The organism is Amycolatopsis sp. NPDC004625 (assembly GCF_040609695.1).
Taxonomy (GTDB): domain Bacteria; phylum Actinomycetota; class Actinomycetes; order Mycobacteriales; family Pseudonocardiaceae; genus Amycolatopsis.
On sequence record NZ_JBEXKX010000020.1, the window covers coordinates 113,006 to 161,731 of the forward strand.

Consider the following 48,726-nt stretch of genomic DNA (forward strand, 5'->3'; position numbering starts at 1 on the left):
CCGATCCGGGCGGGCCGTGGCTGGTCGGGGCGTCGTCCTACGGCGGGAAGGTGGACCGCAGTTTCGCGGGGCTGCTGGGTGACGTGCGGGTGGCCGACCGGCCGCTGAACCCGCGCGAATTCATGCTGGGCTGAGGCCCTTGACAGCGGGTGGACAATAAAAAATCGGCGTGCTCTCCGTGAACAATGGGAGCGATCGCCGAACCTGATATGAGTCTAACCGCTGTGAGGGGAACTTGTCAAACCACGGGTACGACGAGGAATTGCGGGAAGAACGGGCCTACGTCGCCGCGCTCTACGAGCGGCTCGACCGCGAGCGCGCGGCGGCGCAGGCCCGGTACCACGGCGCACTCGGGCAAACCGACGTGACGCCGGGGGAACGGGAGACCGACGTCCGCTGCCGGTCGCGGGAGGCGGCCCGGCTGGACGTCGCCGACAACGGGCTTTGTTTCGGCCGGTTGGACGCCCTTTCGGGCGAAACCGGCTACATCGGGCGGCTCGGGTTGTTCGACGCGGAAAACGACTACGAACCGTTCCTGCTGGATTGGCGGGCGCCGGCGGCGCGGCCGTTCTACGTCGCCACGGCGGCGCGGCCGGAAAACATGCGCCGCCGCCGTCAGTTCCACACGATGGGGCGTCGCGTCCTCGATTTCACCGACGAGGTGCTGGGCCGTCCCGGAGACACCGAACGCGGGGACGCGGCCCTGCTCGCGGCGGTCAACGCGCCTCGCGGCGACGGCATGCGGGACATCGTCGCGACGATCCAGGCCGAGCAGGACGAGATCATCCGCCTCGGCCACGCGGGGGTGCTGGTCGTCGAAGGCGGTCCCGGCACCGGCAAGACGGCCGTGGCCCTGCACCGGGTGGCGTACCTGCTCTACACGCGGCGGGAGCGGATGTCGCGCAGCGGCGTGCTCGTGGTCGGGCCGAGCCCGCTGTTCCTCGACCACATCGGCCGCGTGCTGCCGTCGCTCGGCGAGTCGGACGTCGTCTTCCGGACCACCGGTGACCTCGTCCCCGGTCTGCACGTCACGGCCGAGGACCCGCCGGAGGTGGCGCGGCTCAAGGGGGCTCTGACGATCCTCGACGTGCTGGTGGCCGCGGTCGCCGACCGCCAGGAGGTGCCCGGGGAGCCGGTGCCGATCGACCTGGGTGACGTCGTCGTGGCGCTCGACGCCGACCTCGTGGGCCAGGCCCGGCTCGAAGCGCGTGACACCGGGCTGCCGCACAACGAAGCCCGCGCGGTCTTCCGCGAGCACGTCGTGGCGCTCGTCGCCGAACGGGTGGTGGCGAAGATCGGCGAAGGCTGGCTCACCACGGCGGACCGCCTCCTGTGGGCCGACCTGCGGGCCGACGTCCTCGACGAGCTCGCGGAACACGAAGCATTCGGTGCCGCACTCGACGAGCTGTGGCCGTACCTGACACCGGAAACGCTGCTGGCGCCGCTGTACGAGTCTCCGCGTCGCCTCGAGGCCGCCGGGGCCGATCCGGTGCTGTTCCGCGCGGACGGCTCGGCCTGGACGGTGTCGGACGTCCCGCTGCTCGACGAACTGGTCGACCTGCTCGGCCGCGACGACGTCGAGGAACGCGCCGCCGCGCGCCGGCGAGCGGAGGCGGAGGCCGAGTACGCCTCCGGTGTCATGGAGCTGATGAAGCTGGACGCCGAGGAGCTCGACGAGGACGTCCAGCTGGTCGCCGAGGACCTGCTCGACGCCGGGGACCTGGCCGGGCGATTCGCCGAGCGCGACCCGCGTGACCTCGCCGAACGGGCGGCCGCCGACCGGGACTGGACGTACGGGCACGTCGTCGTCGACGAGGCCCAGGAACTGTCCGAAATGGACTGGCGGGGGCTGGTGCGGCGGTGCCCCAGCCGGTCGTTCACGATCGTCGGCGACCTCGCGCAGCGCCGGTCCGCGGCCGGGGCGAGGGACTGGGCGTCGATGCTGACGCCGTACGCCGGGGACCGCTGGCTGTACCGCGAACTGACCGTGAACTACCGCACCCCGGCGGAGATCATGGCCGTCGCGGGGGCGGTGCTGGCCCGGTTCGCGCCGTCCGCGCGGCCGCCGGAACCGGTGCGCGCGTGCGGCGTCCGGCCGTGGTCCAGACGAGTGACGGACGACGAACTGCCGGGCGCCATCGAGGACTTCGTCCGTGACGAGGCCGGTCGCGAAGGCACCAGCGTGGTGATCGGCCCGCCGGGGGTCCCGGGAACGATCCCGCCGTCGGCCGCCAAGGGGCTGGAGTTCGACGCCGTCCTCGTCGTCGAGCCCGCGCGCATCCTGGCCGCGGGCCCGCGGGGCGCGGCCGAGCTCTACGTCGCGCTCACGCGCGCCACGCAGCGCCTCGGGGTGCTGCACCGGGATCCGCTCCCGGCGGAGCTGACCGGCCTCGCCGAGACCGGCGTTCCGGCGCGGGCGGGACACCGGCGGTTCCTGTAGCGGACCGCGGGGGTGGCGGGTGCAGGCCCGTCATCCCCGCACCGCTACGCCGTGAGCCGGCCCCAGGAATAGTCCTGCTTGGCCAGCTTCAGGTACACGAACAGCTCGGTCCCGGACACGCCCGGGATCTTGCGCACCTCGTCGCCGAGCACTTCGAGCATGTGGTCGTCGTCCCGGCAGACGAGTTCGGCCAGCAGGTCGTAGCGCCCGGCGCACAACACGACGTAGTGCACGTTCTCGAGCTCGGACAGCTTGTCCGCGACGTCGCGGGGATCAGCGCCGTCGACGTTGATGCCGACCATGGCCTGCCGCGTCAGGTCCACGTTGGCGGGATCGGTCACCGCGACGATCTGCATCAGGTCGTCACGCAGCAGCCGCTGCACGCGCTGGCGGACTGCTCCCTCCGAAAGCCCGACCGCCTTGGCGAGCGCGGTGAACGAGGCGCGGCCGTCCTGTTGGAGCAGGGCGATCAACGATCTGTCCGTATTGTCCAGCGCGCGCGCACGTGTTTCGTCACCCATGCCGTCCCTCCCTGTGTTTCGGCATGTGATTTGTCAAGTGCGCAGCGTATCGAGCGTGGGCGAGAAAGCGAGCCCTCAGCGTCAGCTTCGCGTGATTCGGCGTGCACGCGACCGTCAGCCGAGGAATCGGTGGCGGGGGACGAAACTCACGAGCTTTTCCGAGGCGGTTTTGTGCGCCCGCGCACAGCGGGACGCGCATACCGCACCGCGGCAGGTACCGTCTGGCGGCTTTGTCGTACCAGCAGCTCCAGGAGGACCGATCGATGTCGGAGGCCGTGGCACTCGGCGCCGCCCCCGCCGTACCCGCTGTACCTGCGAAGGGACTGCGCGGCGGCGCGCTCGGCATGGTGTCGTCGATGGTCATCGGGATGTCGTCGACCGCGCCGGCGTACTCCATCGCGGCCACGCTCGGGCTGATCGTCTTGGCGGGCACCGGGTTCAAGGCGGCCGCGTTCGTGCTGCTCTCCTTCGTGCCGGTGCTGTTCGTCGCCTTCGCCTTCCGCGAGCTGAACACCGCGGAACCCGACTGCGGCACCAACTTCACCTGGGCGGCGCGCGCGTTCGGCCCGCACGCCGGGTGGTTCACCGGCTGGGTCGTCACGGTCGCGCAGCTGCTGGTGATGAGCAGCCAGTCCGCGCTCACCGGCCGCTACACGCTGCTGCTGTTCGGCGCCTCGGACGCGGCGGGCAACCGGTGGGTGACGACGGCGATCGGCGCCGCCTGGCTCCTGGCGCTGTGCTGGCTCTGCCACCGCGGCATCGAAGTCTCCGCACGGGCGCAGTGGATCCTGCTCGGCGTCGAGCTCGCCGTCCTGGTGCTCTTCTCGGCCGTCGCGCTGGTCCGCGTCTTCGACGGCACGGCCGGGCCGCAGGCGTCGCTGCCGCGGCTGGACTGGCTGTGGCCGGGCGGGGTCTCGGCCGGCACCGCGGTTTCGGCGGTCCTGCTGGCCGTGTTCATCTACTGGGGCTGGGAAAGCTCGCTGTCGGTCAACGAAGAGTCGGCCGACCCGCGTCACGCGCCGGGCCGTGCCGCGGTGCTTTCGACGGTGCTGCTGGTGCTGAACTACCTGCTCGTGACGGTCGCCGCGCTGGCCTTCGCCGGGGTCGGCGAGACCGGGATCGGCCTGGCGAACGCGGCCAACTCCGAAGACGTCCTGGCCGGCCTCGGCAGCGCGGTGTTCGGCGACGGCGCGACCGGCAAGGTCCTGGGCGTGCTGCTGGTCGTCTCCGTCCTGACCAGCGGCGCGGCCACGAGCCAGGCGACGATCATGCCGGCGGCGCGCACGACGTTGTCGATGGCCAGCCACGGCGCTCTGCCGCGCGTTTTCGGGCGGGTGCACCCGCGGTTCCGGACGCCGACCGTGGCGACCTGGGCGTTCGGGCTGGTCTCGCTGGCCGTGTACGTGCTTCTGGCGCTGATCAGCGACAACGTGCTGGCCGACTCCGTCGACGCGGTGGGCCTGACCATCGCGATCGAGTACACGATGACTGCGCTGGCCTGCGTCTGGGTGTTCCGCCGGACGCTGTTCGCGAGCGTGCGCAACTTCGTGCTGCGCGGGCTGCTGCCGTTCACCGGCGGCCTGTTCTTCCTGGCGGTGCTGGTGTTCGCGCTGATCGAGTACGCCCGGCCAGACGCCGGCGAGACGACCGTGTTCGGCATCGGCGGCGTCGCGGTGATCGGCGTGGTGTCGATCGTGCTCGGCGTGCCGCTGATGTTCGCGGTGCACCGGGTGTGCCGTGACTTCTTCGCCGGGCGCCGCCTGCCGCGCGGGTTCGTGCCGCGCGGCGGCGAAACGATCAGTACCCAGGCCTAGCCTAAATCACGCCGGCTGAGGTCCTCCTCGGTTTCGCGGCGCACCAGCAGCGTCGCGACCCCGTCCCGGACGCCGACCAGCGGCGGGCGGCCGATCTGGTTGTAGTTCGACGCCAGCGAGTGGTGGTAGGCGCCGGTGCACGGCACGGCCAGCAGGTCGCCGGCGTGCAGGTCGGCGGGCAGGCTGAGGCCGTCGGCGAGGATGTCGCCCGCTTCGCAGTGCCGGCCGACCACAGTCATCGGGACGCGCTGCGCTTTCGACCGCCGTCCCACCAGGCGCGTGGTGTAGCGGGCGCCGTAGAGCGACGGCCGCGCGTTGTCGCTCATCCCGCCGTCGACGGCGACGAAGGTGCGGCTGCCGCGCTTGACCGCGCAGACGCGGTACACCGTGATCCCGGCCGGCCCGACGATCGCCCGGCCGGGCTCGATCGTCAGGCGCGGCACCGGGAAGCCGTGCGCCGCGCACTCGTAGGCCAGCGCCACGCGCAGGCGACGCGAGTAGCCGCCGAGGTCGAACGCGGGCTCGCCGCCGGCGTACGGGACCGCCTGCCCGCCGCCGAGGTCGAGCTCCCGCAGCGTGACGCCGTGGACGTCACGGATCCGGGCGAGCACCTCGGCCATCCGCCGCGCGGCCGCCTCGTACCGGTCGACCCTGGTCACCTGCGAGCCGATGTGGCAGTGCAGGCCCTGGAGGCGCAACCCGGGTTGCCGCTTCACCGCTTCGACGGCGGCGTCGACGTTGTCGGGTACGCCGTCGAGGAGCGAGAAGCCGAACTTCTGGCCTTCGGCGCCGGTGCTGATGGCTGCGTGCGCGCCGGCCGCGACACCCGGCGTCACCCGGATCATCACCTGCTGAGCGCCGTGGGCGAGCGCGCCGAGCTGCTCGATCTCGTCGAGCGAGTCGACGACGATCCTTCGCACGCCGTAGCCGAGCGCGGCCTTCAGGTCTTCGGGCGTCTTCGCGTTGCCGTGCAGCAACATGCGTTCGGCGGGGAAGCCGACCGAGCGTGCGACGGCGATCTCACCGGCGGAGCAGGTGTCGAGCGACAACCCTTCTTCGGCGACCCAACGCAGGACAGCGCGTGTACACAGCGCCTTGCTGGCGTACGCGACTTCGACGTCAGGCAGCGCTTCGCGGTACTCGCGGGCGGTGTCACGGACCTGCTGTTCGTCGATGAAGTAGGACGGCGTCCCGAAGCGGGCGGCGAGGTGGCTGACCGGCGCGCCGGCGAAGAGCAGCTCGCCGTCTTCGCCGAGTCGGGTGCTTCGCGGCCAGACTCCTGGCTCGAGGTGATCGGCGGCTTCGCAGCCGAGGCTGGGAAGAAGCTCGCTGAGCGTCACGGGTGCCTCCGGGCATCACGGCGGATCGGACCCCGTCAGGACACCCCCGCCGGCGCGCCCGAAGATCACCCGTGAATGCCGTCCTGACGGATTCCGGGCGCCCGCTGACAGTTTGTTAACGCGCCAGTAACTTGCGTCACCTAGGACAGCCCCCACGACGACAGCAGCCCGAAGAGCTGCTCCCGTTCGGGCCCGGTCAGCAGCCGGCTCGGGGGCCGCACGTCCGGGCGGCACAGGCCCAGCTGGCCCAGCGCGTCCTTGACCACGCTGACGTTGTTCGCGTTGCCGTTCGCGGCCCGGAGCTCCTCGAACGGCCGGATCCGCTCCCAGACCGCCATCGCCGCCGGATAGTCCCCTGTGGACAGTGCGCGGAACATCTCCAGGGAGATCGCCGGGTCGACGTTCACCAGGCCGGAGGTGAACCCGGTGGCGCCGACGGCGAAGTAGCCCGGCGCCGAGAGTTCCGCCAGGCCGGCGATCCACACGAACCGGCCGAAGCCCGCGTCCCGGGCGACCGAGCCGAACCGCACCGGGTCCGGCACCGCGTACTTCACGCCGATCACGTTCGGGGCCGCCTCGCCGAGCGCGCCCAGCTGCTCGCCGGTGATCGCCGGGTTGCGGACGTACAGCACCACCCCGAGTTCCGGGACCGCCGCGGCGATCGCCGCGTGGTAGTCGACCCAGCCGTCGCCCGAGACGTACGGGTGGACCGGCTGGTGGATCATGATCATGTCCGCACCGGCGTCGCGGGCGTGCGCCGCGGCCCGCGTCGCCGAGGCGACGTCGTGGCCGATCCCGGCCAGCACGCTCGCCCGGCCCGCCGCCGCCTCGACGGTGACTTCCAGGCACTGCCGCGCTTCCGCCGTGTCGAGCGCGTAGAACTCGCCGGTGTTGCCGTTCGGCGTCACGATCTCGATGCCGCCGGTGATCAGCCGGTCCACCAGCTTCGCGTACGTCTGGCCGTCGACGGCGCCCTCGGCGTCGAACGGCGTGACCGGGATGGCCACCACCCCGGACAGCCGCCGCCTCTGCTCCTCGAACGTCATCGGGCCCCCTTCGGATCGCCGGTCTCGGTGGTGCGGTCGCCGGGCAGCTCGAAGGCGACCCGGTCGATGAAATCGGTGATGTGCTTGCGCAGCAGGTGTTCGGTCTGCCGGGCGTTGCCGCTCTCGGCGGCGTTCAGGATCGCCCGGTGCTCGGCCGCTTCGCCCTGCCAGGTCGGGCTGATGCCCCAGCCGGTGACGGTGATCAGCGCGGCCTGGTCGCGCAGCCCATCCAGGACCTGGACCAGCAGCGGGTTGCCGCACCCGGCGTAGAGCGCGCGGTGGAACAGGCGGTTGGCCAGGCTGGCCTTCGCGCGGTCGGACGCGGCCGTGCCGGTCTCGACGCCCGCCAGCACCTGCCGCGCGGGGCCGAAGTCCGCGCCGCGCTCGACAGCGCGTCGGACGGCTTCGGGCTCGAGCAGCGCGCGCAGGTCGTACACCGCATACGCGCTTTCGGCGTCCATGACCCGGACCGCCGCCCCCTTGTACGTGCTCATCGTGACCAAACCGGAACCGGCCAGGATCCGCAGGGCCTCGCGCACCGGCGTCTTCGACACCCCGAGCAGGGCGCCGACCTCGGCTTCGACGAGCGTTTCGCCCGGCCCGAACTCGCCGCTCAAGATCGCTTCCTTGATCGCGTCACGCACAAAATCCGTCCGCGAGACGGGCGGCGGCGGCCTCCGGGCCGAAGAAGTGCTCGCCACTGGCATGTCCGATCTGATATACGATGCGACATACAACATTATCACGGACCTAGGGAGCAGCCATGCAGCGTTGCACCGGCTTCCGATTCCGACGAGCGTTGCTGGCGGTGGGTCTCGCCGCCGGCTTGGCGGCCTGCGGCGCGCCCGGCGGTGACGGCGGCCAGGCGGCGGACCCCAAGGCGGTGCCGGACAAGCCGGGCAAGCCGGTCGAGCTGAACATCCTCGACGTCGCGGGCAACCTGCAGCTCACCAAGCAGATGATCGAGAACTTCAAGGCCGCACACCCCGAAGTCCTCGCGAAGGTCACCTATTCGACCGCGCCCGCACCGAGCATGGCGGGCAAGCTGAAGGCGGAGCAGGACGGCGGCGTCGCCCAGACGCACCTGGTCCTCAGCGGCACCGACGGTCTTTCCGCCGGCATCGCGAACGGCACGCTGGCCAAGGTGCTGCCGGACTTCTCGAGCCGGTTCCCGAACCTGATGCAGAACTACCTCGAGCCCGCGGCCAAGATGCAGGAGCTGGCCAACGGCTACGGCATCGAGGTCGTCTACTACCCGTCCGGCCCGCTGCTGGAGTTCAACCCTTCTGCGGTCGCTCAGGCGCCGGCGTCCCCGCAGGAGCTGCTCGACTGGGCGAAGGCGCACCCGGAGAAGTTCCAGTACGCCCAGCCGTCGAACTCCGGTCCGGGCCGGACGTTCCTGATGGGCCTGCCGTACTTGCTGGGTGACAAGGACCCGAAGGACCCGGACAAGGGCTGGGACAAGACCTGGGCGTTCCTGCAGGAGCTCGGCAAGTACGTGAAGTACTACCCGTCGGGCACCACGGAGACGATGAAGAACCTCGCGTCCGGTTCGGTGGACATGATCATGTCGACCACCGGCTGGGACATCAACCCGCGCAAGCTCGGCACGGTGCCGAACACGGTCAAGACGGCGATCATGCAGCCGATGCACTGGGTCACCGACGCCCAGTACGCGCTCATCCCGAAGGGGCTGTCGCCTGATCAGGAGTCGGCGATCCTGCAGCTGGTGGCCTGGATGCTCAAGCCCGACCAGCAGGCGATCGCCTACGACGACGGTTATTTCTACCCCGGCCCGGCGGTCAAGGACGTCACCCTGCAGATGGCGCCGCAGAAGAGTCAGGACACCATCCGGCAGTTCGGCCGGCCGGAGTACGAGCAGTGGATCTCGCAGTACCCGAAGGAGACGTCGCTGCCGGCCGAGCAGCAGGTGAAGGCGTTCGACAAGTGGAACCAGCTGGTCGGCGGCTCGAAGGTCGGCAAGAAGTGACGTTCGGGCAGCTGCGGCTGGACGGCGTGTCCCGGAGATTCGGCACCGCGAACGCCCTGCGCGGCCTCGACCTCGCCATCGCCCGCGGCGAGTTCGTGGCCCTGCTCGGCCCGTCCGGCTGCGGCAAGTCGACGGCGTTGAACTGCCTGGCCGGCCTGCTGCCCCTGACCGAGGGCAGCATCTGGCTCGACGACACCCGCATCGACGGCCGGCCACCGGAGCGGCGCGGGTTCGGGATGGTGTTCCAGAACTACGCGCTGTTCCCGCACATGTCGGTCCGCGCCAACGTCGGCTTCGGCCTGAAGATGCGCAAGGTCGGCCGCGCCGAAGCACGGCGTCGGGTCGACGAAGCGCTCCGGCTCGTCCAGCTCACCGAGCACGCGGCGAAGTTCCCCGCGCAGCTGTCCGGCGGCCAGCAGCAGCGCGTCGCCATCGCCCGCGCAGTGGTGCTGGAGCCGCCGGTGGTGCTGATGGACGAGCCACTGTCCAATTTGGACGCCAAGCTCCGCCTGGAGATGCGGATGGAGATCCGCCGCCTCCACCAGACGCTCGGGTTGACGACGGTGTACGTCACCCACGACCAGGAGGAGGCCCTGTCGCTGGCCGACCGCCTGGTGGTGCTGCGCGAGGGCGCGGTCCAGCAGATCGGCACGCCCGAGGAGGTGTACGCCCAGCCGGTGAACAGCTACGTGGCGTCCTTCATGGGCTACCGCAACCTCCTGGACATGACGGTGACCGGCACCGCGGGCTCATCGGTGACAGTGTCGGGCGCAGGCGTCCGCCTCACCGGCCGCGGCTCGCACCCCGAGGGCGACTCGGCGAAGGTGGCAATCCGCCCGGAGGACTTCGTCGTCGGCGACGGCACCGAGAACGCCCTCGACGTCACGGTCGAGATCGTCGAGTACCACGGCCGCGAGCTGTCGGTCTCGGCCCGGCTGGCGACCGGCGTCCCGGTGTACTTCCGGACCGACAAACGCCTGGCTCCGGGAGACACCGTCCGGATCGGTGTTCCGGGCGAGCGGGTCCTGGTGTTCGCACCGTGAGCGCCCGGGTCGGTATCGCCGGCGCCGAGCCGGCGGATGGGGTTCGGGGCGCATCGGTGGCCGCGGGGATCTCCGGTGGGCGGGGTGCACCAATGCCCGCCGCAAGAGGCGCCGACGTTCGGAGTGTGCCGGTCTTCGCCGCCCTGGGTGCGTCGGCCGCTGCCGCTCGTGTCGCGGAGGTCGTCGTCGCCGCTCGCGGTGCGTTGGGGCCTGACGCGGGGGGCGTGTCGTGACCGCCGTGGCGACCGGGCGGCCGGCGTTGCGGCACCGGTTGGCCGAACGTGGCGTCGACCGCACCCTGCTGCTCCTCGTGCCTGGCCTGCTGGTCACCGCCTGCCTGTTCCTGTATCCGTTCCTCTACGGCCTCCAGTTGTCGTTCGCGCCGCGCACGGGCGGCGTCTTCGCGAATTACGCACGGTTCTTCGGCGATCCCTACCTGCGCGACACCATCTGGACCACGCTCGGCATCGCGCTGCCGGCAACGTTCATCAACGTCCTCGCGAGCATCCCGATCGCCTACGTGATGCGCGGCCGGGTCCGCGGCAAACGCCTGCTGACGACGATCCTGGTCGTACCGATCACGCTCGGCACGGTGCTCACCGCGCAGGGCCTGATCATGTACGGCGGACCCGCGGGCTGGCTGAACAAGGTGCTCACCGTCCTCGGCGTCACCGACCAGCCGTTGCCGCTGATCCACAACTACACCGGCGTGCTGCTGTCGCTGGTGATCACCGGCTTCCCGTTCTCCTTCCTGCTCACGCTGTCCTACCTCTCGGGCATCGACCCCTCCCTGGAGAAGGCAGCCGCAACGCTCGGCGCCAACGGTGTCCAGCGCTTCCGGCGGATCACGCTGCCCCTGCTGGCGCCCGGCCTGGCGATCACCTTCTGCCTTTCGTTCGTCATGGCGTTCTCGGTCTTCCCGAGTGCGCAGCTCGTCGGCGATCCGGCGAACGAGACCCGCGTCATCTCGATCGCCGCCTACCACGCCGCGTTCGAGGAGTACGACTACTCGATGGGCTCGGCCGTCGCGATGCTGATGGCGGTCATCATGCTGATCGTGATCGGCCTGGTCATGGCGTGGCGCGGCACGCTGTACCGCGGAGCGACCGGAGGCAAGGGATGACCGGTTGGGTCGCGCGTCCCGGACGTTGGGTCGTCTGGGCCGTCGTCGCGTTCTTCTTCGTCAACCTCGCCGGCGTCGTGCTCTCGGTCGTGGTCGACTCGTTCGGCACGCAGTGGTTCGGCAGCTGGCTCCCGGACGCCTTCACCACCCACTGGTACGCCGACGCCTGGCGCGAGTTCGGCCTGTCCGACGTCCTGCTGACGACGGCGATCGTCGCGCTCGTGGTGATCGCCGTGTCGGTGGCCGTCGGCGTGCCGGCCGCCTACGCGCTGGCCCGCCGCTCGTTCCCCGGCAAACGCCTGGTGATGCTCCTGTTCGTGCTCCCGATCCTGATCCCTCCCATCACCTACGGCATCCCGCTGGCCACCGTGCTCTACAAGTTCCACCTGGCCGGCACGACCACCGGCGTCATCCTGGCCAACCTCGTGCCCTCGGTGCCGTTCGTCGTGCTGACCATGACGCCGTTCATCGAGCAGATCGACCCGAAGATCGAGGCCGCGGCCCGCATGTCCGGCGCGCGGACCGCCTCGGTGTTCACCCGGATCCTCGGCCCGCTGCTGCTGCCGGGCATCCTGGCCGCGTCGATCCTGGTGCTGGTGCGCACGGTCGGGATGTTCGAGCTGACGTTCCTCACCGCCGGCCCGGACTCGACGACCCTGGTGGTCGCCCTTTACAACTCCGTGTTCGCCGCGGGCATCCGCGCCAACCAGTCCGTCGACGCCATGGCGACCATCTACACCGCTTCCATGCTCGTGCTCCTTCTCATCGCGTTGCGGTTCGTGAACCCGACCCAGCTGGTGACCCGGATCCGGGAGGAGACCTGATTCGTTCGATCACGCGTTCGACTTTACCGCGAATCATCGAACAAATGATCGACACGATCGAGCGAACCTGCAGGTCTTGCGCCTCCCCCGAGGGGAGCTGCCACGCTGGCGGCATGCAGTATTCGATCGGCGAACTCGCTCACCGGACCGGCCTGACGGTCAAGGCCGTCCGGTTCTACTCGGATCGCGGCCTCGTGCCGCCGTCCGGGCGCAACGCCGCGGGCCAGCGCCGTTACGACGACGCTGCGCTCGCCCGGCTCGACGTCATCCGCGTCCTCCGCGACCTCGGCATCGACCTCGCCACCATCCGGCGGGTGATCGAGGGCGAAACCACCGTCGCGGAGGTGGCGGCGGAGCACGTCGCGGCGGTCGAGGCGCAGATCGGCGTGCTGCACCGGCGAAGGGCAGTGCTGAACGCGGTGGCGAACCGCTCGCAGCCCGAGGAGGCGAGCCTCGCGCACCAGCGGCTCCTGCTGTCCGAAGTGGAGCGGCAATGCCTGATCGGTGACTTCCTCGCCGACGCCCTGGGTGATCGTCCCGAGCTGGCGGGGATCGCCCGCACCTTGACGCCGGAACTGCCCGGTGACCCCAGCCCCGAGCAGGTCCAGGCGTGGACCGAGCTGGCCGCGCTGATGCGGGACACGGACTTCCGCGCGAACCTGCGCCGGCTCGTGGACGCCCACGAAGGCGGCCTGCGTCGTGACCTGGCGGCCGAGGTGCGGGACGCCGTCACCCCGGCCCTCGTCGCCGGGATCGGGCCGAAATCCCCGGCGGCGAGGGCGATCGTCGACGGCCTCGGGCGCGATCCCGGCGAGCTCCGGGAGTGGCTCGACGCCGTCAGCGATCCGCGCCGCGAGCGCTACCTGGAACTGTTGGGGGTGATAAACGGCTGGGCGGCACCGGAGAGCATGGCGCCCGCCTTCGGCTGGCTGGCCGAGGTCATGGCTGCCTGACCGCCTCCCGGACGGCTGCCAGCGCGTCCTCCACCGGTTGGGAGTCGAGACGGCGTCCGTCGCGCAGCCGCACGGAAAGCTGCCCGGCGGCGGCTTCCCGCGGACCGATGACGGCCTGGTACGGCACCAGCCGCCCGTCCCGGATCCGTGCGCCCAGGCTGCCCTCCGACGCGATCTCGGCCCGGAGGCCGTCGCACCGGTCGAGGGCCGCCTGCGCAACCGGCAGTTCCGCGGCGGACAGCGGCAGCAGCCGGAGCTGCACGGGCGCCAGCCAGGACGGGAACGCGCCGCCGTGGACCTCGATCAGCTGGGCCACCGCGCGCTCGACGCTGCCGATGATGCTCCGGTGGAGCATGACCGGCCGGTGCTTCGCGCCGTCCGCGCCGACGTACTCGAGACCGAACTGCGCGGGCTGGTGGAAGTCGACCTGGACGGTCGACAGGGTCGATTCGCGGCCGGCGCCGTCGGCGATCTGGATGTCGATCTTCGGGCCGTAGAACGCAGCTTCGCCCTCGACGGCGTCGTAGGCGAGCCCGCTGCGGTCGAGCACCGACCGCAGGATGCCGACGGCGCGGTCCCAGTCCCCGGCGACGTACTTCCCGCTGTCGCCGGGCAGCGACAGGCGGTAGCCCGCCGGGCTGAGGCCGAGCGCGTCGTACGCCCGCCGGATCAGGGCCAACGCGGCTTCGGCCTCGGCTTCGACCTGGTCGAGGGTGCAGAAGACGTGCGCGTCGTTGAGCTGGATCGCCCGCACCCGGCTGAGGCCGCCGAGCACGCCGGAGAGCTCGGACCGGTACATCCCGCCGAGCTCGGCGATCCGCAGCGGCAGCTCGCGGTAGCTGCGGCCCGCCGAGCGGTAGATCAGCGCGTGGTGCGGGCACAGGCTCGGCCGCAGCACGAGCTGCTCGCCGCCGACGTCCATCGGCGGGTACATGTCGTCGCGGTAGAGCGACCAGTGTCCGGAAATCTCGTACAGCTCGCGTTTGGCCAGCACCGGCGAATGGACGTGCCGGTACCCTGCCCGCCGTTCGAGGCCGCGGACGTACTCCTCCAGGCTGTGGCGGACGAGCGCGCCGTCGGGCAGCCAGTAGGGCAGGCCGGCGCCGATCAGCGGGTCGGTGCCGAACAGGCCGAGTTCGCGGCCGAGCTTGCGGTGGTCGTGCATCGTGGACTCCCTCGTGGACGGCGAGGCGGGAGACCACAAGACGAAGCCCGGGGCACCCGCCCCGGGCCGGAAACGTCGTTCAGCGCGCCGGGACACTCTCCGGCGTCGTCGTCAGTGCAGCGCGCTTCATGAGATCGACGGTAGCAGCGGCCGCCACCGCTTTTCAGGAGTCCAGGAACCGCTCGAGCTGCTCGACGACGAACGCGTGGTCCTCGGCCTGCGGCAGCCCGGACACCCCGACCGTGCCGACCGGCCCGACTCCGCGCACCAGCACCGGGAACACGCCGCCGTGCGCCGCGTAGTCGCCGAGATCCAGCCGGGAGTGCTGCTCGAACGAGCCGCCGTTCGCGCGGAACTGCGTGCCGACCAGGAACGAGCTGTGGCCGTAGCGGTCGACGACCCGGCACTTGCGGTCGATCCAGCCGTCGTTGTCCGCCGACGTCCCGGGCAGCGCGGCGTGGAAGAGCCGCTGGCCGTTGCGGCGGATCGAGATCGTCACCGCCAGCCCGCGCTCGGCCGCGGCGTCCAGCATCTGCCGGCCGAGGGCGAGCGCGGTCTCGTTGTCGAACTTCGTGAACTGGAGGCGTTCCTCCTGCTCGAAGAGCTGGGCGAGGCGTTCGGCTTCGGTCATTAGGCCATTAAATCAACACTGTTGTTTAATTACCAGCGGCGAACTGGGTCAAGGACAACACGTTGCCGTCCGGATCGGGGAACCACGCGATCCGGCCGCCCGGCGTAGTCCAGATTTTGTCGGTGTCCTGTGGCAGCGTGTCGTAGGTGAGGAACTCCACGCCACGGCCGCGCAGCTCGGCCACCGCCGCCCGGATGTCGGCGACCGCCCAGCCGAGCACCGTGAACGGCTGCGGCGTGAACCCGGCGACGGCGGTGACGCGCAGCATGGTCGCGCCACTGCGGAACACACACGCGAAGGGGGTCTGCTCGATGAACTCAAGCCCGGCGACGTCCGTGTAGAAGGCGCGCGAGCGCTCGAGGTCGGCCGACGGTGCGAAGGCGACCAATTCCGCTGAGTTGAGCATGGCTTCACCTCTCTCGGTGGCGAACGTACCCCTCGGCCGGGCCGCCGGCCCGGGGATGAGGAGGTGGTCATGAGCCGGATCCGGCGCCGCACGGTGCTCGGTGGTGCGGCCGCGGTCACGGTCGCCGGCGCGCTGTCCGCCGGCTGCGCCCCCGTGCCGCGGAAGGGCACCATCGGCGACGTCCGCCACGTCGTCGTGCTGATGCAGGAGAACCGGTCGTTCGACCACTACTACGGCACGATGGCCGGCGTGCGCGGCTTCGGCGACCGCGCGGCCCTGCGCGACGTCTTCCGCCAGCGCGGCGACCGGGGCGGCCCGGTGCTGCCGTTCCGGATCGACACGTCCGTTGTGGACGGTCAGGACCTCGGCGAGCTGCCGCACGACTGGAACAGCACCCACCGCGCGTGGAACGACGGCGCGTATGACCGCTGGATCGCGGCGAAGAGCCCGATGACGATGGGGTACTTCACCGGCGACGACCTCCCGTTCCAGCACGCCTTGGCGCGCGCGTTCACCCTCTGCGACCACTACTTCTGCTCGATCCAGGGCCCGACCCACCCGAACCGGCTCTACCACTGGACCGGCACGATCGACCCGGACGGCCTCGCCGGCGGCCCGGCGACGCACAACGCGCCGGACTACGAGCCGTCGTTCCACTGGACGACGTACCCGGAGCGGCTCGAGGCGGCGGGCGTCTCGTGGCGGATCTACGCGAACGACGAGGAGCGCGGCGTCCCCGAGCACTTCGTCGGCGACTACGGCGACAACCCGCTCTGGCTGTTCCAGAACTTCCACGACGCGCTGCACTCGATGGACCCCGTCAAGCGCCGGCTCGCCGAGCGCGCCAACCTGCGCAAGAAGCTGCTGCCGGATTCGGGGCAGGGGAAGGACCTCGACCACGTCCTGGCCGAGTTCCTCGCCGACTGCGCGGCCGGGACGCTGCCCGCCGTGTCGTGGGTGGTGGCCCCGTACGGTTACTGCGAGCACCCCGCCGCGCGGCCGGTCGACGGCGCCGCCTACGTGCACCGCATGCTGAAAGCGTTGTGGGACCAGCCGGAACTGTGGGAATCGACCGTCGTCTTCATCAACTACGACGAAAACGACGGCTTCTTCGACCACGTCGTCCCGCCGACCCCGCCACCCGGCACGCCCGGCGAGTACCTGCCGGGCAACCGGCCGGAGAAGGGCGCGCCGTCCGGGCCGCCGGTGCCGATCGGGCTGGGACCGCGGGTGCCGATGACCGTCGTGTCGCCGTGGAGCCGCGGCGGCTGGGTCAACTCCCAGGTCTTCGACCACACGTCGGTGCTGCGCTTCCTGGAGACGTGGACCGGCGTGCGCGAGCCGAACATCTCGGCGTGGCGCCGCGCCATCTGCGGCGACCTGACCAGCTGTTTCGACTTCCGCGCCCCCGACACGACCATCCCGCTGCTACCGGACGCCGACGCGCTGCGCGCCGAAGCCGACCGGACGCAGCGGCGGCTCCCGAAGCCCGGGCTGGGGCCGGGGGCGCTGGTGCAGGACGCCGGCACGGCGAAGGCGCGCCCGCTGCCGTACCAGCCGGTCGCCTGGGCGACCGCCGAGGCGAACGTCCTGAAGCTGCACCTGGCCAACCACGGGACGCACGCCCTGCAGCTGGCCGCGTACGCCTACCACGCCGGCGGGACGCCGCAACGCTTCGACGTCGGCCCGAACAGCGAGATGGCCGGCGAAGTCGCGCACGGCGGCACCTACGACGTCGCCATCCACGGCCCGAACGGCTTCCTGGTCGAAGCCTCGGGCGGCCTGGACCTCGACGCCGCCGTCACCTTCGCCGACACGCCCGCGCTGACGGTCACGGTGACCAACCGCGGGCCGTCACCGGTCACGCTGAACGACGTCACCATCGCTCCGGGTGGCTCGCACGACTTCCCGGTCCCGGCGAGCAACGGCTGGTACGACGTGACGTTCGAGGCGCCGGGGTGGCGTCGCCGCTTCGCCGGTCACCTGGAGGACGGCAACCCGTCGCGGACCGGGCCCTGACCCAGGGCGTCGAGCGCGAAGGCGGCGAGCATCGCGACGCCGCTGGGCATCGCGTCCTCGTCGAAGACCACGCGGTTGGAGTGGTTGGCCGCCGCCTCGGCCGGGTCGACGCCGGGCGGGCACGCGCCGAGGAACGCGTACGCGCCGGGAACGCGTTGCAGGACGTAGGAAAAGTCCTCGGCGCCCATCAGCGGGTCGGCGAGCAGCTCGACGTTGGCCGGCCCCAGCACGTCCGCGCCGAGCCGCAGCACCTCGGCGGCGACCCGGTCGTCGTTGACGGTCACCGGGTAGCCGGGCTCGACGTCGGCGACCACGCGGCAGCCGTAGGCCGCGCCGACCTGCTCGCACACCTTGGGCACCTCGGCGCGGACCAGCGCGCGCGTCTGCTCCGACAGCGTGCGGATGGTGCCTTCGAGCTCGGCGGTCTCCGGGATGATGTTCGACGTCGTGCCGGCCTGGATCCGGGTCACCGAGAGCACCGCGGGGTCGAACACGCTGACACGGCGCGTGATCATCGTGTGCAGCGCCCCGACCATCGCCGCGGCGGCCGGCACCGGGTCGATCGTGTGCTGCGGTGCCGAGCCGTGGCCGCCCTTGCCGGTGACGCGCACGTGGAACGAGTCCGCCGACGCCATCAGCGGGCCGGGCCGCAGCTGCAGCAGCCCGCTGCGCGCGTTGGCGAGGATGTGGACGCCGAACGCGCGCTCGACCCGCGTCCCGGCGGCGTCGAGCACGCCCTCGTGGATCATGAACCGGGCGCCGTGGTGACCCTCCTCACCCGGCTGGAACATGAACACGACCGACCCGGCGAGCCGGTCCCGGCGCTCCGCGAGCAGCCGGGCGGCCGAGGCCAGCATCGCGACGTGCGTGTCGTGCCCGCACGCGTGCATCGACTCGGCGTCCTCGGACGCGAAGTCCAGCCCGGTCTCCTCGGTGAGCGGCAGGGCGTCCATGTCGCCGCGCAGCAGCACGGCCGGGCCCGGCCGCGCGCCGCGCAGGACGGCGGTCAGCGACGTCGTGGCCCTGCCCTCGGTGATCTCCAGCGGCAGGCCGTCGAGGGCCTCCCGGATGGCGGCCTGCGTGTGCGGCAGGTGGAGCCCCTGTTCCGGCCTGCGGTGCACCGCGCGCCGGAGCGCGACGGTGCGGCCTTGCAGCGCCCGCGCGTCGTCGAGCAGGCCGGCGAACGGGGTGCCGGGCAGGGTGGGCAGGTCAGCAGGTCCGGTCATGCTCCCGATAGTGGCGCATGCGGCGCTTCGGGCGCACCGTGCGTGCGCCGGATCTCGCGGCGGAATACGGTGTGCGCATGGCGGTGGATGAGCCGGTCACGGGCTTCGCGGTGGCTGTGGTCCGAGAAGACGGTCGGTGGCGGTGCAGTGCGCTCGACCCGGGGGCGCTGACCGAGCTGGACGCGGCGATCACGGAGCTGGGCAAACTACGTTCCACCGGCGCGAGCTTCGGGCTCCTGGCGGTCGACGACGAGTTCTTCGTCATCGTCCGCCCGAGCCCGCGGGGGCCGTCGCTGCTGCTCTCGGACGCGGCGGCGGCGCTGGACTACGACATCGCGGCGGACGTCCTCGACGTCCTGCGCGTCGACCCGCCGGACGAGGAGGACGACTCCGTCTGGCCCGAGGGCGACCTCGAAATCCTGACGGACCTCGGCCTGCCGGGGCCGGAGCTGGAGGTCATCGTCGGCGAGGTCGACCTGTACCCGGACGAGCAGCTGCAGATGGTCGCGCAGCGCTGCGGGTTCGGCAGCGAGTTCGCCAAGCTCCTGGACGAGCTCTGAGAAGGCCGTCCGACACCGAAGCCGTCGAGGCGGCGCTGGAGGCGGCGCGCGCCCCGGGCGCGGACGTCCCGATCGGAGCGGTGGTCTTCGCCCCGGACGGAACCCCGCTGGCGGCGGCCCGCAACGCGCGGATCGAGCTGGGCGACCCGACGGCCCACGCGGAGATCCTGGCGCTGCGAGCGGCGGCCCGCGTGGTGGACGACGGCTGGCGCCTGGAGGGCTGCACGCTGGCGGTGACGCTGGAGCCGTGCACGATGTGCGCGGGCGCCCTGGTGCTGGCGCGGATCTCCCGGCTGGTGTTCGGGGCGTGGGAGCCGAAGACGGGGGCGGTGGGCTCACTGTGGGACGTGGTCCGGGACCGGCGGTTGAACCACCGGCCGGAGGTCCACGGGGGCGTGCTCGAGCCGGAGTGTGCCGGGGTGCTGGAGACGTACTTCGCCCGGTGCCGCTGAGGACCCTCGGCCGCAGCTGCCGACCCCGGGTGAGGGGCGCGCGGGGGTTCCGGTATTGTTCTCGGCGGTGGCGTGTCCGAGCGGCCGAAGGAGCACGACTCGAAATCGTGTGACGGTTAATCCCGTCCGTGGGTTCAAATCCCACCGCCACCGCTTCAGCCGGCGGGCCAGGTATCTTCCTGGCCCGCCGGCTTTTTCGCTGTAATACGTCCTCCCTCCCGGGCGATCTCACTTCGTCCGGTGGTCACGTGGGAGGTGCGGACATGGACGAGCCGCTCGTGGAGCCGGTGGTGACGTCACGGTGAGCGATTTCCGGACGTTCTGCCACATCGGCGAGTACGGCGAGGTCGGTTACCGGAACTTGCACCGCATGGTCGTGAGCAGCGATCCGCTGGTGCTCTGGGCGCCCTCGAGCACGCTGCTTTCGGCGTCGCGGATCGAGCCGCGGGAGTTCGTCCGGCTCGTGGACGACCGCCGGGTCCGCGTCATTGCGCGGGAACCCTGGTTGCTTTCCCGCACGTTCCGGGATCGGCACCCGTCGGGGGAAGGGGCGGCCTGGACGACCTCGGTCGACGGCGAGCTCATGAGGTTCGCGGAAGGCGACCGCAGCCTCGATCCGTCCGAGCGGCGGGTGATCGTGGCGCCGCCCGAGGACGGTATCGCCTGGGCCGAGCAGTACGTCGCCGAAAATGCGGCCTTGGCCGGCCGGATCCAGCGGGTGATCGAACGGCGAAACCCTGAACGGCACATTCCGGAGGCGGTGCTCAACGTCATCCGCCGCGAGGATTTCGGCCCCCGGCAGGCGGTCACCCACGTCTTGCGAGCCGCGTACAACCACGGTGACGCCTTGACCCGGTCGAACGCGAACGTGCCGTTCTACCTCGGTAGCCAGGATGCTCAGTTCCTCCGGTGGATCAGTCAGATCGATCCGGGCGAGCAGCCCCACCCACCGAGTCCGGCCAGTCACGAGCACGAGCACTACGCCGACCTCGCCGCGCAGCTGTTCGATCTGCTGCGTGTGCTGGAGATCGCCGGCAAGGAGCCGGATCTGCGCCGCTTCCTCGGATCGGCGGCGCATCGCGACCTCACCCGGTGGTACGCGGACATCTGCCGGAGTGTGGCGATCGAACGGCCGAAGTCCGTCGAGGACAAGGTGGCTCGCGAGCTCGCCCGGACAATGGAGGCGGGGGAGTTGCAGCACACTTTCCGGTCGTGGGCTTCGCGGCGCGGCGACGCGACGGTTTTCGCCCTTGGTCTGGCCGGCGCGGTCGCCGGCCCGGTCGTCGACGGCCCGAGCCTGCTTTCGCTGACCGGCGTGCTGCTCGGAGCGATCCCGGTGGGCAAGGGACTGCTGCGCCGCCTCGGCTATGTGTCGGCGCAGTACACCGGCGCGCAGTGGCCGTTCTTGTACAGCTTCGGCCGGGAAGCTTCGGCCCGGCGGATCAGGCGGTTGCGTCGTGCGCTGGACCTCGCGTCCCGCGCTTGACTTGAAGGGCCCTTGAAGTGTGACCGTGGTCGGCACCAGCCGAGCAACCAGGAGCGCACCAATGACCGTTCTCGTCACCGGGGCCACCGGCCACACCGGACGCCACGTCGTCGCCGGCCTCGAGGCCGCCGGTGTCCGCACCAGGATCCTCGTCCGGGGCGAGACCGAAGGCTCGGACGTCGTCCGAGGCGACGTCCGGGACCTGACCGAAGCCGCCGAGGGGGTCGATGCCGTCTACCTCCTCTGGCCCTTCTTCACCGCCGACGGCATCGAAGCAGCCCTGGAACCGCTACGCGGCAAGAAGATCGTCTACCTCTCCGCCATGGCCGCCGAAGCGGGGGACGGTGGTGTCTGGGGAGGCGTCGAGGCCGCCGTCCGGAAGGTCACCGATGACTGGACCTTCCTGCGCGTCACCGGCCTCGCCACCAACGCGCTCGCCTGGGCGCCGCAGGCGAAGACCGGTGTCGTCCGCGCTGCTCACGGCCAAGCGAAACGGTCCGTCGTCCACGAACGCGATGTCGCCGACATGGCCGTCAAGGCGCTCACCGAAGACCACAAAGGACAGATCTACCTCGTCACCGGCCCGGAGGCCCTCGCCCACGCCGAACAGGCCCGGCTCGTCGGCGAAGCGCTCGGAACTCCTGTCACATGGGAAGAACAGCCGCCGGAAGAAGCGATAGCGCAGATGAGTGCCTATCTCGGTGCGGAATTCGCAGCCGCCGCCGTCGATCACTGGGCGTCGCTTGTCGACGACCCGGAACCCGTGTCGCTGGACGTCGCGCGGGTCACCGGGCACCCCGCGCGGCCCTTCGACGAGTGGGCTCGGGAGCACTTCAGCTGAGCTGGACCGCCGGGGTCGTCACCGGCTCCAGTTCCGCCGCCAGCCCGGTCAGCGCCGCGACCTTCGCCGACACCGTCCGCAGGACGGCGGTGCACGCGGCGCTGACCTCGCTCACCACCTCGGCGGACCGGTCGCCCGCCAGCACCGCGTCGACGGCCGCCGCGGCCGACGTGGCCAGCTCGCCCACCTCCGTGGCCGCCGATTCCGCGAGCGCGTCCAGCTCGTCGGCGATCCGGGCGCCCAGTGCCGCCGTCGACGCGGCCGCGCGGGCCGCCGCGGCGTACTGACCGTCCACTGTGTCCGCCCAGGTGCCGAACGTTTCGCTGCTGCCGCCGGTTTCCGCGCGGTCGACGCCAGCGCGGAACTCCTCCTGCGCTGCGGTCATCCCGAGCGCGCCGGTGTCGACCGCCGACGCCGACGCGCGGATCGACGCCGGTGCGCAGTCGAGCTGCCGCAACGCCGCCACCGGGTCCGGGACGCCGAGCCGGCCCGCTGCCGCGCGCAACGCCGAGAGCTGGGCCGCGGCCGACGACAGGGCCGGGTGCTCGAAGACCTCGGCGGTCACGGTGCCACCGCTAACCGCCCCCGGAAGCCGGTGCTCCGGGTGCTTTCCGCCGCCATGCGCAGCCGGCCTGCCAGGTCGGACGTCGCGTCGCCGAGGACGCGCGCGTCCGCTTCGCGCGCCGCCAGCGCCGCGGCCCAGCGCGCCGCCAGTTCGCGGGCCTGCGGCGAGATGCCGAACGGCGTCGACTCGACGCGGGCTTCGGCGAACCGGCCCGCGGCCTTGTCGTCGGCGGCCGCCGCCTGGTCGAGCAGGTCGGCTCCGGCACGCAGCCGGTCCGCCTTCGGCGGGGGGTTCCGGGTGGCGAAACCCCCGGCCTCGGGGCGGAGCCCCGGGTTGTCACCGATCCGCGAGCCTCTGCCTTCCGGCATGGGGACCTCCGTCGTCAAGGGCGCTCACCCGATCGGGGAAGATCTTGCCTCATCCTCCCGAGCCGCCGGCATCGCGGTTGACCTGCGGCGTTGAACAACGTTCCACCAAGTGGACGTCTTGACCGCGGCTCGGGGAGAAAGCGACCATGAACGCATGCCCGCCACCTCGGAAAGCACGCCGATCCGGGCCCTCGCGCGGTCGATCGGGGAGGGCGTCGTGGAGCTCCTGCTGCGCCGCGGCCGCCTGGGTTCGCCGCCCGCCTGAGGCGAACCCGGCGTCCCGCATCCCCGAAACCCTTGGAGCACAACCATGTCCGTAGAGCTGCCTGCCCGGATTCAGCTGCGTGAGGCCGTCGCGCCCGCGGATGGCCTCCTCGAAGGCCCGCGAACTCTGCGGGAACCGCAGAACGACTTCACGCTCTTCACCCTCCGCCCGCTGAGCCGGGTGATCGGCGCCGAGGTCGACGGCGTCGACCTCGCCGAGCCGCTCACCCCCGAGCTGCGCGAGGAGCTCAACCGCGCCCTGCTCGAGTGGAAGGTGATCTTCTTCCGCGACCAGCACATCACGTCGGCGCAGCAGCGCGCCTTCGCCGCGAACTGGGGCGAGCTGGAGACCAACCCGTTCATCCCGAAGGGCGACGACGACGCCGTCACGCGCTTCGAGCGCACCGCGGCGATGCCCGGCTACGAGAACATCTGGCACGTCGACGTCACCTGGCGGCCCGCCCCCGCGCTCGGCTCGGTGCTGCGGCTGATCGAGGTCCCGCCCGTCGGCGGCGACACGCTGTGGGCCGACATGGCCGCGGCCTACGACAACCTGCCCGAAGCCGTCCGCGCCCGCATCGACGGGCTCACCGCCGTCCACGACTACCTCCCGGGCTTCGACCGGTTCTCCGATCCCGCGCTCCTGGCGCGGTGGCAGGACCGCTTCCCGCCGGTCGAGCACCCGGTGGTCCGGACGCACCCGGAGACCGGGCGGCGCACCCTGTTCGTCAACCAGGCGTTCACCACGCACATCGCCGGCCTGGACCGCGACGAGAGCGACCGGCTGCTGCGGTACCTCTTCCTGCAGGCTCACACGCCGGAATTCCAGGTCCGGTTCAGCTGGCGGCCGGACTCGGTGGCGTTCTGGGACAACCGCGCGACGCAGCACTACGCGGTCAACGACTACCACCCGCACGTCCGGATCGCGGAGCGCGTCGCCATCGCGGGCGACCGGCCGTTCTGAGCCTTAGCCTGGGGTCATGACCGAAGAACCCCAAGCAGTGGTGACCGGTTTCCTCAAGGCCCTCGAAGACCTCGACGTCGACCGCGCCCTGACGTTCGTGGCGAGCGACATCGTGTACCAGAACGTGCCGTTGCCGCCCGCCCGCGGCGTCGCGGCGGTCGAGAAGCAGCTGCGCGTGATGGCCAAGTACGGCTCCGGGTTCGAAGCCCGGACGCACCACATCGCCGCGGACGGCAACGTCGTGCTCACCGAACGCACGGACGTGCTGCGCCGCGGCGCGTGGGAAGCGGAGTTCTGGGTGTGCGGCACGTTCGAGGTCGAAGGCGGCCGGATCGTGCTCTGGCGCGACTACTTCGACTGGACGACGGTGCTGGCCGCGAGCGCGAAGGGCGCGGGCCGGGTCGCCTTGGCCGGAGCCCGGACGCTGCTGGGCCGGTACAAGGCGAGGCAGGCGGTGCGCTAGACCCGGTGTTCGCCGCGGTCGTGGTCCCTCAGGTCCACGACCGCGGCTATCCCCAGCACCAGCACGAACACGCAGCTGAGAACAATCAGCCCCCACATGATCGTTCCCCCTCCCCCACGTGATGTGCCGACCGCGAGCTGTCGGGGGAGTGGTCTGTGCCACTTTTCCGGCGGCTCACGCAGACCGTACCGCCGCTTGACACGGGTTGTTCCCGTCCTTGAGCTGCATTTAAGGCAGATGCGCCGGATGGGTGACAAGGCGGTGTCCGGCTGTCACAGATCAAGCGCAATCCGTTACAGGCCAACGGCTACGGACGCGATTCCCGCCTGGACGGTCACCCGGGCGGCCCGCGGCGCCGAGATCTCCGCGACGTACCGCAGCACCCGGTCGGCGTCCTCCCCGGCGAGGGGCCGGCACTCGCCGTCGGCGGTCCGCCGCACCGGGATGAGCTCGAGCCGCGGCTCGTCGCCGAACATGCACCCGGCCAGCAGCCCGTCCGGCCGGTCGGCGAGGAGGCTGCCGAGGCTGTAGAGGATCGGCCGGCCGCGGTGCACCTCGACGGCCTGGATGGTGCGCGGCCCGTGCCCGGCGACCAGGTCGGCGCCGGCGTCGATGGCCGCGCGCCCGTAGGTGACCTGGTATTCGGCCAGTTCCGCGCCCGGCAGGCCCCAGTGCATCGAGACGACGACGTGGTCATGGGCGGCCTTCGCGCGCTTCACGTCGGCGACGAGCCGGTCGAGGTGCTCGGGGACCGGTGCGGTACGGACGAGCGGCGGGCGGCCGGGAATCTCCGCGATCCGGGGATCGGGCTGGTACGCCGTGGTCGCAAACGCTTGCGCGACACCCGGGGCGTCGGGCCGGGCGACCTGACCGGGCAGGCGAAGTGACGTGTACGCGAGGAATGCGACCTTTTTGCCGGATCGCTCGACCACCGCGGGCGCGTGCGCGGCGTCGAGGTCGGCGCCCGCGCCGCAGTGCGCGATCCCGGCGTGGTCGAGAACGCTCAGCGTCGCCGTCGGGTGCGAAGCGTCGTTGGCGCACGAGACGACGTCGACACCGGCCGACGTCAGCATTTCGGCCATCGCCGCGTCGAACGGTCCTTCCAAGTTCACGAACCGGACATCGGCGCCCTTGAACAGGGGCTCCAGCTGCCCGAAGGCCGGTGCGGCCCGGCCGTGGAGATTGACGTCTCCGCCCAGTACCAGCGTGATCACGAAACCTGCTCTGCCGAGTGAGTGACGACGAAAGTAGTTGTTACGAATCGTTGCATTGTTGTCTTCCTCCTCCTCACTTGTTCGGGGGACTATGCCACGACTGTTCAAGCACAAAGGGGACTCAGGGTGACCAAGACCCACAGATCCAAGGCCGCCTTCACGGTGGCCGTCGCGTCGGGCCTGGTGCTCGGCGGCGTGGCCGCACCGGCCGCGCTCGCCACGCCGAGCGCCGACGCGGTCATCGCCGAGGTCTACGGCGGCGGTGGCAACTCCGGAGCCACGCTCACGAGCGACTTCGTCGAGCTCGCCAACCGCGGGGCGGCGGCCGCGAGCCTGGCCGGCTTCAGCGTCCAGTACCTGCCGGGTTCGGCGAGCCCGTCGAGCACCTGGCAGGTGACGCCGCTGGCCGGCAGCGTCGCGCCGGGCGGGCGTTACCTGGTGGCCGAGAGCAAGGGCTCCGGCGGCACCGTCGAACTGCCCACTCCGGACGCGACCGGCACGATCGCGCTGTCGGCCACCGCGGGCACGATCGCCCTCGTCTCCGGCACCACCGCGCTGACCTGCAAGACCGCGGCCGACTGCGCGGCCGACGCGCGGGTCAAGGACCTCGTCGGCTTCGGCACCGCGACCGTCCGCGAGGGCAACCCGACCGCGGCGCCGTCGAACACGACGTCGGTCGCGCGCGGCACCGCGCTGGCCGACACCGACGACAACGCCGCCGACTTCACCGTCGGCGCGCCGACCCCGACCAACACCGCGGGCGAGTCGACCGGCGGGGACACCGGCCCGGCGCCGACCCCGGCGAAGATCCACGACATCCAGGGCACCACGCGGCTTTCGCCGTTCAAGGACAAGAAGGTCGGCGACGTCACCGGCGTCGTCACCGCGACCAGGACGTTCGGTTCGTCGCGCGGGTTCTGGCTCACCGACCCGAACCCGGACAACGACCCGCGCACCAGCGAGGGCCTGTTCGTCTTCACCGGTTCGACGAGCCCGGCCGTCGCGGTCGGCGACGCGGTGACCGCGACCGGCACCGTCCGCGAGTTCTACCCGGACGCGCCGGCGACGTCGAACTACCAGTCGCTCACCGAGCTCAGCGGTGCACAGTGGACGGTCGGGTCGCACGGGAACGCCCTGCCGGCGCCGACCGTGCTGAACCCGGACACCGTGCCGACGACGTACGCGCCGTCGCCCGGCGGGAACATCGAGTCCCTCCCGCTGGAGCCGGCGAAGTACGCGCTGGACTTCTGGGAAGCGCACGAGAGCGAGATCGTTTCGGTCACCGACGCGCGGGTCGTCGGCCCGTCGAACTCGTTCAACGAGCTGTACGTGACGTCGAAGCCCGACCAGCACGAGTCGGTCCGCGGCGGCAGCGTCTACCTCGGTTACGACCAGCTCAACAGCGGTGTGATGAAGGTGTCGTCGCTGATCCCGTTCGACCAGCGGCCGTTCCCGAAGCTCAACGTCGGCGACGTGCTGACCGGCACGACGTCCGGCCCGGTCGAGTACAGCAACTTCGGTGGCTACACGCTGTTCGCGAGCGTGCTGGGGACCGAAAAGGACAACGGGCTGCAGGCCGAGACCACGCGCAAGCAGCGGACCGGCGAGCTCGCGGTCGCGACCTACAACGTCGAGAACCTGGCGCCGAGCGACCCGCAGGCGAAGTACGACCGGCTCGGCGAGGCGATCGTGACGCACCTGGCGACGCCGGACATCGTGAACCTGGAAGAGATCCAGGACAACACCGGCGCGACCGACGACGGCACGGTGGCGGCGGATCAGACGCTGCAGAAGTTCACCGACGCCATCGTCGCCAAGGGCGGCCCGCGCTACCAGTGGCGTTCGATCGACCCGGTCAACGACCAGGACGGCGGCCAGCCGGGCGGCAACATCCGGGTGGCGTTCCTGTTCAACCCGGCGCGCGTGTCCTTTGTGGACCGTCCGGGTGGGACTTCGACGACGGCCGTCGGCGTGGTGCGCGAGCACGGGAAGGCGCACCTGACGGCGTCCCCGGGCCGCGTCGACCCGGCGAACGAGGCGTGGACGACCAGCCGCAAGCCGCTGGCCGGCGAGTTCGTGTTCAAGGGCCGCACGGTGTTCGTGATCGCGAACCACTTCAACTCCAAGGGCGGCGACCAGCCGACGCACGGCCGCTTCCAGCCGCCGGTGCGCAGTTCCGAGGTGCAGCGGGCGAAGCAGGCGACGGTGCTGCGCGGGTTCGTCGATTCGTTGCTGGCGGCCGATCGCAGCGCGAACATCGTGGTGGCGGGTGACCTGAACGACTACCCGTTCTCGCCGGCGGTCCAGACGCTCACCGCCGGTGGCGCGCTGAAGGACCTGATCGCGTCGGTGCCCGAAGCCGAGCGGTACAGCTACGTTTTCGAGGGCCAGTCCCAGGTCCTGGACCACATCCTGGCCTCGAACGCCCCGCGCGGCGTGGATTACGACGTCGTCCACATCAACGCGGAGTTCGCGGACCAGGCCAGCGACCACGACCCGCAGGTGATCCGCTTCCGGCCGGGCGCGGGCAACGCGGTGCTGGACGGGTTGTACGACCTGCTCGACTGGCTGGAGCAGGTCTTCGGGAAGTAGCTTTTCCCGCACTGAGGCCACTTCCGGGCCCTTCGCCCGGGAGTGGCCTTTTTGCGTCGCCACTCCATCGGGTGATCGGGGAACCCCGGAGCGTTGACGGCCGTCTTACGGTTGAAGGGACCACAGGGGAGGTGGCGTGGACGGGTACGCGGTGAAGGTCGACGAGCTGGGCAAGCTCATCGGCGACCTCGACACGGCGGCGGGCAAGATGACCGAAGCCAACCGGAAACTCGGCGGTGGCGGGGCGTTCGGGTCGCTCGGCACGGCGGAGCTGGGCCAGGCCGGCGTCGAGTTCGAGGAGGCGTGGGGCTACGGCATCGGCCGCCTGGGCGAGGCGGCTTCGGAAGTGACGGAGCGGCTGAAGGCGGCGAAGCAGAAGTACGAGCAGATCGAGGCTCAGTTCGGCGACCAGCTGGGGGCGTTCGGCGCGGCGGTGCTGGGGGACGGTGGTGACCCCACCGGTGGGGTGAAGGGCGACCACCCGCGGATCGGGTCGCCGGCGGGTGGCCCGGTGGGCGGAGGCTCTGTGGGCGGTGGCCCGCTGGGCGGAGGCTCGGTAGGCGGTGGCCCGCTGGGCGGAGGCTCTGTGGGCGGTGGCCCGCTGGGCGGAGGCCCGGTGGGGGAAAGCCCGGTGGGGGAAAGCCCGGTGGGTGGTGGCTACACCGGCGGCGTCCCGGGGATCGACGGCCTGGCTTCGAAGACCGAGCCGGGTGAGGGGCCGGTCGGTGGCGGCGCGACCGGTGGCATCACCGACCTCCTGAACGGCCTCGACCGGTGAGCGCCCGCGACTTCCCGGCCCTGGGCTTCGACCCGGCGCCGGGCGACCTCGACGGCATCACCGACCTGGCCGGCAAGTACCGCGAGGTGAGCGAGGACCTGACCGAGGCCGATGATGCGCTCCGCCGGATCGTCCGGAAGCAGGGCATCTGGCAGGGCGAGGCGAGTGCCGCTTTCGCCCGCCGCATCGGTCCGTTGCCGGGCTACCTCGACGACGCGGCCAAGTCGATGGGCCGAGCCGCCGACGCGCTCGAAGGCTGGGCGCACAGCCTCGGCGACCTGCAGAAACGCGCGGCCGACCTGGAGGCCCGGGCGGAGGCGGCGGCCCAGGCGGCCGAGCAGGCGCGGGCGAACCCGGACCTGGCGCTGGCGAACCGGACGTTCCCGGACCAGCAGTCCCTGCAGATCGCCCAGCGCCTGCTGGACAACGCCGGGCACCAGCTCCAGGCCGCCATCGACGGCTGCCAGAACGTCCAGGACGCGGCGAAGCAGCTCCAGCAGGAGCACACGGAAGCCGCGGCCAGGGTGGCCGAGCAGCTGCGGCAGGCGAAGGAGCTGGCTCCGGACGAGCCGGACCTTCTCGAGAAGCTGAGCAGCGCGGTCGTCGGCGGTTTGGGTGACTTGACGGACACCCTCGCGGACGGGGTGGATGAAGCGTGGAACTTCGTCCAGGACCACGCCGAGCTGATCGCGAAGGCTTCGGACGTGGTGGGCGACATGGGCAATGCCCTCGGGCTGGTCGGCGAGTTCCTCCCCGATCCGTTCAAGGAGGCAGCCGGAGTGGTGGCGACCACGTTCGGGGTGGCCGCGCTCGCCGACCACGGCACGGCCAAGCTGGCCGGCGCCGACGTCGCCCCGGAAACCCTGGTCTTCGACGCGGTCGGGGCGGGAACCTCGCTGATCGGCGCGTTCCTGCCGGCGGGAGGCGCGGCGGTGGCGAAGGGCATCGGGTACGGCGCGGTCGGTGCCCAGTTCGAGGCCGACGCCGGTGCCCGGATGGCCGGGGCGAAGTTCGAGGGGCCGATCGGCGACTTCCTCAACTACTGGGTGCCGAAGGACGCCGGGCAGCTGGCCGCCGCCGGCTCGTCGCTGGTCGTCGGGCCCGCTCCGCTGGCGGTGGTGGCGATGGAGAACGCGGGCGATGCCGGCGAGCGGGCCGACAACGCGCCGGATCGGCGGCGCCGGCGGGCGGAAGACGAGGTGTGGAACTGATGCCGCTGCAGATCGATCTGCCGCCCGGGTTCGCCGGACTCCCGGTGGGCGACGACGACCGGCTCAACCGCCGCCACGCCTGGATGGTGGCCGAGAACGTGGCCGCAAGCAGCGTCGAGGAGTTCGGCAGCTACCTGATGGCCCTGGTGCCGACCATGCAGGCGAACGGCATCCGGGTGTTCGGCAAGTTCGCGGTCGGCCCGCGGAAGGGTGACGTTGCCACCCTGACGCTCGGGGTGGCGCAGTGGCCGGACACCGCCCCCGGCAGCCGGGACGCCTTGGTCGCGGCCATGGCCGAGGAGTACCGGGGCCGCCACAAGCGGGCCGTGGTGCAGCCGGTGCGGCTCCCGATCGGCCCGGCCGTCGTGGCCATCAGCGGTGGAAAGTTCCACCTGCCCGAACGGGACGCCCGCACGCAGATCAAGGCGGAGTACCAGATCCCGCTGCCGGACGGCCGGTCCGTGGTGATCCTGTCGGTGGTGGCGGAGTCCGAAGACGCGTGGCCGGCGGTGGCCGAGGCGACGGCCAAGGTGGCCTGGAGTCTCCGGAGCGGGGAGGCGGCGTGATGAGGGACCTGGCCGTTCACACCGACAACACCCTCGCACCCCTGCTCGTCCTGGCGATGCTGCTGGTGCTCGGCGGTCTGCTCGCGGCGAGGTGGGCGGTGAGCATCATGCGGGTCGCGCGGGGCCGGGAACCACGGGAAAAGCAGCTGTCCCGCTTGGCGGCACGGCTCGACGGCCGGGAGCGGGTCTCCATCCGGACGGTGGAATTCGGCGTGGCCGAAGCAGACCTCCGCTGGGTCGCGCAGAGCCGGGGTTACGGCCTGGTAAAGCACCCTTTCGCCAAATTCTACGAGTTCGTCCGGGTACCGGGGAGACCATGAACAACGCGCAGCTCATCGAGGAAATGCGCTGGCAGCTCAAGCAGATCGAAGACCGCAGAGCCGAGAACCAGCGCGCGCTCGACGGGATCACCGGCGGCAACCACACGACCGTCGTCTCGCCGGACCGGTCGGTCACCGTCCTGGCCGGGCCCGGTGGGATCAGCGAGGTGCGGCTCGCGCCCGAAGCCATGCGGCTCGACGCCGGGGCGCTGAGCCGGACCATCACCGCCGCCGTCCGGGAAGCGGTGGCCGTCGGCGGACGGCCGGTGGCCGGGGTGCCGCAGCCGGCCGAGCCGCCCCGGCAACCTGCGCCGGGGCAGCAGTCCCGGCGACCGCCGTCGCGCAAGCGGGCTCCAGCAGAGGAGGAAGACCCCTACGACACCGTCTTCGACGTCTAGATCGGCGGCTGCTCTCCCCGCTTCGCCGCCGCCCGCTTCGCGCGCCACCCCAACGCCAGGACGGCCTGCACCAGCTCCTGGTAGCTCGGCTTGACCTCTTCGAGGTACCGCTCCAGGTACGCCGCGCGCGCCGTCGAAACCGGGCGCGGGTCGTCGCCCGGTGGCAGCCACGTCAGGCCCTGGATGTTGTGCAGCGCCATCTTCCACCAGCGCGTGGCCCGCTCGGCCGCCCTCGCCTCGCGCTCGGTGGCCGCCTCGATCGCCGTCGTCGCCGCCTCGATCTCGGTGTCCAGGGCCTCCGCCCGGGCCAGTTCCCACTGGCGCAGGTTGTCCGCCGAGCCGCGGGACAGGGCGATGATCTCCTTGTACCGCATGGCCGCGGTGGCGCCGTCGTCGCTCATTGCACGTTCTCCGGACGCTGGAACGGGATGATCACTTCGGGCGCGCCGTGGGTGGTGCGGTCGAAGAACAACGCGCGGCCCGGGCGCGGCGACCAGTGCACCACCTGGCCCGCCGCGAACGGCGACAGCTCGTTGCCCTGGACGTCGAGCGCCGCCCACGTGCTGATGTCGTCGGTGCCGCCGAACCCCAGCGTGTCCTTGAGCCGGGCGATGCTGCGCCACCAGCCGATCGTGTGGATGCCGTGGCCCGGCCCCTGCTTCAGCACCACCCGCAGGTGGTCGAGACCGCTCTTCAGCTGGCCGACCGCTTTCGTTTCCAGGGCGGGCAAAGCGGCGTCGACGCCGTACAGCAGCAGCACCTTCGCGCCGCCGGACAGCGAGCCGGTCATCGACTCCAGGACGCCGGTCAGGTCGTCCACCAGCGTCGCCGCGTGGTGGTCCTCGCGCAACCGCGAGGCCAGCTCCATCGCCGCGTCGGCGCACGACTCGATCGGGCAGCTCAGGATGAACTCGACTTCACCGGACTCGTACTGCCGGGACAGCGACCGCGCCGCCGAGTCCATGATGGACAGTGCCTCGGCGGTGGCCGACCCCAGCACCGCGACGTTGCGGCCGGGCGCGCGCGGCAGGTCGACGCCGCACGCCGTCTCCGTCACGTCGATCGACTGGCCGAGCAGGGCCCGCGGCTTCGAGTTCGGCTTCAGGTCCAGGTACGCCGGGAACTGTTCCAGGATCGGCTGGTGCGCGCCGTCGAACAGGCGCGGCCGCGGGAAGTGGCCCGCGTACTCCTCCCACAGCCGGTGCTGCAGCCGGACGAACACGTTCTTGCTGCTCGCGTCCGGGATGTGGGCCAGCTGGTTGCCGTGCGCGACACCGGAGTCGTGGTTGATCACCGCGTGCCACTTCGGCGCCGACACCGCCGCGTTGTTCGTCTCGGCCAGCACGCGCCGCGCCTTCGGCATCGCGATCCGCAGCGTGCACTGCTCGAACACGGCCGGCTTGCCCCAGAACGCCTCGATCCCGGCGACGTCCTGGCTGGCCAGCACCAGGTGGATCCCCTGCGACCGGCCGCGCCGCGCGATGTCCTCGAGCAGCTGTGTGGCCGTGGCCGTCACCTGGTCGCGGCCGGCGAACAGGTACTGGAACTCGTCGATCACCGCGACGATCCGCGGCCAGTGCCCGCCCGGATCGGCTTCGCGGAGGTCGGCCAGGTTCGTGACCTCGTGCTCCTTCGCGGCCGCGGACCGGCGCCGCAGCTCGTCGGCGAGGAACCGCAGCAGCGCCAGGCCGAACTCGCGGTCGGTGTTGACGTTGACGCCGACCAGCCGCGCGTGCGGCAGCCAGCTGGCGTCCTTCCGGCCCGGCGCCAGCCCGGCGAACGAGACGCCTTCCTTGAAGTCCAGCAGGTACAGCGCCAGCTCTTCCGGCGTGTACCGCGCCGCGAGGCTGCCGAGCAGCGCGTAGAGGAAGTTCGTCTTGCCCGAACCGGACGGCCCGCCGATCAGCGCGTGCGGGCTCGCGTCGCCGATCACGACCTCGACCGGCTCGCCTTCGAAGAACCCGACCGGGGCCCGCAGTTCCCGCGCCGAGCTCTCCCGGCCCAGTTCGGCCGGCAGCAGGTCGTCGAACGACCGCGGCCCGCCCTGCTTGGCGATCAGCGCCTTGGCGATCTTGTCGACGGCCCGGATCACCTGCGCCGACGGCATCGCGGGATCGAGGTCGACGACCAGGTCGGTGCCGGTCATGCTGCTGATCGCGTGCCGGTCGTCGAGCAGGCTCAGCGTCTCGACCGGCGCGCTCACCGCGGTCGGCACGTCGACCATGAGCAGGCAGATGCCCGCGGCCAGCGCGCCGCTCGCGACGCGCTTGAGGTCGCGGGCGCGTTCGGGTTCGAGGGTCTCGCCGTTGCCGTACAGCACGACGATCCGGTACGGCTCGCCGCGCTGCCCGCTCCGCTGCCGCATCTCGCGCAGCGACGTGAACCCGGCGGACATGCAGCTGGCGTGGATGCGGCGGATGTGCCCGGCCAGCTCGTCGAGGAGGTCCTCGAGCCGGCCCGGGTCGTACAGCGAGAGCGCGCTGGTCTGGCTGAGCGGGTAGAGGTCGGGCAGGATCGCGGTCAGCTGCCCGATGTCCCACAGGTGCACGCGCACCGCACCCGGCTCGAACGTCGAGAGCACGCGCATCAGCAGGTTCTGCACGATCCCGTCGATGACCGGCCGCGTCTTGGGTGCCGACGTGATCGCCAGGTGCGACTCGTCGAGCAACGGGACGGCGACGTCGAAGGTGCGGGTGGCGTCGCTGCCGGCCGCCGTGGCGGAGCCGACGCGCCACAGCCCGGGCGAGGTCAGCCCGGGGTTGTGCCCGACCGTGCCGAGCCAGTCGCCCGCCGGCAGCCCGGCCGGGCCGGGTGCGTTCTGCGCGACCAGTTCCCGCAGCGTCGCGGGCCCCTGGCTCCAGTCGGTGTAGAAAGCGCTTCGCACGGTCCCGAGCGCGCCGAAGACCTCGTGCGCGGCGGGGTGGCGGGCCCACTCGTTCTGTTGTTCGGTGCTGGCGTGGTTCAGGCCGACGCGGACGATGTCCTGCTCCAGCCGGAGTTTGGCGAGGTCGGCCTCCGCGGCCTGGCGCGCACCGGCCGCCGCGCCCAGTACCAGTCCGATCTGGTGGCGGACCCGGTCGAGGGCGGTTTCGACGCGGTTGCGTTGCTCGGCTGACTTGTTGGCCATCGGCGTCCCCAAGAAAAGGTGTCCCCTACAAGGATTACAGGCGCGACCGGTATCCGCTCACCAGATCTTCGGCGGCGTGCAGGCGGACGAGGAGCTGGTCCAGCCCCTCGCCGGCCTGTGCGTACTGCGAAGGAAGCCAGGGATCGGCCTTGGCCTGGGCGTCCACGAGAGCTTGCCGGGCTTCTCCGAGCAGGCTTGTGGCCCGTTCGGAGTGGGCGCGCGCGTCGGCGAGCCCGGTCACGGCAGCGGTGAGCAGCTGGTGGAGTTCGGCGAGCGTCATCCGGCTTACAGACGCGCCGAGTAGGAGTCGGCGGAGGAAATGCTTGCTTGGACGGTGCTCTGCAGGCCGTTGATGCCCTGCAGGGCTTCCGCCAGGAGTCCGTGCGCCTGGCTCACTTCGTGCTGGCTGCTCCCTTGGGTCGCCTGTGCGAGCGACTGCTGGGCTTCTTCGAGAGACTGCGCTGCCTGCTGCAGGGCGGCGATGCTCGCGGACGCCTTCTCGTTGGCGAGCGCGATGCCAGCGCGGATCTCTTCGACTCCGGCCATCGGGCCTCTACTCCTCGAAATCTGGTGGTCGTACGGGGACGGATTCCATTGAAACAGATCCAGCGACTCAGCGTGATCATCAGACTTTGCCGAGTGATCGCGGGTCCGGAATCAGCAAGGCCCCGGACGTGTAACGTCCGGGGCCGGGCCGATCACGGTCTGTGCGGGGGTGTCCCGCCACCAGATCCGCACACTGAAGTCGCTGGCCAGCGCTACCCCAGGTCAGAGCGGTTTTCGTGCCACTACTGGCCTTTCTCGACAGGGGCGGGCGAGGTGTGGCTGAGACTAGCGCGACCGGAGTAACGGCCTGCGCTCAGCCCTGTTCGTAACTCCGCGTACAGGCAAAGAATTCCCCGGCACCGAAGGCATTTCATGTTCCATTCGGCCGAAAGCGCGGCGCGGGAGTGTGCCGGACATACCGACGGTGGGTCGCGGGCGCCGGCGGGGAGGAGGGGGAGCAAGACGACGAAACGCCGGACGGCCCGCGAAGGCTGTCCGGCGTCTCGTCTGCTTCGAGCGCGGAGGATACAGGATTCGAACCTGCGAGGGCGTGAACCCAACACGCTTTCCAAGCGTGCGCCTTAGGCCGCTCGGCCAATCCTCCGCAGGAGACGATACCGGATGGCCTCCGTCACTCGTGAAGGCGGGTGACGTCCGCGACCACGCACGTGATGTTGTCCGGGCCGCCGCCTTCGTTGGCCAGGCGGATCAGTTCCGGGATCACCGCCTCCGGCTCGGCGTCCGTCGCCAGGACGTCTCGCAGGGTCGCCTCGGAGACCGGGCCGCTCAGGCCGTCCGAACAGAGCAGGTAGCGGTCGCCCGGCTTGGCCTTGAACGTCCAGATGTCCGGGTCGCCCGAGCCCGTTGTCTGCAACGCCTTCATCAGCAAAGAGCGGCGGGGGTGGTTCTCGGCATCCTCCGCCGCGACGCGGCCGTCCTCGACCAGGGCCTGGACCAGGGTGTGGTCGCGGGTCAGGCGGCGCAGGCCGCCGTCGCGCAGGAGGTAGCCGCGGGAGTCGCCGATGTGGGCCGCCGCGAACTCGATCCCGTCGAACAGCAGTGCCGTCAGGGTGGTGCCCATGCCTTCGGTCGTCGGCTCCTGGGACGCCACCTCGAGCAGGCGCTCGGCGATCGACTTGACCACGCCGGCGAGCGTCGCCGCCAGGTCGACGCTGGTCAGGTCCATCCGGCGCAGGTCGACCTCGAGCTCGCGCAGCACGTCGACCGCCGTCGCGCTGGCGACCTCGCCGTGCGGCTGACCGCCGATGCCGTCGGCGACGGCCAGCAGGCGGGAACTCGCGTAGACCGAGTCCTCGTTGATCCGGCGTCGCTGCCCGACGTCCGACCCGGCGGCGTACCGCAGGACGTACCGATCTTCTGTCATGCCCCCATGAAAGCATTGGTTGACTGAGTTCACAAGCAACTCGGCTGAATGGACCATCCTCCGATACAGTCCTCGCCATGGACGACGACGCCACGGTCAGCGCGGCCGACATCGCGCGGCTCGCCGGGGTCGGCCGGGCCGCGGTCAGCAACTGGCGCCGCCGCCACCCGGACTTCCCGCAGCCGGTCGGCGGGACGGCGTCCAGCCCGCTGTTCGGGCTGTCCGCCGTCGCCGGCTGGTTCCGCGCCCGCGGCAAGAAGTTCGAGCTGAGCGCCGGCGAACGCGCGTGGCAGCGGCTGCGCGCCCTCGGTGACGACCTCGACCTGGCCGGGCGCGTCAGCCGCGCCGGGGCCTTCTTCGCCTTCCAGGCCGGCGTCGCCGACACCTTCGACAGCACACTCGACGACCCCGAGCTGCTCGCCCTCCTTGGCGAGCTGACGCACCAAAAAGGCCCGGTCGAAGGGTTCGAACTGTTGTGCCGCCGGTACTTCGAGGCGCACTCGCGGCGGTTGTCGGCCACGCCGGAGCCGGTCGCCGAGCTGATGGCCCGGCTCGCCGGCCCGGTGTCGACGATCCTCGACCCCGCGTGCGGCTTCGGCGCGCTCGCGCTGGCGAGCGGCGCGAAAACCGTGCTGGGACAGGACAGCGACCCGATGACGGCGTCGATCGCGGCGCTGCGCCTCAAGCTGCGCGGCATCGAGACCGAGGTCTACGCGGTCGACGCGCTGCGCGAAGACGCTTTCGCCGGCCGGACCGCCGAAGCGGTGCTGTGCGATCCGCCGTTCAACGAACGCGCCTGGGGGCACGACGAACTGGTCGGCGACGAGCGCTGGGAGTACGGCCTGCCCCCGCGCGGCGAGCCCGAACTCGCCTGGGTGCAGCACTGCCTGGCCCACGTCGAACCCGGTGGCACGGTGGCGATCCTGATGCCGGGCGCGGCGGCCGGGCGGCGCAGCGGGAAACGCATCCGCGGCAACCTGCTGCGCGCGGGCGCGGTCCGCGCCGTCGTGACGCTGGCGCCGGCCGGCCCCGACCTCTGGCTGCTGAGCCGGCCGGTCCCCGGCGAACGCCCGCCGTCCACCGTGCTGCTCGCCGAGGCGGGCGACGAGCTGTCCACAGTGGAAGAGACCTGGGGGGAGTTCCTGGCCCGCCCCGAATCCGGCGTCCGGATCATCGACCTGCTCGACGACGACGTCGACCTGACCCCGGCCCGCCGCCGGGCCCGGGACGAGGATCCCGGGCAGGCGTTCCAGGTCGTGCGGGCCCGGTTCGCCGGGCTGGCCCCGCAGCTGCCGCCGCTCGAACCGGCGGCCGCCGAACCGGTGTTCACGACGATCGGCGAGCTGGTGAAGGCCGGTGTAGTCGAGGTCAGGTACGCCGGGGCGCGCGCGGACGCCGACCACCCGCTCGCCGAGGCGGGCGACGTCGTCGCGTCGGTGACCGGCATCGCGTACGTCCACAGTGGACCTGCGCGGCCGGTGGGGGCCGGGCTCACCGTGTACCGCGTCGACACCGGCCGGCTCGACGCGGCCTTCCTGGCCGGCTGCCTGCGCGCGGCCGACCTGCCCGCCACCTCCGCCTCCACCCGGATCGACGGCAGGCGCGTGCGGATCCCGCGCGTCCCGCTCGCCGTCCAGCGCGAGTACGGCCGGGTGTTCCGGCAGCTCGCCGAGTTCGACGACGCCCTGCGCCAGGCGGCGGAAATCGGCCGTGACCTGGTCCGGCTAGGCTTCGCGGGACTTGTCGAAGGACGGCTCGAGCCGGGCCACTAGGGGAACGGATGCTGATCGCCGACCGCTACGAGCTCGACGAGCTGCCGCTCGGCCGCGGCGGGATGGGCGCGGTGCACGGCGGGTTCGACCGCCGGCTGGGCCGCCGCGTGGCGATCAAGCTGCTCAGACTGCCGGGCCGCGACGAAGAGCTCGAGGCCCGCTTCGCGCGCGAAGCCCGAATCCTCGCGACGCTCGACCACCCCGGTGTCCCGGCGCTGTACGACTACGGCACCCACGACGACCGGTTGTTCCAGGTCATGCAGTTCGTCGAGGGCGTGACGGTGGCCGACCTGCTCGCCGAGCACGGGCCGCTGCCGGTGCCGTGGGCCGCGGCGATCGCGGCGCAGGCGTGCGCGGTGCTGACCGCCGCCCACGCGCTCGCCGTCTGCCACCGCGACCTCAAACCGTCCAACCTGATGCTCGGGCCCGACGGCGGCGTCAAGGTGATGGACTTCGGGCTCGCCGTCCTCCGCGAAGCCGACGCGGCGCAGTTCACGAGGGCCGGGCAGCTGCTCGGGACGCCGTCGTACATGGCGCCCGAGCAGATCCAGCGGGGTGGGGCCGAACCGCGCAGCGACCTCTACGCGCTGGGGTGCGTGCTGCACGAGATGCTCACCGGGCGGCGGCTCTTCGACGGGCCCACGGCGTACGCGGTGTTCGAGCGGCAGGTCAAGGAACTGCCGCCGCCGGTGCCGGGCGTCCCGAAACCATTGAACGCGCTGCTCGCCGAGATGCTGGCGAAAGATCCCGAAGTCCGGCCGCCCGGCGCCGCCGTGCTGTACGAGCGGCTCGGCGGGTTCGTCGGCGTGCTGCCGCCGCTGCCGGGTTTCCTGGTGCCGCCGTCGGTGCCGAGCCCGGGCCGGATGTACGCGCGGATGCTGGGCCGCGTCAGCGGCTGAGCGCCGGACGCCGCTCGGCGAGCGGCAGGCCGTGGTGCCGGATGCGGCGGACGGTCGTCGCGTTCTGCACCGCGATGCTCACGCCGAGGCTGAGTGCGACCGACGCCGAGGTCAGCGGGCCCGCCAGGCCCAGCGCGGTCCCCAGCGCGACCAGTCCGATCCGGACCGCGACGGTCAGCACCCACAGCCCGATCGTGACGGCCGAACCCTTCTGGAACGTCGTGCCTTCGCGCGCGGTGAGGGTGGTCGTGGTGCTGCGCAGCACGCCCAGCCCGGCGAGCACCAGCAGCTCGGCGGCGAGCAGGCCCAGCTCGCCCGCGGACGTGCCGGGCAGCGCTTTCAGCGTCAGGTAGCCGCCCACCGCGACGAGCAGCAGCGGCATCGCCGCCAGCGTCCGGCGGTTGAGCAGCGTGCCGCGGACCTGCTGGTAGACGACCTTGTAGAGGACGAGGACGGCGATGACGACGTAGAGCAGGACGTTGGCGGTGCTGGGCATGGCGGGCTCCCCCGGGGAATCGATGGTCGACCCAGCTTCGGCGAGCGGCGGCCCGGACGCGTCGGCCCGCGGACCGGACCCGGGTGGATCCGCGGCTCCACCTGCGGGTGGACCGCGGCTGCTCAAATCGTGACCTTCACCGACGAACCTCGACCGGGTGAACACCGTCTTTACCGGTGTCCGAAAGCGATGATCGAAACAGCTGGGGGTACCGGATCGTGAAGAGGCTTCTGGCGGGAGCGGCCGCGCTGGCCACCGCGTTCGTGCTGGCCGCCTGCTCCGGCGGGGGCGCGGCACCCACGGCGAACGCGGGCGGCGGGGCCGTCGCCGCGGGCACCGGCGGCGGGACGCCGACCACCTCCAGCACCACCCCGGCACCGGCGACGACCACGACGACGGCCGCGCCGGCGACGACCACCCCGGCTTCCACCACGCCGAAGCCGACGCCGACCAGCACCTCGGCCAAGCCGAAGCCCAAGCCGACCCCGGCGCCCAAGCCGCAGCCGCAGCCGGACCCCGGTGTCCCGTGCGCGGCGGCCGCCGCGGCAGCCGGCACCGCCGCCTGCGTCGATCTCTCGGCGCACAAGGCGTGGATCCTGCAGGGCGGCCAGGTCGTCTACGGCCCGGTGCCGATGCTGCCGGGCCGCAAGAGCAACCCGACGCCGACCGGCACGTTTCACGTGTACTCCAAGGAAAAGATGCACCTGTCGAAGGAATTCGACAACGCGGAAATGCCGAACTCGGTCTTCTTCTACCCGGGCGACGCCTTCCACCAGGGCAGCCTTTCGGTGTACTCGCACGGCTGCATCCACCTGTCGGCGGGCGCGTCGCTGAAGTTCTTCAACACGCTGCACGTCGGCGACGTCGTGCAGGTCGTTCCGTAACGGCGTCCGAACGATCACGGACCGTAGCTCACGGTCGGGTAAAATCCACCCGCGGACTGCAACTGGCCCCCCTTCCCCCGCGATAGATGATCGCTTGGGAAGGGGGGCCAGATGGCCTTGCGAAAACTTCGCGCACTACGCCACCTGCTGGTGGCGGCGGTTCTGACGGGGGCGCTGCTGCCGGTCGTGTCCACGGGGGTGGCATCGGCGGCGACCCTGCCGCCGGGGTTCGTCCTGCAGGACACCGCCACGGGTCTGGGGGACGACCCGCTCACCGACTTCGCCTACCTGCCGGACAACTCGGCGTTCGTCATCGGCAAGGGCGGCACCGTCCGCTGGCTGCCGGCCGACGGCGCGGGCCGGACGCTCGCGACGCTCGCGGTCCGCACCAACGAGGACCTCGGCCTGGTCGGGCTGGCGATCGCGCCGGACTACGCGACGTCGCACACCATCTACCTGACGCGCTCGATCAACGTCGGCACCGGCTTCGTCATGCGGCTGGCGCGGTTCACGGTGACCCTGGACGCGGCGGGCGCGCCGGCCGGGCTGACCGGCGAGCGGACGGTGTTCGAGGTGCCGGGCATCTCCAACGTCCACGGCATCGACGGCGTCGTCGCGGCCGTGGACGGCACGCTCTGGCTGTCGATCGGCGACAACGGCGACTTCCGCAAGGTCGACCCGGGCGCGCTGCGCGCCCAGGACATCACCAGCCCGAACGGCAAGATCCTGCACCTGACCGCCGACGGCAACGGCGTGCCGGGCAACCCGTACTACGACGGGACGAACCCGGGGTCGACCGCGAGCAAGGTGTTCGCGCGCGGCTTCCGCAACCCGTTCCGGTTCAGCATCGACCCGAACCTCGGCCTGCCGGTCGCCGGTGACGTCGGCTGGAACACGTGGGAAGAGGTCAACGTCGTCCAGCGCGGCTCCAACCAGGGCTGGCCGTGCTGGGAGGGCAACGACCCGACGTCCGGCTACAGCACGCTCGCGCAGTGCACCGGCGTGGCGAACCAGCCGCCGATCTTCACCTACCAGCACGGCAGCGGTGCCATGCAGGGCAACAGCGTCACCGGCGGCATCGTCTACAACGGATCGAGCTACCCGGCGTCCTACCGCGGTTCGTACTTCTTCGGCGACTACGTGACGAACAAGATCTGGACCCTGCGCTACGACGACCAGGGCAAGCTCACGCAGGCCCCGGAGAACCCGCCGGTGTTCACCGGCATCGGCGGCCCGGTCAAGTTCGCCGCGGCGCCGAACGGGGACATCGTCTACGCCGACATCCTCTCCGGCAGCCTGCGGCGGCTGAGCTACTCGGGCGGCAACACCGCGCCGGTCGCGAAGGCCACGACGACGACCGACCCGGACACTCGCACGGTCTCGTTCGACGGCTCGTCCTCGGTCGACTACGACAACGACGCGCTGAAGTACGACTGGGACTTCGGCGACGGCAACGTCCTGGCCGACGCCGGCCCGAAGGTGACCCACCCGTACGCGGCGGGCACCGGCTCGTTCACCGCGAAGCTGACCGTCCGGGACCCGCTGGGCGCCACCGGCTCGGCCACCATCACGGTCGCGCCCGGCAACCACACCCCCGAGCTCACCCTGACCGCGCCCCGGGACGACGCGACGTTCGCGGTGGACCAGCAGGTGGCGCTGAGCGCGAGCGCGACCGACGCCGAGGACGGCGCGCTGCCGGTCACCTGGACCACGGCGGTGCGGCACTGCCCGAGCGAGGCGACCTGCCACGCGCACCCGGGCGTCGGCGGCACCGGCGCGACCTTCGCACAGCCGTTCACCGAGCACCCGGACTCCCGGATGGAGTTCACCGCGACGGTGACCGACAGCGCGGGCGTCACCACGTCCCGGACGTACACCGCGATGCCGCGCCAGCACCGGATCACCCTGCTCAGCACGCAGCCCGCGGCGCTGAGCATCCCGGTGGAGGGCGGCGTCAGCTCGGCCATGGTCACCGAAGGCGCGTCCTTCGACGTCGAAGCCGCGCCGCTGGGCGTCGACGGCGTCTCGAAGTTCACCGGCTGGCAGGGCGGACCGTCGGACACGACGTGGGTCGTCACCGTCGGATCGAGCGACCTGACGCTGACGGCGAACTACGCGACCCCGATCGACCAGCGCTACGACGGCGACCCGGCGTTGCGGGCGAAGCTCGGCCTGCCGACGTCGTTCGAGGTCACCGACGGCCCGGTGCACTACCGCGCCTACGCGAACGGCCGGCTGTACTGGAGCCCCGTCGGCGGCACCGTCTACGTCACCGGCCCGGTGCTGGACAAGTACCTCGCCATCGGCGGGTCCAACGCGTTCGGCCCGCCGACGTCCGACACCGCGACCACTCCGGACGGGGTGGCGCAGTACAACCACTTCGTCAACAACGGCAACGTGGGTTCGATCTACTCCACGTCCGCGACGGGCGCGCATACGATCTACGGTGAGATCCGGAAGAAGTGGGCGGCGCTGGACTACGAGCGTGGTCTCGGCTACCCGACGACCGACGAGCTCGGCACGCCGGACGGCGTCGGCCGCTACAACCACTTCGTCAAGGGTGGCAACGTCGGTTCGATCTACTACACGTCCGCGACCGGCGCGCACGCCATCTACGGTGAGATCCGGAAGAAGTGGGCGGCGCTGGACTACGAGCGTGGTCTCGGCTACCCGGCCACCGACGAACTCGGCACGCCGGACGGCCGCGGCCGCTACAACCACTTCACCCTCGGTGGCTCGATCTACTACACCGTGGCGACCGGTGCGCACATGGTGAAGGGCGAGATCCGGAAGCGGTGGGCGGCGCTCGGGTGGGAGTACTCCTACCTGCACTACCCGCGGACCGACGAGTACGTGACGAACGGGGTGTACCGCAGCGACTTCGAAGGCGGCTACATCACGTTCACCCTCGCCACCGGGGCGGTCGACCGCCCCTGGTGAGGCTGAGCCGCACGAACGCGGGCCGGTTCCTGGAGGAGCCGGCCCGCGTTTTCGTTCACAGGTCCGCCGGTGTCGTCCCCGTCGTCGCCAGCGGCAGGCCGAGGGCGACGCGCTCGGTGAGCCACGGGCTCGGCCGGTAGCGGGGGTCGCCGGTGGCCGCGGCGAGGCCGCGCAGGATGCGCAGCACGACGTCGCCGCCGACGAGGTCGCCCCAGGCCAGCGGGCCGCGCGGATAGCCGAGGCCGAGGCGGACCGCCGTGTCGATGTCGGCCGGGGTGGCCAGGTGCTGGCCCGCGATGAAGCACGCCGTGTTGACGATCGACGCCAGCAGCCGCTGCGCGATCGGGGCCGGCCCGTCGCGGACGACGGTGACCGGGTGGCCGGTCGCGGCCAGCGCGCCCCAGGCGGCGCGGCCCGCCGCCGGGTCGAGTCCGGGGTGGACGGACATGGTCAGGCGGCGTTCGTAGCCGCCGAGCGGGTCCACGCCGGCGACGCGGTCCAGCGGCAGCCCGGCGCGGCCGGCGGCGTCCACTGTGGACTCGCCGTAGAGCGGGACGAGCAGGACGGCGTCGGGGTAGGCGTCCGACACCACCTGCACGCCGGCGGCGGACAGCACCCGCGCGAGGTGCTCGTCCGCGGTGAACACCGGGCTCGACGGCTTCGGCGGGGCCGCCGGCTCGTCGGCGACCTGCTGCTTGCCGTCGGCGTAGGAGTAGAAGCCCTCGCCGTTCTTGCGCCCGAACAACCCGGCGGCCACCCGCGGCCGGGTCAGCCACGACGGCCGCAGCCGGGGGTCGCCGTGGAAGCCGCTCCAGATGCTTTCCAGCACGGCGTGCGAGACGTCGAGGCCGGTGAGGTCGAGCAGCTCGAACGGGCCGAGCTTGAGGCCGAGCACGTCCCGGGCGACGCGGTCGACGTCGGCGGGCTCGGCCAGCGCTTCGGCGAGGACCTGCAGCGCCTCGGTGTTCAGGCCGCGGCCGGCGTGGTTGACCAGGAAGCCGGGCGCGTCCTTCGCCAGCACCGGCTCGTGGCCCCAGCTCCGGACCAGCTCGAGCGCCTGGCCGGGCAGCCAGTCGTGCGTGCGCGCGCCCGGGACGACCTCGACCAGCCGCATCAGCGGCACCGGGTTGAAGAAGTGCAGGCCGACCAGCCGGCCCGGGTCGGCCAGTTCGGCGGCGATTTCGGTGACCGACAGCGAACTCGTGTTCGTCGCGAAGACCGTCTCCTGTGGACAGACGCGCTCGAGGCCGGCGAAGAGGGCGCGTTTCGTCGCGAGGTCTTCCCGGACGGCCTCGATCACGAGGTCGACGCCCTCGGCGGGGGCGTCGGGGGCGTCCACCGGGACCAGCCGGTCCTTGACCGCCTGGGCGTCCTCGCCCAGCTTGCCCTTGGCGGCGAGCTTGTCGATCATCCCGCCGACGTACGCGACGGCCTCGGTGACGGCCTCGCGCCGGACGTCGGCCAGCTCGACGGTCACCCCCGCGGTCGCGGCCAGCTGGCCGATCCCGCGGCCCATCACCCCGGTGCCGATCACCCGGATCCTGCCGACCTTCCCGGCCCACCCCGTCACGTCGCGCCGCCTTCCGCCGTTGGACTTCCCGCCTCAGCGCCTCAGCCTAGAGGCCGACGAACTCCGCCATCCGCTTCGCCGAGTGGGCGAAGAACGCGTCGGCCGGGTCGACGCTGCCGACGTACTGGCCGAACAGGTCGAAGCTGATCGCGCCGAACAGCTGGGTCCACGCCATCAGCAGCCGGGACACGGTTTCGGGGCCGGCGAGGATCCCGAGGGCCTTCGTGAGCGTCTCGGCCTGGGCGCGCAGCTCGGGCGGGACTTCGCCGTCGATGTTCCGCAGCTCGGTGTGCGTGAGCGTCTTGACGAGGGCGAGCGCGACGCGGGAGGCCGGCACGACGGTGTCCTGCGGGGCCGCGTACCCGGGGATCGGCGAGCCGTAGATCAGCGCGTACTCGTGCGGGTGCGTGCGGGCCCAGTCGCGGGTGCCCTGCCAGATGGCCAGCCACCGGTCGCGGGGGGCGGCGTCGTGGCCCGGGTCCGCCTGTTCGGCCGCTTCGCCGATCGCGTTGTAGGCGTCGACGATCAGGTCGGTCAGCAGCCGGTCGCGGCTCGGGAAGTACCGGTAGATCGCGGACGACACCATGCCCAGCTCCCGGGCCACCGCGCGCAGCGACAGCCCGTGCGCGCCGACCTCGGCGAGCTGGCGGCGGGCCTCGTCCTTGATCTCCTGGGTCAGTTCGGCGCGGGCACGTTCGCGTGCGGTGCGGGAGGTGGTCATGCGGATCAGTGTGCCACGACGAGAGCAGTGCGCACAAAAGAGAGCAGTGCTCTTGACAGAGTGCGGCGCTCTCGTGTTCACTGCTCTTAACCGAGAGCACTGCTCTCCCAACCTTCGGAGGACACCGTGAACGAGACCCGCTACATCAAGCCGAAGAAGTCGACCAACGCCTTCAACGAGCTGGTCGCGAAGCTGACCAACCTGGGCGTGAGCGTCTGGGGCAGCCGGGTGCTGACGGTGGTCGGCCGCAAGAGCGGCGAGCCGCGCTCGGTCCCGGTCAACCTGCTGACCGTCGACGGCGTCCGCTACCTGGTCGCCCCGCGCGGCGAGACGCAGTGGGTGCGCAACCTGCGCGCGGCGGGGCAGGGGACGCTGCGCGTCGGGCGCCGCGTCGAGACGTTCACCTTCCGCGAGCTGGCCGACGACGAGAAGCCGGGCATCCTCCGCGCGTACCTCAAGCGCTGGAAGTTCGAGGTCGGCGTGTTCTTCGACGGCGTCGACGCCAAGGCCTCGGACGAGAAGCTGCGCGAGATCGCGCCGGGCTACCCGATCTTCGAGATCTTCACGAAGTAGGTTTCCGCCGGGTCAGGTTCGCCGCCACCAGCACCACGCCGACCAGGAACGCGACGAGCCCGATGAGGAACCAGAGCTTCTGCCCGGTCATGAAGCTCCCGGTGATGACACCGATGCCCTGCAGCACCCAGACGGCGCCGACGAGCACGAGCACGACCCCGACCGCGAGGGTGATCCACCGCCTCATCACCCCAGCTTAGGCGGCCGGATCCGCCGGCGCGTCGCTTCCGGCCCGCCGGTTAGGGCACAGTTGCGGGGTGCCGGACATCAGAGGGTCGCTGCGGCGGCAGTCCCTGCTGGTCGCGCTCGTCTGCGTGGTCTGCGACGCCGCCCTCTTCCTCCTCCGCGGTCCCCTGCCCGACGGCGGGTGGGCGGCCTGGGTCGTGCTGCTCGGCGGGGTGGCCGTCAACGCCGCGCTGGCCGGGGCCGCGCGGTACTCCGGGTGGGTTGCGCTCGCGCACGCCGTGCTCTTCGCCGGAGCGCCGGTGCTGCTGTGCACCTGCCAGTGGTACGTCACCGGCAACAACGCGGGGATCCTCATCGCCGGCTACCGCGCCGGCGCCTGGCTGCGGCCGCGGCCCGCCGTGCTCTCGCTCGGCGCCCTGCTCGCCGGCGTCACCGCCGGCTGCCTCGAAGGCGGCGGGCGCGTCGCGGGCGACTGGCGGCTGATCGGCATCAACGTCGGCGTCTCCGCGCTGCTGCCGTGGCTGGTCGGCCGGTACACCACGGCCCGGCGTGCCTACATCGCCGACCTCGAACGCGAAGCCGACGAACGCCGTCAGCACGAAGAAGAGGCCGTGCGCCGGGCCGTCCTCGAAGAGCGGACGACCATCGCGCGCGACCTGCACGACGTCATCTCCCACCACGTCAGCGCGATCGGCGTGCACGCCGGCGCCGCCCGGCTCGGCCTGCCCGACGGCGACGGGCCGGTGCGGAAGTCGCTCGGCGCGGTCGAGTCCGCGAGCCGCTCGGCGATGGCCGACCTGCGCCGGCTGCTCGACCTCCTGCACGCCGAACCCAACGCCGAGCAGCCCGGGCTCGACAACCTCGACGAGCTGGCCGAGACGGTCCGCGCGGCCGGCCTCCCCACCCGGTTGACGCTGCTCGGCGAGCCGCGCGAGCTGCCGGGTTCCCTGGACGTCGCGCTCTACCGGATCGCGCAGGAAGCGCTGACCAACGCCCTGCGGCACGGCCAGGGGCCGGTCGAGGTCGAGCTGAACCACGGGCGCACCGAGGTCGTGCTCACGGTGACCAACGGCCTGCGCGCGAACCGCCCGGCCGGGGGCGAGCACGCGCACCGCGGGCTGGCGGGCATCCGCCGGCGCGTCACCCTGTTCGGCGGCCAGGTGTCCTACGGCGAAAGCGGCGGCCACTGGCAGCTGCGCACGACCTTCCCGGTGGAGAGCACATGATCCGCGTCCTGCTGGCCGACGACCACGCGATGTTCCGGTCCGGGATGCGCGCGCTCCTCGACACCCAGCCCGACTTCACGTGCGTCGGCGAGGCGTCCGACGGCCGCGAAGCCGTCGCCGAAACCGCGCGCCTGCGCCCGGACGTCGCGGTCCTGGACGTGCGGATGCCCCGCCTCGACGGCCTCGCCGCGACCGAGGCGATCCTGTCCGCGCCGGGCAACGACACCCGCGTGCTGGTGCTGACGACGTACGACGCCGACGAGTACGTCTACCGCGCGCTGCGGGCGGGCGCGAGCGGTTTCCTGCTGAAGAGCCTCGCGCCGGAGGAACTGGTGGCGGCCATGCGCGTGGCGGCCCGCGGCGACGCGTTGATCGACCCGTCGGTGACGCGGCGCCTGGTGGCGAAGTTCGCGACGGTCCTCGAACCGGCGGCCGAACCACCCGAGCTGGCCCGGCTGACCTCCCGCGAGCGCGAGGTCCTGCTGCTGCTCGCGGGCGCCTGCAGCAACGCGGAGATCGCGCGGAAGCTGCACGTCGGCGAGGAGACGGTGAAGACGCACGTGTCGCGGGTGCTGAGCAAGCTCGGCCTGCCCGACCGGGTGCACGCGGTGGTCTACGCCTACCGCCACAAACTCGTGCCGCCGCAGTGAGTACCGGACAGGAACGCCAGGACCTGCATCGAACTCCCAGGCCGGCTTTCCACCCCTGCCGCAGCTGGTCGTGAGTGGTTAGGATGGGGATAACACCCCCATACACTACCACGAACCCCCCGCGCGACCCCCCCGCCCCCGGGCTCCAGAGGGACGACCCGGGCCGGGT

At 71.6% G+C, this 48,726-nt stretch carries 49 protein-coding genes and 2 tRNA genes (1 of these 51 running past the window's edge); 29 read left to right on the forward strand and 22 right to left on the reverse strand.

Going from position 1 to position 48,726, the window contains the following annotated elements:
- Window positions 1-134 carry the end of a LamG-like jellyroll fold domain-containing protein gene (locus ABZW17_RS23735; RefSeq protein WP_354817975.1) on the forward strand. The gene continues 1,684 nt to the left of window position 1, outside the view, so 134 of the gene's 1,818 nt are visible here — the last part of the coding sequence; its start codon lies beyond the left edge, outside the window; it ends in the stop codon at window positions 132-134.
- A 101-nt stretch (window positions 135-235) separates the two neighbouring features.
- Window positions 236-2,440, forward strand: a complete 2,205-nt coding sequence (gene helR / locus ABZW17_RS23740) for an RNA polymerase recycling motor ATPase HelR (RefSeq protein ID WP_354817978.1) — start codon at window positions 236-238, stop codon at window positions 2,438-2,440.
- A 44-nt stretch (window positions 2,441-2,484) separates the two neighbouring features.
- On the opposite strand, the gene ABZW17_RS23745 is transcribed toward helR, so the two are convergent.
- On the reverse strand, window positions 2,485-2,961 hold the full coding sequence (locus tag ABZW17_RS23745; protein ID WP_033261695.1) for an Lrp/AsnC family transcriptional regulator: 477 nt from the start codon (window positions 2,959-2,961) through the stop codon (window positions 2,485-2,487).
- A 263-nt stretch (window positions 2,962-3,224) separates the two neighbouring features.
- On the opposite strand from ABZW17_RS23745, the gene ABZW17_RS23750 reads away from it, so the two are divergent.
- Entirely contained in the window at window positions 3,225-4,775 is a 1,551-nt protein-coding gene (locus tag ABZW17_RS23750) for an APC family permease (RefSeq protein ID WP_354817982.1), read from the forward strand.
- Here ABZW17_RS23750 and lysA read toward each other — a convergent pair.
- The 3 genes from lysA to ABZW17_RS23765 form a co-directional block, all read right to left on the reverse strand.
- Entirely contained in the window at window positions 4,772-6,115 is a 1,344-nt protein-coding gene (lysA, locus tag ABZW17_RS23755) for a diaminopimelate decarboxylase (protein ID WP_354817985.1), read from the reverse strand. The two genes, ABZW17_RS23750 and lysA, sit on opposite strands and share 4 nt — an antisense overlap.
- 140 nt (window positions 6,116-6,255) lie before the next feature.
- The gene (locus ABZW17_RS23760) at window positions 6,256-7,161 is read right to left on the reverse strand and encodes a dihydrodipicolinate synthase family protein (protein WP_354817988.1); all 906 of its coding nucleotides are present in this window, start codon (window positions 7,159-7,161) and stop codon (window positions 6,256-6,258) included.
- Entirely contained in the window at window positions 7,158-7,862 is a 705-nt protein-coding gene (locus tag ABZW17_RS23765) for a GntR family transcriptional regulator (RefSeq protein ID WP_354818130.1), read from the reverse strand. The genes ABZW17_RS23760 and ABZW17_RS23765 overlap by 4 nt, the downstream gene beginning before the upstream one ends.
- A gap of 62 nt (window positions 7,863-7,924) precedes the next feature.
- On the opposite strand from ABZW17_RS23765, the gene ABZW17_RS23770 reads away from it, so the two are divergent.
- The 5 genes from ABZW17_RS23770 to ABZW17_RS23790 all read left to right on the forward strand — a co-directional run bounded on the left by ABZW17_RS23770 (window position 7,925) and on the right by ABZW17_RS23790 (window position 13,094).
- Window positions 7,925-9,151 carry an extracellular solute-binding protein gene (locus ABZW17_RS23770; protein WP_354817991.1) on the forward strand — a complete coding sequence of 409 codons (1,227 nt, stop codon included), beginning with the start codon at window positions 7,925-7,927 and terminating at the stop codon, window positions 9,149-9,151.
- The gene (locus ABZW17_RS23775; RefSeq protein WP_354817994.1) at window positions 9,148-10,194 is read left to right on the forward strand and encodes an ABC transporter ATP-binding protein; all 1,047 of its coding nucleotides are present in this window, start codon (window positions 9,148-9,150) and stop codon (window positions 10,192-10,194) included. Before ABZW17_RS23770 ends, ABZW17_RS23775 begins: the two co-directional genes overlap by 4 nt.
- Window positions 10,195-10,423: 229 nt before the next feature.
- On the forward strand, window positions 10,424-11,317 hold the full coding sequence (locus ABZW17_RS23780) for a sugar ABC transporter permease (protein ID WP_354817997.1): 894 nt from the start codon (window positions 10,424-10,426) through the stop codon (window positions 11,315-11,317).
- Complete coding sequence (locus ABZW17_RS23785; RefSeq protein WP_354818000.1) at window positions 11,314-12,141, forward strand: ABC transporter permease subunit; 828 nt, start codon at window positions 11,314-11,316, stop codon at window positions 12,139-12,141. Before ABZW17_RS23780 ends, ABZW17_RS23785 begins: the two co-directional genes overlap by 4 nt.
- A 113-nt stretch (window positions 12,142-12,254) precedes the next feature.
- Window positions 12,255-13,094 (forward strand): MerR family transcriptional regulator, encoded by an 840-nt coding sequence (locus tag ABZW17_RS23790; RefSeq protein WP_354818003.1) that lies wholly within the window; start codon window positions 12,255-12,257, stop codon window positions 13,092-13,094.
- On the opposite strand, the gene thrS is transcribed toward ABZW17_RS23790, so the two are convergent.
- The 3 genes from thrS to ABZW17_RS23805 all read right to left on the reverse strand — a co-directional run bounded on the left by thrS (window position 13,081) and on the right by ABZW17_RS23805 (window position 15,296).
- A complete protein-coding gene (gene thrS / locus ABZW17_RS23795; RefSeq protein WP_354818006.1) occupies window positions 13,081-14,298 on the reverse strand; it encodes a threonine--tRNA ligase in 1,218 nt (405 codons plus the stop codon). The genes ABZW17_RS23790 and thrS overlap by 14 nt on opposite strands.
- A 124-nt stretch (window positions 14,299-14,422) precedes the next feature.
- Window positions 14,423-14,890, reverse strand: coding sequence for a heme-degrading domain-containing protein (locus tag ABZW17_RS23800; RefSeq protein WP_354818009.1), 468 nt, complete (start codon window positions 14,888-14,890; stop codon window positions 14,423-14,425).
- Between the two features lie 25 nt (window positions 14,891-14,915).
- Window positions 14,916-15,296, reverse strand: a complete 381-nt coding sequence (locus ABZW17_RS23805; RefSeq protein ID WP_354818012.1) for a VOC family protein — start codon at window positions 15,294-15,296, stop codon at window positions 14,916-14,918.
- A gap of 69 nt (window positions 15,297-15,365) precedes the next feature.
- Between ABZW17_RS23805 and ABZW17_RS23810 the strand changes: the two genes are divergently transcribed.
- Complete coding sequence (locus ABZW17_RS23810; protein ID WP_354818015.1) at window positions 15,366-17,315, forward strand: phosphocholine-specific phospholipase C; 1,950 nt, start codon at window positions 15,366-15,368, stop codon at window positions 17,313-17,315.
- Here ABZW17_RS23810 and ABZW17_RS23815 read toward each other — a convergent pair.
- Complete coding sequence (locus tag ABZW17_RS23815; protein ID WP_354818018.1) at window positions 17,276-18,541, reverse strand: M20 family metallopeptidase; 1,266 nt, start codon at window positions 18,539-18,541, stop codon at window positions 17,276-17,278. The genes ABZW17_RS23810 and ABZW17_RS23815 overlap by 40 nt on opposite strands.
- 77 nt (window positions 18,542-18,618) lie before the next feature.
- Between ABZW17_RS23815 and ABZW17_RS23820 the strand changes: the two genes are divergently transcribed.
- The 3 genes from ABZW17_RS23820 (at window position 18,619) to ABZW17_RS23830 (ending at window position 19,706) form a co-directional block, all read left to right on the forward strand.
- A complete protein-coding gene (locus tag ABZW17_RS23820; protein WP_308674373.1) occupies window positions 18,619-19,101 on the forward strand; it encodes a tRNA adenosine deaminase-associated protein in 483 nt (160 codons plus the stop codon).
- Window positions 19,098-19,553 carry a nucleoside deaminase gene (locus ABZW17_RS23825; protein WP_354818133.1) on the forward strand — a complete coding sequence of 152 codons (456 nt, stop codon included), beginning with the start codon at window positions 19,098-19,100 and terminating at the stop codon, window positions 19,551-19,553. The genes ABZW17_RS23820 and ABZW17_RS23825 overlap by 4 nt, the downstream gene beginning before the upstream one ends.
- A gap of 66 nt (window positions 19,554-19,619) precedes the next feature.
- A tRNA-Ser gene (locus ABZW17_RS23830) sits at window positions 19,620-19,706 on the forward strand.
- A 198-nt stretch (window positions 19,707-19,904) separates the two neighbouring features.
- Here the strand turns inward: ABZW17_RS23830 and ABZW17_RS23835 are convergent.
- Window positions 19,905-20,042, reverse strand: coding sequence for a hypothetical protein (locus tag ABZW17_RS23835; protein ID WP_354818022.1), 138 nt, complete (start codon window positions 20,040-20,042; stop codon window positions 19,905-19,907).
- 94 nt (window positions 20,043-20,136) lie between these two features.
- Here ABZW17_RS23835 and ABZW17_RS23840 point away from each other — a divergent pair, with 94 nt between their 5' ends.
- Both ABZW17_RS23840 and ABZW17_RS23845 read left to right on the forward strand, forming a co-directional pair.
- On the forward strand, window positions 20,137-21,039 hold the full coding sequence (locus tag ABZW17_RS23840) for a hypothetical protein (RefSeq protein ID WP_354818025.1): 903 nt from the start codon (window positions 20,137-20,139) through the stop codon (window positions 21,037-21,039).
- A gap of 25 nt (window positions 21,040-21,064) precedes the next feature.
- Window positions 21,065-21,880, forward strand: a complete 816-nt coding sequence (locus ABZW17_RS23845) for an NAD(P)H-binding protein (protein ID WP_354818028.1) — start codon at window positions 21,065-21,067, stop codon at window positions 21,878-21,880.
- On the opposite strand, the gene ABZW17_RS23850 is transcribed toward ABZW17_RS23845, so the two are convergent.
- A complete protein-coding gene (locus tag ABZW17_RS23850) occupies window positions 21,873-22,445 on the reverse strand; it encodes a hypothetical protein (protein WP_354818031.1) in 573 nt (190 codons plus the stop codon). The two genes, ABZW17_RS23845 and ABZW17_RS23850, sit on opposite strands and share 8 nt — an antisense overlap.
- On the reverse strand, window positions 22,442-22,813 hold the full coding sequence (locus ABZW17_RS23855; protein ID WP_354818034.1) for a hypothetical protein: 372 nt from the start codon (window positions 22,811-22,813) through the stop codon (window positions 22,442-22,444). Before ABZW17_RS23855 ends, ABZW17_RS23850 begins: the two co-directional genes overlap by 4 nt.
- 310 nt (window positions 22,814-23,123) lie before the next feature.
- Between ABZW17_RS23855 and ABZW17_RS23860 the strand changes: the two genes are divergently transcribed.
- Both ABZW17_RS23860 and ABZW17_RS23865 read left to right on the forward strand, forming a co-directional pair.
- Window positions 23,124-24,041, forward strand: a complete 918-nt coding sequence (locus ABZW17_RS23860; protein ID WP_354818037.1) for a TauD/TfdA family dioxygenase — start codon at window positions 23,124-23,126, stop codon at window positions 24,039-24,041.
- Between the two features lie 16 nt (window positions 24,042-24,057).
- Complete coding sequence (locus ABZW17_RS23865; RefSeq protein WP_354818040.1) at window positions 24,058-24,504, forward strand: limonene-1,2-epoxide hydrolase family protein; 447 nt, start codon at window positions 24,058-24,060, stop codon at window positions 24,502-24,504.
- Window positions 24,505-24,797: 293 nt separating this feature from the next.
- On the opposite strand, the gene ABZW17_RS23870 is transcribed toward ABZW17_RS23865, so the two are convergent.
- Window positions 24,798-25,718 carry a CapA family protein gene (locus ABZW17_RS23870; RefSeq protein WP_354818043.1) on the reverse strand — a complete coding sequence of 307 codons (921 nt, stop codon included), beginning with the start codon at window positions 25,716-25,718 and terminating at the stop codon, window positions 24,798-24,800.
- Window positions 25,719-25,844: 126 nt separating this feature from the next.
- Between ABZW17_RS23870 and ABZW17_RS23875 the strand changes: the two genes are divergently transcribed.
- The 6 genes from ABZW17_RS23875 to ABZW17_RS23900 all read left to right on the forward strand — a co-directional run bounded on the left by ABZW17_RS23875 (window position 25,845) and on the right by ABZW17_RS23900 (window position 31,583).
- Window positions 25,845-28,310 (forward strand): endonuclease/exonuclease/phosphatase family protein, encoded by a 2,466-nt coding sequence (locus ABZW17_RS23875; protein WP_354818046.1) that lies wholly within the window; start codon window positions 25,845-25,847, stop codon window positions 28,308-28,310.
- A gap of 136 nt (window positions 28,311-28,446) precedes the next feature.
- Entirely contained in the window at window positions 28,447-29,088 is a 642-nt protein-coding gene (locus ABZW17_RS23880) for a hypothetical protein (RefSeq protein ID WP_354818049.1), read from the forward strand.
- A complete protein-coding gene (locus ABZW17_RS23885) occupies window positions 29,085-30,299 on the forward strand; it encodes a putative T7SS-secreted protein (protein WP_354818052.1) in 1,215 nt (404 codons plus the stop codon). Before ABZW17_RS23880 ends, ABZW17_RS23885 begins: the two co-directional genes overlap by 4 nt.
- Entirely contained in the window at window positions 30,299-30,865 is a 567-nt protein-coding gene (locus ABZW17_RS23890; RefSeq protein ID WP_354818055.1) for a hypothetical protein, read from the forward strand. The genes ABZW17_RS23885 and ABZW17_RS23890 overlap by 1 nt, the downstream gene beginning before the upstream one ends.
- Window positions 30,865-31,185: a hypothetical protein gene (locus ABZW17_RS23895; protein ID WP_354818058.1), complete on the forward strand. Its 321-nt coding sequence runs from the start codon at window positions 30,865-30,867 to the stop codon at window positions 31,183-31,185. Before ABZW17_RS23890 ends, ABZW17_RS23895 begins: the two co-directional genes overlap by 1 nt.
- The gene (locus ABZW17_RS23900; protein ID WP_354818061.1) at window positions 31,182-31,583 is read left to right on the forward strand and encodes a YbaB/EbfC family nucleoid-associated protein; all 402 of its coding nucleotides are present in this window, start codon (window positions 31,182-31,184) and stop codon (window positions 31,581-31,583) included. Before ABZW17_RS23895 ends, ABZW17_RS23900 begins: the two co-directional genes overlap by 4 nt.
- On the opposite strand, the gene ABZW17_RS23905 is transcribed toward ABZW17_RS23900, so the two are convergent.
- The 6 genes from ABZW17_RS23905 to ABZW17_RS23930 all read right to left on the reverse strand — a co-directional run bounded on the left by ABZW17_RS23905 (window position 31,580) and on the right by ABZW17_RS23930 (window position 36,640).
- Complete coding sequence (locus tag ABZW17_RS23905; protein ID WP_354818064.1) at window positions 31,580-31,984, reverse strand: hypothetical protein; 405 nt, start codon at window positions 31,982-31,984, stop codon at window positions 31,580-31,582. The genes ABZW17_RS23900 and ABZW17_RS23905 overlap by 4 nt on opposite strands.
- Window positions 31,981-34,710 (reverse strand): FtsK/SpoIIIE domain-containing protein, encoded by a 2,730-nt coding sequence (locus ABZW17_RS23910; protein WP_354818067.1) that lies wholly within the window; start codon window positions 34,708-34,710, stop codon window positions 31,981-31,983. The genes ABZW17_RS23905 and ABZW17_RS23910 overlap by 4 nt, the downstream gene beginning before the upstream one ends.
- 34 nt (window positions 34,711-34,744) lie before the next feature.
- A complete protein-coding gene (locus tag ABZW17_RS23915; protein WP_003056173.1) occupies window positions 34,745-34,990 on the reverse strand; it encodes a hypothetical protein in 246 nt (81 codons plus the stop codon).
- A 5-nt stretch (window positions 34,991-34,995) separates the two neighbouring features.
- On the reverse strand, window positions 34,996-35,256 hold the full coding sequence (locus ABZW17_RS23920) for a hypothetical protein (protein WP_003056176.1): 261 nt from the start codon (window positions 35,254-35,256) through the stop codon (window positions 34,996-34,998).
- A gap of 519 nt (window positions 35,257-35,775) precedes the next feature.
- Window positions 35,776-35,860 (reverse strand) — tRNA-Ser (locus ABZW17_RS23925).
- A gap of 27 nt (window positions 35,861-35,887) precedes the next feature.
- Window positions 35,888-36,640 carry a protein phosphatase 2C domain-containing protein gene (locus ABZW17_RS23930; protein WP_354818070.1) on the reverse strand — a complete coding sequence of 251 codons (753 nt, stop codon included), beginning with the start codon at window positions 36,638-36,640 and terminating at the stop codon, window positions 35,888-35,890.
- A gap of 77 nt (window positions 36,641-36,717) precedes the next feature.
- Between ABZW17_RS23930 and ABZW17_RS23935 the strand changes: the two genes are divergently transcribed.
- On the forward strand, window positions 36,718-38,412 hold the full coding sequence (locus tag ABZW17_RS23935) for an N-6 DNA methylase (RefSeq protein ID WP_354818073.1): 1,695 nt from the start codon (window positions 36,718-36,720) through the stop codon (window positions 38,410-38,412).
- An 8-nt stretch (window positions 38,413-38,420) separates the two neighbouring features.
- Window positions 38,421-39,311 carry a serine/threonine-protein kinase gene (locus tag ABZW17_RS23940; protein ID WP_354818076.1) on the forward strand — a complete coding sequence of 297 codons (891 nt, stop codon included), beginning with the start codon at window positions 38,421-38,423 and terminating at the stop codon, window positions 39,309-39,311.
- Here the strand turns inward: ABZW17_RS23940 and ABZW17_RS23945 are convergent.
- A complete protein-coding gene (locus tag ABZW17_RS23945; protein ID WP_354818079.1) occupies window positions 39,301-39,807 on the reverse strand; it encodes a hypothetical protein in 507 nt (168 codons plus the stop codon). The two genes, ABZW17_RS23940 and ABZW17_RS23945, sit on opposite strands and share 11 nt — an antisense overlap.
- Before the next feature lie 218 nt (window positions 39,808-40,025).
- Here ABZW17_RS23945 and ABZW17_RS23950 point away from each other — a divergent pair, with 218 nt between their 5' ends.
- On the forward strand, window positions 40,026-40,691 hold the full coding sequence (locus ABZW17_RS23950; RefSeq protein ID WP_354818082.1) for a L,D-transpeptidase: 666 nt from the start codon (window positions 40,026-40,028) through the stop codon (window positions 40,689-40,691).
- Between the two features lie 111 nt (window positions 40,692-40,802).
- Entirely contained in the window at window positions 40,803-43,631 is a 2,829-nt protein-coding gene (locus tag ABZW17_RS23955; RefSeq protein ID WP_354818085.1) for a PQQ-dependent sugar dehydrogenase, read from the forward strand.
- 55 nt (window positions 43,632-43,686) lie between these two features.
- Here the strand turns inward: ABZW17_RS23955 and ABZW17_RS23960 are convergent, their stop codons facing one another.
- Together ABZW17_RS23960 and ABZW17_RS23965 are read right to left on the reverse strand one after the other, a co-directional pair.
- Complete coding sequence (locus ABZW17_RS23960; protein WP_354818088.1) at window positions 43,687-45,201, reverse strand: 3-hydroxyacyl-CoA dehydrogenase; 1,515 nt, start codon at window positions 45,199-45,201, stop codon at window positions 43,687-43,689.
- A gap of 46 nt (window positions 45,202-45,247) precedes the next feature.
- Window positions 45,248-45,922, reverse strand: coding sequence for a TetR/AcrR family transcriptional regulator (locus ABZW17_RS23965; protein ID WP_354818091.1), 675 nt, complete (start codon window positions 45,920-45,922; stop codon window positions 45,248-45,250).
- Between the two features lie 126 nt (window positions 45,923-46,048).
- On the opposite strand from ABZW17_RS23965, the gene ABZW17_RS23970 reads away from it, so the two are divergent.
- On the forward strand, window positions 46,049-46,495 hold the full coding sequence (locus tag ABZW17_RS23970; RefSeq protein WP_354818094.1) for a nitroreductase family deazaflavin-dependent oxidoreductase: 447 nt from the start codon (window positions 46,049-46,051) through the stop codon (window positions 46,493-46,495).
- On the opposite strand, the gene ABZW17_RS23975 is transcribed toward ABZW17_RS23970, so the two are convergent.
- The gene (locus ABZW17_RS23975) at window positions 46,485-46,682 is read right to left on the reverse strand and encodes a hypothetical protein (RefSeq protein WP_354818097.1); all 198 of its coding nucleotides are present in this window, start codon (window positions 46,680-46,682) and stop codon (window positions 46,485-46,487) included. The genes ABZW17_RS23970 and ABZW17_RS23975 overlap by 11 nt on opposite strands.
- A 70-nt stretch (window positions 46,683-46,752) precedes the next feature.
- On the opposite strand from ABZW17_RS23975, the gene ABZW17_RS23980 reads away from it, so the two are divergent.
- Window positions 46,753-47,907 (forward strand): histidine kinase, encoded by a 1,155-nt coding sequence (locus tag ABZW17_RS23980; protein WP_354818100.1) that lies wholly within the window; start codon window positions 46,753-46,755, stop codon window positions 47,905-47,907.
- Complete coding sequence (locus ABZW17_RS23985; protein WP_354818103.1) at window positions 47,904-48,557, forward strand: response regulator transcription factor; 654 nt, start codon at window positions 47,904-47,906, stop codon at window positions 48,555-48,557. The genes ABZW17_RS23980 and ABZW17_RS23985 overlap by 4 nt, the downstream gene beginning before the upstream one ends.
- Window positions 48,558-48,726: the final 169 nt, after the last annotated feature.

Bases quoted from the DNA above. Each gene is read 5' to 3' on its own strand.
- ABZW17_RS23745 (WP_033261695.1), bottom strand. From the start codon at position 2,961: ATGGGTGACGAAACACGTGCGCGCGCGCTGGACAATACGGACAGATCG.
- ABZW17_RS23750 (WP_354817982.1), top strand. From the start codon at position 3,225: ATGTCGGAGGCCGTGGCACTCGGCGCCGCCCCCGCCGTACCCGCTGTA.
- ABZW17_RS23760 (WP_354817988.1), bottom strand. From the start codon at position 7,161: ATGACGTTCGAGGAGCAGAGGCGGCGGCTGTCCGGGGTGGTGGCCATC.
- ABZW17_RS23770 (WP_354817991.1), top strand. From the start codon at position 7,925: ATGCAGCGTTGCACCGGCTTCCGATTCCGACGAGCGTTGCTGGCGGTG.
- ABZW17_RS23785 (WP_354818000.1), top strand. From the start codon at position 11,314: ATGACCGGTTGGGTCGCGCGTCCCGGACGTTGGGTCGTCTGGGCCGTC.
- ABZW17_RS23790 (WP_354818003.1), top strand. From the start codon at position 12,255: ATGCAGTATTCGATCGGCGAACTCGCTCACCGGACCGGCCTGACGGTC.
- ABZW17_RS23800 (WP_354818009.1), bottom strand. From the start codon at position 14,890: ATGACCGAAGCCGAACGCCTCGCCCAGCTCTTCGAGCAGGAGGAACGC.
- ABZW17_RS23805 (WP_354818012.1), bottom strand. From the start codon at position 15,296: ATGCTCAACTCAGCGGAATTGGTCGCCTTCGCACCGTCGGCCGACCTC.
- ABZW17_RS23810 (WP_354818015.1), top strand. From the start codon at position 15,366: ATGAGCCGGATCCGGCGCCGCACGGTGCTCGGTGGTGCGGCCGCGGTC.
- ABZW17_RS23815 (WP_354818018.1), bottom strand. From the start codon at position 18,541: ATGACCGGACCTGCTGACCTGCCCACCCTGCCCGGCACCCCGTTCGCC.
- ABZW17_RS23820 (WP_308674373.1), top strand. From the start codon at position 18,619: ATGGCGGTGGATGAGCCGGTCACGGGCTTCGCGGTGGCTGTGGTCCGA.
- ABZW17_RS23835 (WP_354818022.1), bottom strand. From the start codon at position 20,042: ATGACGCGGACCCGGCGGTCGTCCACGAGCCGGACGAACTCCCGCGGC.
- ABZW17_RS23840 (WP_354818025.1), top strand. From the start codon at position 20,137: ATGAGGTTCGCGGAAGGCGACCGCAGCCTCGATCCGTCCGAGCGGCGG.
- ABZW17_RS23855 (WP_354818034.1), bottom strand. From the start codon at position 22,813: ATGCCGGAAGGCAGAGGCTCGCGGATCGGTGACAACCCGGGGCTCCGC.
- ABZW17_RS23860 (WP_354818037.1), top strand. From the start codon at position 23,124: ATGTCCGTAGAGCTGCCTGCCCGGATTCAGCTGCGTGAGGCCGTCGCG.
- ABZW17_RS23865 (WP_354818040.1), top strand. From the start codon at position 24,058: ATGACCGAAGAACCCCAAGCAGTGGTGACCGGTTTCCTCAAGGCCCTC.
- ABZW17_RS23890 (WP_354818055.1), top strand. From the start codon at position 30,299: ATGCCGCTGCAGATCGATCTGCCGCCCGGGTTCGCCGGACTCCCGGTG.
- ABZW17_RS23895 (WP_354818058.1), top strand. From the start codon at position 30,865: ATGAGGGACCTGGCCGTTCACACCGACAACACCCTCGCACCCCTGCTC.
- ABZW17_RS23900 (WP_354818061.1), top strand. From the start codon at position 31,182: ATGAACAACGCGCAGCTCATCGAGGAAATGCGCTGGCAGCTCAAGCAG.
- ABZW17_RS23905 (WP_354818064.1), bottom strand. From the start codon at position 31,984: ATGAGCGACGACGGCGCCACCGCGGCCATGCGGTACAAGGAGATCATC.
- ABZW17_RS23910 (WP_354818067.1), bottom strand. From the start codon at position 34,710: ATGGCCAACAAGTCAGCCGAGCAACGCAACCGCGTCGAAACCGCCCTC.
- ABZW17_RS23915 (WP_003056173.1), bottom strand. From the start codon at position 34,990: ATGACGCTCGCCGAACTCCACCAGCTGCTCACCGCTGCCGTGACCGGG.
- ABZW17_RS23920 (WP_003056176.1), bottom strand. From the start codon at position 35,256: ATGGCCGGAGTCGAAGAGATCCGCGCTGGCATCGCGCTCGCCAACGAG.
- ABZW17_RS23930 (WP_354818070.1), bottom strand. From the start codon at position 36,640: ATGACAGAAGATCGGTACGTCCTGCGGTACGCCGCCGGGTCGGACGTC.
- ABZW17_RS23935 (WP_354818073.1), top strand. From the start codon at position 36,718: ATGGACGACGACGCCACGGTCAGCGCGGCCGACATCGCGCGGCTCGCC.
- ABZW17_RS23940 (WP_354818076.1), top strand. From the start codon at position 38,421: ATGCTGATCGCCGACCGCTACGAGCTCGACGAGCTGCCGCTCGGCCGC.
- ABZW17_RS23945 (WP_354818079.1), bottom strand. From the start codon at position 39,807: ATGCCCAGCACCGCCAACGTCCTGCTCTACGTCGTCATCGCCGTCCTC.
- ABZW17_RS23955 (WP_354818085.1), top strand. From the start codon at position 40,803: ATGGCCTTGCGAAAACTTCGCGCACTACGCCACCTGCTGGTGGCGGCG.
- ABZW17_RS23965 (WP_354818091.1), bottom strand. From the start codon at position 45,922: ATGACCACCTCCCGCACCGCACGCGAACGTGCCCGCGCCGAACTGACC.
- ABZW17_RS23975 (WP_354818097.1), bottom strand. From the start codon at position 46,682: ATGAGGCGGTGGATCACCCTCGCGGTCGGGGTCGTGCTCGTGCTCGTC.
- ABZW17_RS23985 (WP_354818103.1), top strand. From the start codon at position 47,904: ATGATCCGCGTCCTGCTGGCCGACGACCACGCGATGTTCCGGTCCGGG.